This window comes from Amycolatopsis sp. La24, assembly GCF_029087445.1.
Classification (GTDB): domain Bacteria; phylum Actinomycetota; class Actinomycetes; order Mycobacteriales; family Pseudonocardiaceae; genus Amycolatopsis; species Amycolatopsis nivea.
Genome location: NZ_JARACH010000025.1, coordinates 1 through 57,671, shown reverse-complemented (window position 1 = coordinate 57,671; position 57,671 = coordinate 1). Strand labels below are relative to the sequence as shown.

48 protein-coding genes, 1 tRNA gene and 1 pseudogene (1 of these 50 running past the window's edge) are annotated in these 57,671 nt (G+C 67.2%); 24 read left to right on the top strand and 26 right to left on the bottom strand.

From position 1 onward, the window contains the following. On the bottom strand, window positions 1–15 hold the beginning of the coding sequence (locus tag PUT80_RS23485) for an amidohydrolase family protein (protein ID WP_134666042.1). Its footprint begins 1,011 nt before the window's first position; only the first 15 of its 1,026 coding nucleotides appear in the window; the start codon lies at window positions 13–15; the stop codon falls past the left edge of the window. Window positions 16–194: 179 nt separating this feature from the next. Here PUT80_RS23485 and PUT80_RS23480 point away from each other — a divergent pair, with 179 nt between their 5' ends. The 4 genes from PUT80_RS23480 (at window position 195) to PUT80_RS23465 (ending at window position 4,967) form a co-directional block, all read left to right on the top strand. Continuing rightward, on the top strand, window positions 195–1,646 hold the full coding sequence (locus tag PUT80_RS23480; RefSeq protein WP_051171511.1) for a helix-turn-helix domain-containing protein: 1,452 nt from the start codon (window positions 195–197) through the stop codon (window positions 1,644–1,646). A gap of 155 nt (window positions 1,647–1,801) precedes the next feature. Further along, window positions 1,802–2,941, top strand: a complete 1,140-nt coding sequence (locus tag PUT80_RS23475) for a glycerol dehydrogenase (protein ID WP_275293460.1) — start codon at window positions 1,802–1,804, stop codon at window positions 2,939–2,941. Window positions 2,942–3,227: 286 nt separating this feature from the next. Next, on the top strand, window positions 3,228–4,112 hold the full coding sequence (locus tag PUT80_RS23470; protein ID WP_037814443.1) for an MIP family channel protein: 885 nt from the start codon (window positions 3,228–3,230) through the stop codon (window positions 4,110–4,112). A 78-nt stretch (window positions 4,113–4,190) separates the two neighbouring features. Then, on the top strand, window positions 4,191–4,967 hold the full coding sequence (locus PUT80_RS23465; RefSeq protein WP_275293459.1) for an acetoin reductase: 777 nt from the start codon (window positions 4,191–4,193) through the stop codon (window positions 4,965–4,967). A gap of 184 nt (window positions 4,968–5,151) precedes the next feature. On the opposite strand, the gene PUT80_RS23460 is transcribed toward PUT80_RS23465, so the two are convergent. From PUT80_RS23460 to PUT80_RS23420, 9 genes and pseudogenes are all read right to left on the bottom strand, one after another. After that, a complete protein-coding gene (locus PUT80_RS23460) occupies window positions 5,152–6,705 on the bottom strand; it encodes an AMP-binding protein (RefSeq protein WP_275293458.1) in 1,554 nt (517 codons plus the stop codon). A 28-nt stretch (window positions 6,706–6,733) separates the two neighbouring features. Then, window positions 6,734–7,990, bottom strand: coding sequence for an aminotransferase class III-fold pyridoxal phosphate-dependent enzyme (locus PUT80_RS23455; protein ID WP_275293457.1), 1,257 nt, complete (start codon window positions 7,988–7,990; stop codon window positions 6,734–6,736). A 97-nt stretch (window positions 7,991–8,087) separates the two neighbouring features. Then, the gene (locus PUT80_RS23450; RefSeq protein ID WP_275293456.1) at window positions 8,088–9,854 is read right to left on the bottom strand and encodes a hydantoinase B/oxoprolinase family protein; all 1,767 of its coding nucleotides are present in this window, start codon (window positions 9,852–9,854) and stop codon (window positions 8,088–8,090) included. Window position 9,855: 1 nt separating this feature from the next. Then, window positions 9,856–11,931: a hydantoinase/oxoprolinase family protein gene (locus PUT80_RS23445; protein ID WP_275293455.1), complete on the bottom strand. Its 2,076-nt coding sequence runs from the start codon at window positions 11,929–11,931 to the stop codon at window positions 9,856–9,858. 37 nt (window positions 11,932–11,968) lie between these two features. Beyond that, window positions 11,969–13,576 (bottom strand): thiamine permease, encoded by a 1,608-nt coding sequence (locus tag PUT80_RS23440; protein WP_275293454.1) that lies wholly within the window; start codon window positions 13,574–13,576, stop codon window positions 11,969–11,971. A 272-nt stretch (window positions 13,577–13,848) separates the two neighbouring features. After that, window positions 13,849–14,487, bottom strand: a complete 639-nt coding sequence (locus tag PUT80_RS23435; RefSeq protein ID WP_275293453.1) for a response regulator transcription factor — start codon at window positions 14,485–14,487, stop codon at window positions 13,849–13,851. Beyond that, a complete protein-coding gene (locus PUT80_RS23430) occupies window positions 14,484–16,367 on the bottom strand; it encodes a PAS domain-containing sensor histidine kinase (RefSeq protein WP_275293452.1) in 1,884 nt (627 codons plus the stop codon). The genes PUT80_RS23435 and PUT80_RS23430 overlap by 4 nt, the downstream gene beginning before the upstream one ends. Window positions 16,368–16,821: 454 nt before the next feature. Further along, window positions 16,822–18,198: a flavin monoamine oxidase family protein gene (locus PUT80_RS23425; RefSeq protein WP_275293451.1), complete on the bottom strand. Its 1,377-nt coding sequence runs from the start codon at window positions 18,196–18,198 to the stop codon at window positions 16,822–16,824. Window positions 18,199–19,520: 1,322 nt separating this feature from the next. After that, a pseudogene (locus tag PUT80_RS23420) lies at window positions 19,521–19,706 on the bottom strand (XRE family transcriptional regulator); the annotation flags it as partial. 470 nt (window positions 19,707–20,176) lie between these two features. Between PUT80_RS23420 and PUT80_RS23415 the strand changes: the two are divergent. Continuing rightward, a tRNA-Leu gene (locus PUT80_RS23415) sits at window positions 20,177–20,260 on the top strand. On the opposite strand, the gene PUT80_RS23410 is transcribed toward PUT80_RS23415, so the two are convergent. Then, entirely contained in the window at window positions 20,225–21,895 is a 1,671-nt protein-coding gene (locus PUT80_RS23410) for a recombinase family protein (RefSeq protein ID WP_275293450.1), read from the bottom strand. The genes PUT80_RS23415 and PUT80_RS23410 overlap by 36 nt on opposite strands. Window positions 21,896–22,792: 897 nt before the next feature. Between PUT80_RS23410 and PUT80_RS23405 the strand changes: the two genes are divergently transcribed. Together PUT80_RS23405 and PUT80_RS23400 are read left to right on the top strand one after the other, a co-directional pair. Beyond that, on the top strand, window positions 22,793–22,984 hold the full coding sequence (locus PUT80_RS23405; protein ID WP_275293449.1) for a hypothetical protein: 192 nt from the start codon (window positions 22,793–22,795) through the stop codon (window positions 22,982–22,984). 260 nt (window positions 22,985–23,244) lie between these two features. Next, complete coding sequence (locus tag PUT80_RS23400) at window positions 23,245–23,421, top strand: hypothetical protein (RefSeq protein WP_275293448.1); 177 nt, start codon at window positions 23,245–23,247, stop codon at window positions 23,419–23,421. A gap of 937 nt (window positions 23,422–24,358) precedes the next feature. On the opposite strand, the gene PUT80_RS23395 is transcribed toward PUT80_RS23400, so the two are convergent. The 9 genes from PUT80_RS23395 to PUT80_RS23355 all read right to left on the bottom strand — a co-directional run bounded on the left by PUT80_RS23395 (window position 24,359) and on the right by PUT80_RS23355 (window position 36,080). Next, window positions 24,359–25,066 (bottom strand): SprT family zinc-dependent metalloprotease, encoded by a 708-nt coding sequence (locus PUT80_RS23395; RefSeq protein WP_275293447.1) that lies wholly within the window; start codon window positions 25,064–25,066, stop codon window positions 24,359–24,361. Continuing rightward, window positions 25,063–28,359 carry an HsdR family type I site-specific deoxyribonuclease gene (locus tag PUT80_RS23390; protein ID WP_275293446.1) on the bottom strand — a complete coding sequence of 1,099 codons (3,297 nt, stop codon included), beginning with the start codon at window positions 28,357–28,359 and terminating at the stop codon, window positions 25,063–25,065. The genes PUT80_RS23395 and PUT80_RS23390 overlap by 4 nt, the downstream gene beginning before the upstream one ends. Then, complete coding sequence (locus tag PUT80_RS23385; RefSeq protein ID WP_275293445.1) at window positions 28,356–29,645, bottom strand: restriction endonuclease subunit S; 1,290 nt, start codon at window positions 29,643–29,645, stop codon at window positions 28,356–28,358. The genes PUT80_RS23390 and PUT80_RS23385 overlap by 4 nt, the downstream gene beginning before the upstream one ends. After that, on the bottom strand, window positions 29,638–32,040 hold the full coding sequence (locus PUT80_RS23380; RefSeq protein WP_275293444.1) for an N-6 DNA methylase: 2,403 nt from the start codon (window positions 32,038–32,040) through the stop codon (window positions 29,638–29,640). The genes PUT80_RS23385 and PUT80_RS23380 overlap by 8 nt, the downstream gene beginning before the upstream one ends. Before the next feature lie 310 nt (window positions 32,041–32,350). Continuing rightward, window positions 32,351–33,319, bottom strand: coding sequence for an S-4TM family putative pore-forming effector (locus PUT80_RS23375; protein WP_275293443.1), 969 nt, complete (start codon window positions 33,317–33,319; stop codon window positions 32,351–32,353). Further along, window positions 33,316–34,182, bottom strand: a complete 867-nt coding sequence (locus PUT80_RS23370; RefSeq protein WP_275293442.1) for a CBASS oligonucleotide cyclase — start codon at window positions 34,180–34,182, stop codon at window positions 33,316–33,318. Before PUT80_RS23370 ends, PUT80_RS23375 begins: the two co-directional genes overlap by 4 nt. A 26-nt stretch (window positions 34,183–34,208) precedes the next feature. Continuing rightward, window positions 34,209–34,712 (bottom strand): hypothetical protein, encoded by a 504-nt coding sequence (locus PUT80_RS23365; RefSeq protein ID WP_275293441.1) that lies wholly within the window; start codon window positions 34,710–34,712, stop codon window positions 34,209–34,211. Further along, the gene (locus PUT80_RS23360; protein WP_275293440.1) at window positions 34,709–35,155 is read right to left on the bottom strand and encodes a hypothetical protein; all 447 of its coding nucleotides are present in this window, start codon (window positions 35,153–35,155) and stop codon (window positions 34,709–34,711) included. Before PUT80_RS23360 ends, PUT80_RS23365 begins: the two co-directional genes overlap by 4 nt. A 19-nt stretch (window positions 35,156–35,174) precedes the next feature. Continuing rightward, window positions 35,175–36,080: an AAA family ATPase gene (locus tag PUT80_RS23355; protein WP_275293439.1), complete on the bottom strand. Its 906-nt coding sequence runs from the start codon at window positions 36,078–36,080 to the stop codon at window positions 35,175–35,177. 239 nt (window positions 36,081–36,319) lie between these two features. Here PUT80_RS23355 and PUT80_RS23350 point away from each other — a divergent pair, with 239 nt between their 5' ends. Further along, a complete protein-coding gene (locus PUT80_RS23350) occupies window positions 36,320–37,435 on the top strand; it encodes an XRE family transcriptional regulator (RefSeq protein WP_275293438.1) in 1,116 nt (371 codons plus the stop codon). A gap of 447 nt (window positions 37,436–37,882) precedes the next feature. Then, complete coding sequence (locus tag PUT80_RS23345) at window positions 37,883–40,675, top strand: class I SAM-dependent DNA methyltransferase (protein WP_275293437.1); 2,793 nt, start codon at window positions 37,883–37,885, stop codon at window positions 40,673–40,675. A 313-nt stretch (window positions 40,676–40,988) separates the two neighbouring features. Here PUT80_RS23345 and PUT80_RS23340 read toward each other — a convergent pair whose 3' ends face one another. Next, window positions 40,989–41,114: a hypothetical protein gene (locus tag PUT80_RS23340; protein WP_275293436.1), complete on the bottom strand. Its 126-nt coding sequence runs from the start codon at window positions 41,112–41,114 to the stop codon at window positions 40,989–40,991. Between the two features lie 77 nt (window positions 41,115–41,191). Between PUT80_RS23340 and PUT80_RS23335 the strand changes: the two genes are divergently transcribed. The 10 genes from PUT80_RS23335 to PUT80_RS23290 all read left to right on the top strand — a co-directional run bounded on the left by PUT80_RS23335 (window position 41,192) and on the right by PUT80_RS23290 (window position 48,109). Continuing rightward, window positions 41,192–41,752 (top strand): AMP-binding protein, encoded by a 561-nt coding sequence (locus PUT80_RS23335; protein ID WP_275293435.1) that lies wholly within the window; start codon window positions 41,192–41,194, stop codon window positions 41,750–41,752. Window positions 41,753–42,868: 1,116 nt separating this feature from the next. Further along, window positions 42,869–43,228, top strand: a complete 360-nt coding sequence (locus PUT80_RS23330; protein WP_275293434.1) for a hypothetical protein — start codon at window positions 42,869–42,871, stop codon at window positions 43,226–43,228. Then, window positions 43,167–43,868 (top strand): DUF3558 domain-containing protein, encoded by a 702-nt coding sequence (locus PUT80_RS23325; RefSeq protein WP_343076899.1) that lies wholly within the window; start codon window positions 43,167–43,169, stop codon window positions 43,866–43,868. The genes PUT80_RS23330 and PUT80_RS23325 overlap by 62 nt, the downstream gene beginning before the upstream one ends. A gap of 1 nt (window position 43,869) precedes the next feature. Further along, window positions 43,870–45,150 carry a hypothetical protein gene (locus tag PUT80_RS23320; RefSeq protein WP_275293433.1) on the top strand — a complete coding sequence of 427 codons (1,281 nt, stop codon included), beginning with the start codon at window positions 43,870–43,872 and terminating at the stop codon, window positions 45,148–45,150. A gap of 5 nt (window positions 45,151–45,155) precedes the next feature. After that, window positions 45,156–45,893 (top strand): ESX secretion-associated protein EspG, encoded by a 738-nt coding sequence (locus tag PUT80_RS23315; RefSeq protein WP_275293432.1) that lies wholly within the window; start codon window positions 45,156–45,158, stop codon window positions 45,891–45,893. Next, window positions 45,893–46,348: a YbaB/EbfC family nucleoid-associated protein gene (locus PUT80_RS23310; protein ID WP_275293431.1), complete on the top strand. Its 456-nt coding sequence runs from the start codon at window positions 45,893–45,895 to the stop codon at window positions 46,346–46,348. The genes PUT80_RS23315 and PUT80_RS23310 overlap by 1 nt, the downstream gene beginning before the upstream one ends. 5 nt (window positions 46,349–46,353) lie before the next feature. After that, on the top strand, window positions 46,354–46,680 hold the full coding sequence (locus PUT80_RS23305; RefSeq protein ID WP_275293430.1) for a YbaB/EbfC family nucleoid-associated protein: 327 nt from the start codon (window positions 46,354–46,356) through the stop codon (window positions 46,678–46,680). Continuing rightward, window positions 46,677–47,045, top strand: coding sequence for a hypothetical protein (locus PUT80_RS23300; protein ID WP_275293429.1), 369 nt, complete (start codon window positions 46,677–46,679; stop codon window positions 47,043–47,045). Before PUT80_RS23305 ends, PUT80_RS23300 begins: the two co-directional genes overlap by 4 nt. A 110-nt stretch (window positions 47,046–47,155) precedes the next feature. Next, window positions 47,156–47,830, top strand: a complete 675-nt coding sequence (locus PUT80_RS23295; RefSeq protein ID WP_275293428.1) for a hypothetical protein — start codon at window positions 47,156–47,158, stop codon at window positions 47,828–47,830. Window positions 47,831–47,854: 24 nt separating this feature from the next. After that, complete coding sequence (locus PUT80_RS23290) at window positions 47,855–48,109, top strand: hypothetical protein (protein ID WP_275293427.1); 255 nt, start codon at window positions 47,855–47,857, stop codon at window positions 48,107–48,109. 65 nt (window positions 48,110–48,174) lie between these two features. On the opposite strand, the gene PUT80_RS23285 is transcribed toward PUT80_RS23290, so the two are convergent. The 4 genes from PUT80_RS23285 to PUT80_RS23270 form a co-directional block, all read right to left on the bottom strand. Then, a complete protein-coding gene (locus tag PUT80_RS23285) occupies window positions 48,175–48,573 on the bottom strand; it encodes a hypothetical protein (RefSeq protein ID WP_275293426.1) in 399 nt (132 codons plus the stop codon). A gap of 473 nt (window positions 48,574–49,046) precedes the next feature. Continuing rightward, window positions 49,047–49,286, bottom strand: coding sequence for a hypothetical protein (locus PUT80_RS23280; RefSeq protein ID WP_275293425.1), 240 nt, complete (start codon window positions 49,284–49,286; stop codon window positions 49,047–49,049). A gap of 50 nt (window positions 49,287–49,336) precedes the next feature. Continuing rightward, entirely contained in the window at window positions 49,337–49,852 is a 516-nt protein-coding gene (locus PUT80_RS23275) for a hypothetical protein (protein WP_275293424.1), read from the bottom strand. A gap of 357 nt (window positions 49,853–50,209) precedes the next feature. Beyond that, complete coding sequence (locus tag PUT80_RS23270) at window positions 50,210–52,501, bottom strand: tetratricopeptide repeat protein (protein WP_275293423.1); 2,292 nt, start codon at window positions 52,499–52,501, stop codon at window positions 50,210–50,212. A 256-nt stretch (window positions 52,502–52,757) separates the two neighbouring features. Here PUT80_RS23270 and PUT80_RS23265 point away from each other — a divergent pair, with 256 nt between their 5' ends. From PUT80_RS23265 to PUT80_RS23245, 5 genes are all read left to right on the top strand, one after another. Then, the gene (locus PUT80_RS23265; RefSeq protein WP_275293422.1) at window positions 52,758–53,174 is read left to right on the top strand and encodes a helix-turn-helix transcriptional regulator; all 417 of its coding nucleotides are present in this window, start codon (window positions 52,758–52,760) and stop codon (window positions 53,172–53,174) included. 177 nt (window positions 53,175–53,351) lie between these two features. After that, window positions 53,352–53,798 carry a hypothetical protein gene (locus tag PUT80_RS23260; RefSeq protein WP_275293421.1) on the top strand — a complete coding sequence of 149 codons (447 nt, stop codon included), beginning with the start codon at window positions 53,352–53,354 and terminating at the stop codon, window positions 53,796–53,798. Continuing rightward, window positions 53,795–54,919, top strand: coding sequence for an MAB_1171c family putative transporter (locus tag PUT80_RS23255; RefSeq protein WP_275293420.1), 1,125 nt, complete (start codon window positions 53,795–53,797; stop codon window positions 54,917–54,919). Before PUT80_RS23260 ends, PUT80_RS23255 begins: the two co-directional genes overlap by 4 nt. Further along, entirely contained in the window at window positions 54,916–55,362 is a 447-nt protein-coding gene (locus tag PUT80_RS23250; RefSeq protein ID WP_275293419.1) for a nitroreductase/quinone reductase family protein, read from the top strand. Before PUT80_RS23255 ends, PUT80_RS23250 begins: the two co-directional genes overlap by 4 nt. A 13-nt stretch (window positions 55,363–55,375) precedes the next feature. Then, window positions 55,376–56,572, top strand: a complete 1,197-nt coding sequence (locus tag PUT80_RS23245; RefSeq protein WP_275293418.1) for an amidohydrolase family protein — start codon at window positions 55,376–55,378, stop codon at window positions 56,570–56,572. Window positions 56,573–56,688: 116 nt separating this feature from the next. On the opposite strand, the gene PUT80_RS23240 is transcribed toward PUT80_RS23245, so the two are convergent. Beyond that, complete coding sequence (locus PUT80_RS23240) at window positions 56,689–57,216, bottom strand: Lsr2 family protein (RefSeq protein WP_275293417.1); 528 nt, start codon at window positions 57,214–57,216, stop codon at window positions 56,689–56,691. Window positions 57,217–57,671 lie beyond the last annotated feature (455 nt).

Below are 57,671 nucleotides of genomic sequence, written 5' to 3'. Positions count from 1 at the left end.
GTCCTTGGTGTACATCGGTTTCCTCTCCCGTCGTGACCTCATCGGCACGTCCGGACTCGGACGGTAGGGATCCCGGCGCAGGTCAGGCAGGGCCGCGCTGTCTCAGTTTGAGACAGCGGCCGCACTGCGGAGCGCCCGCGCGCGGGTAGCCTCGATCCCGTCCGACGCAGTGGCGCGTCTCCCGGGAGGCCGATATGGCGCACAGCCCGCGCGAATCGGGGCCGCTCGCGCCGCGAGGTTCGACCGCGCCGCGGTTGCGCGCCTCGTGGCAGCGCAGCGAGCGTTACGGGGTGCCCGGCGACGAGGTCACCCCGGTGTTCAGCGGTGCGGTGGACACTGAATCGTTGCTGTACGACTGCGGCAACGAAGTGCTCGAGGGGTTGCACGCGACGCTCGCGAACGAGCCGATCAGCCTCATGCTCACCGACGCCGAGGGCCTGGTCCTCAGCCGGATGTGCGGGGACATGGGGATCACGCGGTCGCTCGACCGGGTCCACCTGGCGCCGGGCTTCTATTTCGCGGAGAGCAATGCCGGCACGAATGGACTGGGGCTAGCGCTCGCCGACCGCGTGCCGTCCTTGGTGCGCGCGGGGGAGCACTACTGCACCAGTCTGCGCGGCTACACGTGCGCCGCGGTCCCGGTGCTGGAGCCGATCAGCGGTGCGCTGGCGGGCAGCGTGAACCTCACGACCTGGTCGGAGCAGTCCTCGGAGCTGCTGCTCGCGCTCGCGCAGACCGCGGCCGGGCACACCAGCGCGCTGATGCTGGCGCGCGCGTCCGGGCGGCAGTCGCGTCCGGCGCCGCGCGGCGAGGTGTACCGGATGTATGCCGACCGGCTCGATCCGCCGCGGTTGTCGGCGACCTGGCAGCACGCGGTCTCCGAAGCCTCGGCTGCCATGCGCTGGGGACGGACGGTCCTCGTGACGGGCGAGCCGGGGGCGGGCAAGACCGCGCTGGCGGCGCTCGCGCGCCGGGAACTGCACTCGCGCGAACGGCTGCTCAACGCCCGCGCGCCCGCCCCGGAGGACGTGCAGACGTGGCTCACGGTGTGGGAGCCCGAGCTGGGCAAGGACGACACCTGCGTGATCGTGGCCGGCGTCGACGCGTTGCCGGCGTGGGCGGCGAGCGAACTGGCTGCCCGGTTCGCGGCGCTGCGCGAGCGCGGCAGTGCCGCGTCGTTCGTGCTCACCGCCGCCTCCGCTGAGGTCCCGGCCGCGCTCCTGCCGCTGGTGGACACCGTGGTCGAGGCGCCCTCGCTGCGTTTCCGGCCGGACGATGTGCTGCCCTTGGCGCACCACTTCGCCCACCAGTCGCGAGGGCGGGCCGTCGCGTTCACGCCCTCGGCGGCGCGCGCACTGTGCGCCTACGACTGGCCGGAGAACGTCAAACAACTCCGGCGGGTGGTCCAGGCCGCCGCCGCCCGCTCGGAGACGATCGACAGCAGGCACCTGCCCGCGGAAATCTTCACGAACGCCGGGCACCGGCTCAACCGCCTGCAGGCACTCGAACGCGACGAAATCGTCCGATGCCTCGCGCAGCAGGGGGCGACAGTGGTTGCCGCGGCTGAGGAACTCGGCATGGCCCGGGCCACGCTCTACCGCAAAATGGCCCAGTACGGGATCGACCAGCGCCAGTTTCGCTCGTGACGCGGACAGCCGCGCCGTAGCGACGTTCAGCGGGACCGGCCGGGTGTCTCAAAGTGAGACGGCAGGTCGCGCCGCTCCGCTTGCCGCCTACCTACGATCGGGCCACCGGCCGGTCGAAGGACATGGATTCGGCACATCCCGAAGGAGCATCAGCAATGTCGCTGCGCACCGTCATCAGCCCGAGCAGGTACGTCCAAGGAGCCGGCGCGATCCGGCGGCTCGGCGAATATCTCGCGCCGATCGGGGCGAGGCCGGTGGTCGTCGCCGACGATCTGGTGTGGGGGATGGTCGGCCACGACGTCGAGACGTCGTTGAAGAGCGCGGGCCTGCCGGTGCGGCGGGAGACGTTCCGCGGCCTCCCGAGCGCGGCGGAGGTCGATCGGATCGCTGGTGTCCTGCAAGAAACTGGGGCCGATGTGGCGGTCGCGGTGGGCGGCGGGAGCGCGATCGACACGGTGAAGGCCGCGGGCCACCTCGCCGGGATCCGCTGGGCGAACTGCCCGACGGTGGCCTCGACCGACGCCCCCTGCAGCGCGCTTTCGGTGATCTACACCGAAAACGGCGAATTCGAGGAGTACCGGTTCTTTCCGCGCAACCCCGACCTGGTGCTCGTCGACTCGCAGGTGGTGGCGAACGCGCCGGTCGAACTGCTCGCCGCCGGGGTCGGGGACGCACTGGCGACGTGGCTCGAAGCGCGCGCCACCGCCCAGTCGAACTCGACGACGATGGCGGGCGGGCTGCCGACGGTCACCGGCACCGCACTGGCCAAGCTCAGCTGGGAAGTGCTGTGGGACAACGCACTTCAGGCCGTCGACGCGGTGCGCGATTCCCAGGTCACGCCGGCGGTGGAAAAAGTGATCGAGGCGAACACGCTGCTGTCCGGCCTCGGCTTCGAATCCGGCGGGCTCGCCGCGGCGCACGCCATCCACAATGGACTGACGGCGGTCGCGGCCACCCACGGGCTCGCGCACGGCCAGAAGGTCAACATCGGGTCGATCGCGCAACTCGTGCTGGAAGGCGCGCCGTCCGCCGAGGTCCGCGACTTCGTCGAGTTCACGACCCGGGTCGGACTGCCAACGACCCTGACCGAAGTCGGCCTGCGCAGCGACGACCACGACAGCCTGCGCGCGGTCGCCGACGCCGCGACCGCCGCGGGCGAGACCATCCACGCCATGCCGTTCGCGGTGCACAGCCGCGATGTCGCTAGCGCGCTGGCCTCGATCGAACGCTTCGCGACCAGGGTCCGCCGCGAGGCGAAACTCCCTGACCCAGTGCCGTATCTGGCGCACGCCTGACGAAACCGCGCCCGCCCGGGCGGCGAGCGGAAACCCTCGCCGCCGCACGGGTAGTCAAGCCTGCCCGTCTGTGACCGACACACCATCTTTGCGCAGGCGGGGAGCCCTCGTGCGACTCCGCGGCGGCTACGGCGATCCGCTCGCCGTGCCTTACACCGCGTACGCCTGACGAAATCACGACCGCCCGGGCGGGGGCGGAGCGGAAATCCTCGCCGCCCGGGTATTCAACCCTGCTCGCCTGCAACGGTTCCGGGCGGCGAACGGCACTTCGGGTCAAGGAGGACCAGTGACCGACACACCACCTTTGCGCAGGCAGGGAGCCCTCGCACGGCTCCGCGGCGGTTACGGCGACCTGCTCGCCGAATTCTTCGGCACGTTCGTGCTCATCGCGCTCGGCGACGGCTGTGTCGCCATGGCGGTGGCCGGACTGCCCGGCTCGGGCCGTACCGCCGGCCCCACCGTGATCTTCCAGGGCACCGGCGACTGGATGCTGATCGTGTGGGGCTGGGCGTTCGCGGTCGCGTTCGCCGTCCTGCTTGCGGGCGGCGTCAGCGGCGCGCATCTCAATCCCGCGGTGACGTTCGCGATGGCGTTGCGGCGGCGGTTTCCATGGCGGCGGGTCCCCGGTTATTGCGGAGCACAGCTTTTCGGCGCGTTCGCGGGCGCTGCACTGGTTTTCGCGGTGTACCACCCGGCCATTCGCGCGTTCGAGGCGGCGGCCGGAGCGGACGGGAAGAACACGACGTTCACCATTTTCGCGACCGCGCCCGCGCGTTATTTCACCGATTGGCTCGGACCGCTGCTGGACCAAGTAGTCGGCACCGCCGTGCTCCTCGCGGTGGTGCTCGCGATCATCGACGGCCGGATCGCGGCGTCGACACCGAAAATGGCTCCCTTGCTGATCGGCTTCACCGTCGCCGCGATCGGCCTTTCCTATGGCGCGAACGCGGGTTACGCGATCAACCCGGCCCGCGATCTGGGCCCGCGGCTCTTCGCGTTCCTCGCCGGATGGGGCGACGCTGCACTGCCCGGTCCCGGCGGCTATCTGTGGATTCCGATCGTCGGACCGCTGATCGGCGGCGCCGTCGGGGTGCTGCTGTACGACTTCTTCATCGGCGATGTCCTGCACGCGCGCGATTCGCTCCCACTCGGGAAAAGCGTCTCAAAGTGAGACAACCGCCGCGTTGAACGGCCCCGAAACGCCGCCTACATTTCTGCCGGATCCCAGCGAAGACAAAGGAGTTGTCGCATGAGCAAGAACATTCTCGTCACCGGTGCCGCCCGGGGCATCGGCAGGGGAATCGCACTGCGCCTCGCGGCGGACGGACACGACGTCGCGGTCAACGACATCCCGGCCAACGCGGGCGAACTGGAAGCGGTAGCCAAGGAAATCCGCGCCGCCGGCCGCCGCTCCGCGACAGTCACCGCGGACGTGTCCGACCCGGCCGCGGTGACCGCGATGGTCGGGGAAACCGTGCAGGCGCTGGGTTCCCTGGACGTGATGGTCGCGAACGCGGGCATCGCGCAGGTTCTGCCGCTGCTGGAACTGACGCCGGAGGACTGGGACCGGATGATGGCGGTCAACGCCCGCGGCATGTTCCTGTGCTACCAGGCCGCCGCGAAACAGATGATCGAACAGGGCGGGGGAGGCAAGATCATCGGCGCCGCCTCGATCGTCGCGCACCGGCCGTTCGCGTTGCTGGGCCACTATTCCGCGTCGAAGTGGGCCGTCCGAGGGCTGACCCAGGCCGCGGCGATGGAATGGTCCAAGCACGGCATCACCGTCAACGCCTACTGCCCGGGCATCGTCGGCACCGCGATGTGGGACCTCATCGACGAGAAACTGGCCGAATCCGAGGGCTTGCGCAAGGGCCAGGCCATCGCGAAGTACTCCGACCTCATCCACCTGGGCCGGGTCTCCGTCCCGGAGGACGTGGCCAGCTACGTGTCCTACCTGGCGTCCCCCGATTCGGACTACATGACCGGCCAGTCCGTGATGATCGACGGCGGGATCCAGTTCTCCTGAACCGCGCCGCGAGCTCCGGGCACCGGCCCACGGCGCCCGGAGCTTGGGAGTGCTTGTGGCCAACGCCGCCAGCATGCTCGCCGACCGCACCCCGCACGAGTGTCCAAAAAGGAATCCCCACTGACCTCCATCAGCCGGTTCAGCAACGTGTCCGCGCCTGATCCGGCCGTTCGCGAACGCCCACTCAGCCAGCCTGGCTCGCAGCACGCCGTTCGCGCAGCACGAACTTCTGGATCTTCCCCGTCGACGTCTTGGGCAGCTCCCCGAACGTCACGGACTTCGGGGCTTTGAAACGGGCCAGCCGTTGCCGGACGTGGTCGATGATCTCCTGCTCGGTCGCGGCGAGCCCGTCGAGGAGCGTGACATAAGCCGCGGGCACCTCGCCCCAGCGAGGGTCGGGTACTGCGATCACGGCTGCCTCGCGGACGGCGGGGTGGTCCATGATCGCCTGTTCCACCTCGATCGACGCGATGTTCTCCCCGCCGGAGATGATGATGTCCTTCGCCCGGTCGCGCAGTTCCACGTAGCCGTCGGAGTGCACCACGCCGATGTCCCCGGTCCGGAACCAGCCGTCGGGCGCCGCCGCTGCGGTCGCGGCCGGATCGTCCAGGTAGCCGAGCATGACGTTGTTGCCGCGCAACACGATCTGCCCCGCGGTCTCGCCGTCTGCCGGGACGTCGTTCCCGTTCTCGTCGATCACCCGGGGGACGCACGAGACCATGTTCCCGACCCCCTGGCGCGCCATCAGCCGCACCCGGGTGCGCTCTTCGAGGGAGTCCCATTCCGGGCGCCGGTCGCAAATCATGGCGGGACCGTAGGTTTCGGTCAGCCCGTACAGGTGCGTGAGGTCGAAGCCCAGGGACTCCATCCGCCGCAGGATGGCCGGTGACGGGGGCGCGCCTCCGGTCGCGATCCGTACTGTCCGCCCCGCAGGGAGCGCGGCTGCCTCCTCGGCGTACGCGATCATCGACAGCACGGTGGGAGCGCCGTTGAGGTGCGTCACGCCCTCCTCTCGGATCAGCCGCCACACCTGCGCGGGGTCGACCTTCGGCAGGCACACGTGCGTCGCGGCGGCTGCGGTCACCGCCCACGGGAAGCACCATCCGTTGCAGTGGAACATGGGCAAGGTCCACAGGTGCACGGCCGACGGCGTCAATCCCGTGTGGCCGACCATCGCCATGGACTGCAGGTAGGCCCCGCGATGGTGGTACATCACGCCTTTGGGCCGGCCGGTCGTTCCCGAGGTGTAGTTGATCGACAGCAGTGCCAGCTCGTCGGACGGCGTATGCCGCACCGGTTCGGCCGCGGCCAGCAGCGCCTCGTAATCCTCCCCGGCGCGGATCCGTCGGGGAGGGGAGTCGAGCCGCGCGAGGGCGTCGTCGGCGAGGGCGTCGAACGTCGGATCGTGGATCAGCACCGAAGCCCCGGAATGCTGGAGGATGTAGGCGATTTCCCGCGCGGAGAGCCGGGTGTTGACCGCCACCAGCGGCACTCCCGCCCACACCACGCCGAAGTGAGCTTCCAGCAGCACATGCGTGTTGGGCGCCAGCACCGCGACGGGCCGGGCCTCGCTCATTCCCGCCAGCGCGCCGGCGAGGCGGGTGCACCGCTCGCGGAACTCGGTGTACGTCCAGCGCCGGTCCCCGTCGATCACCGCCGTCCGGTCGCCGTGCGCCGCGGCCGCACGATCGAGGAACGACGTCGGGGTCAGGGGTTCGAACGACAACGGCGGTGGCATCCGCGGTCCTTTCTGAAGACGGGGTGGGCTAGAGCTGGCGGAGCACTTTGTCGAGTGCGTCGGCGGTGGCGTCGATGTCGGCGGGGGTGTGGGCGGTGGAAAGGAAGACTTTTCCCGAGGGCATGAAGAGGAAGCCGTGGTGCAGCATGCCGTCGAGGATGTGGCTCCAGGGGCCGCCGGTTCCGTGCAGGCCGGTGGCACCGCCGTCGGGGACGTACTGCAGGAGCGAGCCGACCCGGTTGAGGCTGCCCCGGCCCGGTGCGGAGGCGAGCACGGCGCCGACGGTGTTCTCGAACTCCGCGGAGACGCGTTCCAGCGCGAGGTAGACCTCGGGGTCGGCGAGCACGCGCATGGTCGCCTCGATGGCGGCCAACGCGACGGGGTTGGCGTTGAACGTCCCGGCATGAACCACGCCGGACGTCACCTGGTCGATGAGGTCGGCGCGGCCGACGACGGCGCTCTGGGTGAATCCTCCGGCGATCGCTTTGCCGAACACGGACAGGTCCGGGTGCACGCCGTACTTCTCGGCGGCGCCGCCGCGGGCGATGCGGAATCCGGCGATCACTTCGTCGAAGACGAGGACGACGCCGTGCCGGTCGCACAGGGCGCGCAGCGCGGGCAGGAACTCCGCCGACGGGGCTTGGACGCCGCCGTTGCTCATGATCGGGTCGACGAGCACCGCCGCGATGTCCCGCTCCACGGTCTCGGCGAGCAGGCGTTCGGCCATGGCGATGTCGTTGAACCGCGCGATGACGAGGTCGTCGAGGACGCTGGGCGTCTGGCCTTTGGACGCGGGCGCGGGAGCGCGCCCGGTGTCGGTGTCGGCGAGTCCGGCGTAGACGCTGTCGTGCCAGCCGTGGTAGCTCCGGGCGAATTTGACCACGCGCCGCCGTCCGGTGGCTGCGCGGGCGAGGCGCAGGGCGATTTGGACGGCTTCGGTGCCGGTGTTGCTCCAGAGCAGTCGTTGCCCGTGCGGGACCGCGTCCAGGACGGCTTCCGCGGCGAGGTATTCCAGGGCGTGGCCGGTGCCGACGACCTGCATCCGGGTCGCGGCCGCGCAGGCTGCTTCGACGATGCGGGGGTCGCTGTGGCCGAGCAGCATCGGTCCCCACGCCATGACGTAGTCGACGTAGCGGTCGCCGTCGAGGTCCCACACGTGCGCGCCGCGTGCTTCGCGGACGTAGAGCGGATGCGGCCGCATCGCGAGGCGCAACCCCGACGCCACCCCGCCGCCGATGCTGCGCCGGGCCCGTTCAAAAGCCAGGCGCGAACTTTCCAGTGCCATCAGGAAATCCCTCCTCAAGAGACCGAAGCAATCGTCGAGGTCGGCGTTGAAGTGGATGGCGCCGTGGCCACCATGGCCGTTGGCCACGGCGCCTCGCTCACACTGCTCCCAGCGCGGCCCGTCGCCGTTGCGTCGCGTCCTGGTCGACCCGGGGCGCGTGCTCTTCTCCGACGATGACCACGCCGTACACCTCCGCGGCGGCGTCGCGGGTGACGTAACCCTCGGCGACGTCGTGGAGAACCGCGTCGGCGTCGCGGGTACGCGGGTCGCCGAATCCGCCGCCGCCCGCGGTCGTGTTGAGCACGTACTGGCCCGGTTCGAGGGCGATCGCACCGGTGCCCGGCAGTTCGGTGACCTCGCCGGTCGCGTGGCGGAGCGCGGCCGCGGCCACGGCGCCGGGGCCGCCGCCGTGGATGCCGTTCGGCGGCGACTCGTGGGCGTCGAGCGTCCACACGACGTCGACCGGGTTTCCGCGCGCGGTGTAAGCCAGTTCCATCGCGTTGGCCCCGCGGTGCCTGCCGGGCCCGCCGGAGTCGGGGAGCAGCCGCACGTAGTCGAACTGGACCGGGTACTTCTGCTCGTTGATCTCGATCGAGTCCCGGTACAGCAGGCCGGCGCAGACCGGCAGGATCCAGGTCAGCCACCCGTCGCAGTCCCGCGAGGCGGGTCCGCCGTTGTTGGCGACGAACATCTGGTTCACGAACGGCATCCCGGTCCGCCAGTCGGTCCCGGAGATGACGCCCATGCCCGGTCCCATGCCGGTGCCGCCCTCGGCGACGCCGTGGCCGGTGCCCGCTTCGCCGAGGGCCGACTGGGCGAGGTTGACCAGCCGGTCCGCGACGTTCGTGGTGGCCATCGAGGCGGACGTCGGGTGCCGGGGGATCCCGACGACGCAGTTCTCGCGCAGGAGGACCTCGACGCGGCGGAAGGCCCCGGCGTTGTGCGGCACGGTCGGGTCGATGTTGTTGAACAGCCCGGCGATCGCCATGTTCGTCGCCGTCGAACGCGTCATGTTCAGGCCCGCCGGAACGCAGTCCGGGTTGTCGCGCAGGTCGATGCTGACCCGGCCCGCCTCGGCGTCCACCGTCAGGTCCACCTTGAGCGGGATCGGGGGCAGCGGCCCGACGCTGTCGTGCTGCCCGTGCCGCACGTAGCGCCCGGACGGCAGCGCCGAAATCGCCGCGGTCATCCGGCGCTCGGAGTAGTCGAACCACTCGGCGACGAACTGCCGGATCAGCTCGAGGCCGTAGACGTCGACGAGTTCCTTGAGCCGGCGTTCGCCGGTCCGGGCCGCGCCCAGCGTCGCGAGATAGTCGCCGTACCACTGGTCGGGCACCCGGATCCGCCTGCGGCACATCTCGATGACGTCGGAAATGTCCTCGCGGTCGCGCTGGACCTGCACGCACGGGAAGTTGAGCGCGCCCTCCTCGTAGACGTCCTTGGCCATCGCGAAATAGGTCGTGGGCATGCTGTTGCCGATGTCGGCCTGGTGCGACTTGGCGACGGCGGTGAAGAGGTGCGTGTCGCCGACGAACACCGGCACCATGATCGTGTGGTCGGCGTGGTGCGAGCCGCCGACGTAGGGATCGTTGTCCAGATAGGCGTCGCCGTCGCGGAGGTCGGGATGCCGGCGGCGCAGTTCGGCGGTTTGCAGATGCGCGCCGAAGATGTGCACCGGCAGGCCTTCGGCGGACGCGAGCAGTTCGTCCTCGCCGGTGACGATCGAGCAGGAGAAGTCCCGCGCGACCGCGATGACCGAGGAGCGGCCGGCGCGCAGCAACGTGCTGGTCATCTCGCGGACGATCGTGTCGAGCCGGTTGGCGATGACCGCCATCTGGGCGGGGTCGAGGGTCCCGGATGTCATGTCAGACCTCCACGAGGTAGTTGCCGGCGGACGTGACGTGCAGGCGGGCGCCCGGCGGCACGACGAGGGTGCTGGTCGGTTCCTCGACGACGAGCGGGCCCGCGAGGACGGTGCCGGGCGGTCGCGACCCGCCGGCCACGACGGTCGTGTCGTGCCAAGCGCCGTCGAAGTAGGCCGGTTTGACGCGGTCCGCGCCCGTGCGGACCGGTTCGAGCCCGTCCCGGCGCTCGGTGACCGCGGCGACCGCGCGGCTTCCGACGGGGGCGCGCAGCCGCGCCTTCCACGTCAGGCATTCCAACGGCGCACCGGGTTCCTTCACCGAGAAGACGCGCTCGTGGGCCTCGTCGAAGGCCTGCCGGAGCGCGGCCAGACCGTCGGCGTCGTCGATCTGCGCGCCGACCGGCACTTCCAGCTCCCACACCTGGTAGGCGTAGCGGGCCTCGACGAGGTGGTCGACGGTGATGCCGTCGACGCCGCGCTCGCGCAGTCCGGCGGCGAACTCGTCCGCGCGCTCGTCGAGTCCTTTGAGGACGCTGTTCACCGCTTCGAAGTCCCAGGACCTGGTGTCGGCGAACTGGCTGGCGGTGAACTCCGCGACGATGTCGGAGAACTGACCGCCGGTCGCGCTGAGCGCTCCGGCCGATCGCGGCATCAGCACCGAGGAACACCCGAGCGCGCGCACGATCGCCGCGATGCCCAGCCCCGCGGCGCCGCCGCCCGCGACGACCAGCGCCCGCGCGGGATCGACGCCCTCGTTGATGGTGATGTCCTGGATCGCGCCGACCATGTGCTCGTTCGCGACGGTCAGGACGGACTCCGCGGTCTTCTCCCGGCTGAGCCCGAGCGTCGCGGCGAGCCCGTCGACCGCGGTGTTGGCGGCGTCGCGGTCGAGCGGCATGCGGCCGCCGAGGAACGTGTCCGGGTCGAGGTAGCCCAGGACGCAGGCAGCGTCGCTGACAGTCGGCTCGGTCCCGCCGCGGCCGTAGCAGGCAGGCCCGGGATCGGCGCCGGCGCTGCGCGGGCCGACGCGCAGGAGCCCGCCGTCGTCGACCCACGCGATCGAGCCGCCGCCGGACCCGATCGAGCGGATGTCCACCGAGGCCGTTCCGGTCAGGTGCCCGAGATACTTCGGGCCCAGCCACGTTTCGTTGGTGAAGGTGACCGCGCCGGCCCGGACGAGCGAGACGTCGAAGCTCGTCCCGCCGGTGTCGCAGACGATCACGTCGCGATTGTCGTTCTCGGCCCGGGCGAACGTCAGTCCGGCCACCGGGGCCATCGAGGGTCCGGAGCGGACCGTGTCGACGGGCCGGGCCGCGGCGTCGGGCAGGTGCAGCACGCCGCCGAACGAGGTCGCGACCATGAGTTCCCCGCGGAACCCGGCGGCGGCGAGATCCTCGGCGATGGCGGACAGGTGCGCGCTCATCATCGGTTTGAGGGAGGCGTCGATCGCGGCCGTCGAGGCTCGCCGATACTCCCGGACGATCGGGTTGACCTCGTGCGAGAGCGTGTAGGGAATCCCGGGCAACTCCTCGGAAATCAGCTCGCCGACGCGGCGTTCGTGCGCGCCGTTGACGATCGCCCAGAGCAGGCAGACCGCGACGGCTTCGACGTCCTGCGCGCGCAGCCGGCGGAGGATGTCCCGGACCGCGTCCTCGTCCAGACGCCGCACGACGTCGCCCTCGGAGTCGATGCGTTCCGGGATTTCGCTGGTGAGCGCGCGGGGCACGTAGGGCTCGGGATAGCGCACGCTGAGGTCGAATCCGTCGTGCTTGCCGCCCTCGCGCAGCACGAGGATGTCCGGGAAGCCCTCGGTGACCAGCAGCGCCGTGCGGGCGGTGCGGCCCTCGAGGATGGCGTTGGTCGAGCGAGTCGTGGAGTAGACGAACGTGGTCGTGTCCGCGAGCAGTTGCCCGGCGGTGATGCCCAGTTCGGCAGCGGCGACCTCGACTCCTCCGCGCACGCCGTCGAAAGCTCGCTCGCGGGTCGGCGCCTTGCCGATCGTGAGGCGGCCGTCGGCGTCGGTCACGACCACGTCGGTGAAGGTGCCGCCGGTGTCGACGGTGATCTTGTAGGGCACTGGTCCAGTCCTTTCAGCAGGGGTTCGGAGCGGCCGGTCAGGCAGTGCGCGCGCCGGCGCGACGGGCGGCGCGGACGAAATCGGCGGATTCCGCGGCGCAGCCCGCACAGATCGCGGCCAGACCGGCGGACGGGTCGCGGTCCATTTCGATGGCGGTGTAGGAGAGTTGGCAGGCGTGGCACCGGATCCGGGCGCCCCAGACGTCGTCGACCTCGTCGCGCGGGTCGTCGCCGCGAGGCAGCAAGGGCGACCGTCCGACCCGTGTCCCGACGGCGTACAGGAGCGCGGCGAGGACGCAGGTGATCGCCGGTGCGAGGGTCGTGTACCAGACGCCGGGGCGGCCGAATTCGGTCAGCCCGATCCCGGTCAGCGAGGCGAGGATCCAGGCCGCGAGGCCGGGCAGCACGTTGCGGAGCCGGCCGGGACGGAACTCGGGGATGCCGTCGCGGTCTCCGCGGACGATCCCGATGTGGGTGAGCGCGATGGCGACCCAGGCGGCGACGAACACGCCCTGCCACGCCAGTGCGGTCAGCAGATAGGACAGCACGTCGGTGAGCATGAAGGCGAAGACGATGACTCCGGCGATCACCGACCAGACGATCCGGGGCCAGCGCAGCCGCAGCGCGCGTTCGCCCAACGCCTCCAGGTTGGTCGAGGCGACGTAGTAGTTCGCCGTGTTGATCCTGGTTTGGCTGACCAGGATGAACAGCAGGCCCGCGACGCCGAGGGTGCCGAGCACCGCGTCGATGACCCCGGTCTCCGAGGCCGCCTGCCCCGGCAGGACGGCGGTGGTCACGAAGATGCCGATGACGCCGTTGAGCACGAATGTGGCCAGGTAGTAAGGAATTCCGAAGGTGACCCGCGAGTGGAACCGCGCGTCTGAAGGGCGGCCAAGGCGGGCGTAGTCGACGGCGAACATCATCAGGACCCAGGTGCCCAGGTAGACCATGAAGGCGGTGACCCAGCCGGGAAGCGCGAGCCCGGCCGGCGCCGGCGTGGCTGCCAGACCGGACGCGAATCCGTGCTGGATGCCGGCGGCGAGCACCAGCGCGACGAGCCCGGCGAGATAGAGCGGGAGCAGCACGCCGTTGAGCCGGTCGAGCCAGCGCTGGACTCCGCCGATCACGAGAGGCACGGCGTAGAGGACCACGATCGCGTACCAGATGCGGATGTCGCTGGTCGGCGCGAACCACCGCTGCAGCGCGACCGCGATCACCGAGCCTTCGAAGACTGCGTAGTAGATCGCGGTGGCACCGAGCAGGAGCGGAGCGAGGCCGCCGCCGAGATAACCGAACAGCCGTCGGGAAAGCAGGGCCACGGTGAGCCCGGAACGGATGGCGTAGCGGACCAGCACGGCTTGAACGAGCCCGAAGACCACCGAGGCGAGAACCATGCCGACGACGGCGTTCGTGCGGCCGACGGCTTGGTCCACGGAAACCGCTACGTAGAGCCAAAACATCGCGCTGAAAGTCGCGAGCCACGCCATCGACAGGGATGTCCGGCCGGCCCGGCCGGTCAGCGGCACGACGTGGGTGGCGTAGTCCTGGGTCGCGGCCTGCTTGACGACCGCGGGGTCGTCGGTGCGGGTGATGCGGAGCGGAGGTCTGACGGGGTGTTCGGTCTCCGGGAAGGAATCGGCAGTCATGGGGCAGTCCTCGGATGGCCATGGTCGTCCGCCGCGGGCGGGTGCGGCGGACACGACCGGATGGGCCGCCGTCGACTGGGCGGCGACGCTGCGAACCGGCGAATGCGGTTCCGGCGACCGGGCCGCTGGGGGTGGGCGGGCCGTCGATCGCCGCGGACAACGCTACGAGCGGCCCTTGTGACCTGGGTCATCCCGGAGGACGGTCTTCGGGAGGAGATCGCTCCGGCCATCCGGAGGAGGAAGGCATCCTCCGCGCGGCCGGTGGCGGGGGATCAGTCGAGCAGGCCGCGCCGGATCGCCGCGGCCACTGCCGAGGCCCGATCGTTCACGCCGAGCTTCTCGTAGGCGTGCTGAAGATGAGTCTTGACCGTCGTCACGCCGACGAAGAGTTCGGCGGCGATGTCCTTGATCGCTGTTCCCTCGGCGGCGAGCCGCAGCACGTCGCGCTCGCGCTCAGTCAGCGGCGGCTGCTCCTGCCGGCGCGCCTGTCGCCGGAGTTCCTCGGCCAGGCCCGTCTGCAGCTCGGGCGGGATGACGGTAGCTCCGCCGGCGACGGCGAGGACGGTCTCGGCGACGGTCTGCCCGGAGACGATCTTCATCAGGTAGGCGCGGGCACCGGCAGCCAGAGCGCGGTAGACCGTCGCGCTGTCCTCGTACGCGGAGACGATCACGCATCGCGACGCGAGACCCTCGCGCGCGCACTGCTCGATGATCTCGATTCCGTCGGCCCCGGGGAGCATGAGGTCGAGCACCGCGACATCGGGTTCGGTCTGGCGAAGCAGTTCGAGCGCGTGCGCGCCGTCCCCGGACACTCCGACGACCTCGATTTCGGCATGGCTTCCCAGCTGCGCGGCCAGCCCGTCGCGATAGACGGGGTGGTCGTCCGCGAGCAGCACCCGCACCAGGTTCATCCGCGGCTCTCCGAGGTCAGTTCGCTGATCGTGCGGACGAGCGCACGAAGGTCGACGGGCTTGGTCAGGTAGGCGGCGGCCCCGGCTTCGGTGAGCCGGGTGATGCGCGGGCCGAGCGCGTCCGCGGACACGACGACGACCGGGATCGCCGCCGTCTCCGGCTGGGCGCGGAGGCGGGCGAGGACGTTCTCCCCGTCGGCGTCCGGGAGGTGCAGGTCCAGCAGGATGATGTCGGGCCGGGCCACGCGCGCGAGCGCGACGCCGTCGGCCCCGGTCCTCGCGCAGGTCAGCTCGGCGACGCGTTGCCGCTCAAGCACGCCTCGCACGAGTTCGACGTTCGCGTCGGCGTCCTCGATGTACAGGACGTGCACCGAGGACAGGTCGGCGAGCGGCTCGCCGGGCCCGGTCTCCGCCGCCTCGTGCTGCGGCCGCACCCCGGGAGCGATCGGCAGTTCGAGGAAGAACACGCTTCCCCGCCCCGGTTTCGACCGCTCGACCCCCAGCGTCCCGCCCATCGCCTCGACCAGGGTGCGGGAAAGGGTCAGGCCCAAACCGGTCCCTTCCACCTCGGTCCCGCCGGCGTCGAGGCGCTCGAACGGGGCGAAAACCCGCTCGGCCTCCTCGGCGGTCAGCCCCCGGCCGGTGTCGGTGACCAGGAACCGGATCCGCCCTTCGCCGGCGCGGAAGGACGCGGTCACCATGCCGTCCGGGCGGTTGTACTTCACCGCGTTGCTGAGCAGGTTCAACAGCACCTGCGCGAGCCGGCGCCGGTTGGCCACGACGGCGGTGTCGAGGCCGCCGTGGAAGTCCCGGGCGAGGGTGATCCCGCGGGCCTCCGCCAGCGGGCGCACGAGGACCAGCGCTTCCTGGAAGGCCTCGACCGCGCCGACCGGCTCGACCTCGACGTCCAGTCCGACGTGCTCGGTGGTGGTGATGTCGAGGACCTCGTTGATGAGGTTCAGCAGGTGGTGGCCCGCTTGCACGATCCGATGCGCCCGGTCGGCCTGCTCGCCGCGCAGGTCGAGCTCCAGGAGCTGGCCGAAGCCCAGGATCGAGTTGAGCGGAGTGCGCAGCTCGTGGCTCATCCGGGACAGGAACTCCGTCTTCGCCGCGTTGGCGCGCTCCGCCTCGTCGCGAGCGAGGCGGACGGCCTGCTCGGCGTGGCTGCGATCGGTGATGTCGGTCGAGATGCCGCCGACCGCGTACGGCTTTCCGTCCTCGCCGATCAGCGGGAACTTCGTGGACAGGTAGATCGTGTCTCCCGGGACCAGCTCCTCGAACATCATGCTTCGGGCCGCGTCGAGAACGCGCCGGTCGTTGGCGTGATAGGTGCGGCCGAGCCGGGCGCCGAAGATGTCGTCGTCGGTCATCCCGACGACGTCCTCCCGGCGGACCCCGGTGGCTTTCTCGAACGAACTGTTGATCAGCAGGTAACGCCCGTCGGCGCCCTTGAGGTAGATGAGCGCGTCGACCGCGTCCGCGATCGCCTGCATCATCTGCTCGCTCTCCCAGAGCGCGCGATCCGCCCGGGAACGCGACGCGGTGACGTCGAGCTGCACGAGCACCAGCCCGGCGAGCTCATCGGACCGCAACCGGTCGACGCGCAGAAGCACCGGAGTCTCCCCGCCAGCACCGGCGAGACCCACCTCGCGCGGTCCGCAGCCGGACGCGAGCGCGTCGGCGGGCAGCGCCGGGAACAGCTCGCTCAAGCAGGTGCCAGCCGGAACAGAACGGCCGAGCAGCGCGCTGAACGCCGTGCTGGCGGCGACCACCTCGGCGCCGTCCGGCCCGTGGCGCACGATCAACGACGGCGCGACCGCAAGCTCGATCAGCTCCGCGGCCGCCGTCGATACTCCGTTGGATCGGCGCGACACGTCCACAGCCGCAGATCCTAGGCGCACACCGGCAGTGCGTCGGCCCATGACGCTGGTAAGCAGGGGGAATTGAGCTCGCTCTTTCGATTCAGGTCGCCGCCGGAGCTGATGACTTGAGCGCACGCGGCGTACCGGTTGCGCGTTCGGAATCCTGCACCGCCGCGTCCAGCATCGCCAAGCGCTTGTCCCGCAGCGGTTTCGCCGGGGCGACGGCGTCTCACGGCGTCCCGTTCACGGTCGAGGACTCGCTGGACGTGGCGGGGGAGGGGCACCGCACGCGGCTCCGCGCTCTTCCGGAACGGTGCACCCGCTGCCCCTGGGACGCGAGCGGATTCCAGGCGGGCCGGGCCGCGGGGAACCGGCCACGACCGCCGTCGGGACGTCGCTGCCCCGGCTCACCTGATCGAGGAGTCCTCGGGAGCAGGACCGACCCGTCCTGCTCCCGAGGAAACAGCGCGAATTATTGCGAGACACCGAGTTGCCGAGCGACCTGCTCAGCAGCCCGCTGACCAGTCAGGACCGCACCGTTCATCGTTCCGGCCCACTCACCCGCGGTTTCCACCCCAGCCCAATGCACGCGCCCGTGCGGCTCGGCGAGAGCGCTCCCGTAACTGCCGGACGCGTAAGGCGGAACCGCGGGGTTCGGCCCGCCCGGGGCGAACGGTTCCGTGCCCCAGCAGTGGTCCACGTAGTCGATCGGGGCACCGGCCTGCGGCCCGTAGAGATCGACGAGCTGCCGGACGACGCGGTCCCGCCGGGCTTCCGGGCTGAAGTTGTCGTACACCCGGGGGTCGCAGAAGGCCATCAGAATGCCCCGTCCGCTGTCGTCGGGCGAGACGTCGAACGTGATGAACACGGTGCCGGTGTCGGTCAGTGCCTCGCCGGAAAGCCCGCTGCTGCGCCAAAACGGCTTCTCGTAGGCGACGAACGCCTTGCTCAGCGCGCCCATGCGCCAGGTCTTGGCCAGCCACTCGCCCTTCTCCGGCAGCGCAGGCTCGAACTTGATGTCGGCCCGGTGCGCGGGAGCAGCGGTGACAATGGCGTACTGGGCGTTGATCACCTCCGAGTCGGTGCTCACCTTAACGCCACTGCCGTCCTGCGCGATTCGCCAGACCGGAGTGCCCACCACCACCCGGTCGCCGAGCTTTTCGGCGAGCCGCGTGGCGATCTCCTGAGTGGTTTCGGCGTAGCGCTCCTCTTGCTGACCGTCCTCGACGTCCAGCATGTGCGAAACCCCGCCCGCCGCGCGGATGTAGCGCAACGCGTGCAGCAGCGAGACGTCACCCGGGCTGCAGCCCCACTGCACCTTGCTGAGAATGGTCATCAGCGCACGCGTGCCAGGATGCGCGTCGTTCTGGTCGAGCCATTCACCGAACGAAATCGCATCGAGCCGGTCGGCTTCGGGAGATTCCCAGACTGCTTCGACGTCGACCGTCGAGAGCAGTTCGTGCAGAATCCCTTGCACGCGGCCCATGTCCTCCACGGCCTCAGTCGAAATCTCGGGAATGGTGCCCTGGTAGGTACTGCGCTCCCCGCCCATCCACAGAACATTGAGACCCTTGCCGAACTGCGGGGTCGTAGTACACCCCAGCCGGCTCGCGAGATTCCGGATCTCCGTGTGCCGCCGCGAAACCCACGTCGCCCCGAGATCGACCTTGACCCCCGCGACCTCGCCGGAATACGACCGGCCACCGATCCGGTCGCGCCCCTCCACGACCCGCACGGACACGCCCAGGTCCGCCAACCGTTCCGCAGCGGTCAACCCGGCGAATCCAGCGCCGACGATCACGACGTCCGCCGATACGGTATTCGGTTCGCGCTCAACAGATTTCGACATAGTTCCCTCCTTGACACCCGCGGTCCGCGTGGTGTGCGATGCATCGGGTAATCGCCTCGGCTGCGAAAATCCCGCGCACAGCTGGGCGGCCCGGTGTCCGGATGCCTCAGCTGTCATGACCGCCCTGGTTCTCGCTCTTTCCGCTGCCGATGCTTTCCACTGTTCCTGCCAGCGACAGCGGCTCCCCACTGCAGAACGCACCTGATTTCCCGAGGGCCGGTGCACGATGCACCGAGTTCCTTGGCCACAGACCAGCCGGGAAATCCGGAACCTTTCCATCCGCCAGGTTCCCGCCCGATGGCTGCCGAGAGCTTCGGGCGACTACTACAGTTTCTCTTATTCAGAAGACCACCGTTGCAGTGCGGACCGGTCTATGCCGAATTGCATTTCACGAGCACTCTCGCTGGATTCGCTCGAGAAAGTTTCGGGAGGACCGGGCCGCCTGCCCGGCAGAAGCCTGCCTCTGCCGGGCCCTGGCGGAGATCACCAGAGGTGAACCAGCCAGTTTTCCGTTCTCACGTCCGTGTCGAAGACATCGTCGTGCTCGCGCGACAACTCGGTCAGGAATACGGCGACGGAGTAATCGCGGACATCAGACGATCTGGAGAAGTTCGCTCTCAGTCCGGAGCGTGCTAGTGAATCGCTGCACCTGCGCCAGGGGAGGGGACGGTGGCGTAGCCCAGACTTCGACAGTCAGCCTGACGTCGGCAATTCCCGGCCGGAGCGTGAACAGCATGCAGGTATCCGACGACGTCACTGCGTCGGCACCGGATGTGCGTTCGGTGAGTTGCCGGGCAACGGTGAGCACGTCGCCGGTTCCCATGACGAACTGCTGGAATTCGGGGCGAAGTTCGGCGCGGACCGCGGCGCGAGGCGGTTATGCCGTCATGGTCGGCAGCGTAGCCCCCGTGGCTGGCTGTCCGCTCCGCACAAGGGTTTCTACCAGGACGTCGATGACGTCGTAGGTGCCGCCGTTGAGGAGGTGCTTCCGGCCGGCTGTGTCCTTCAAAGCCGAGCCGGACGACAGTGTCGTCTTTCCGGTCAACGGTCGTGGATAGACCTTACGCTTACGCGGTCCTGGTGAAGATCATCTATGCGGGATTCCTGAGCCAGGCCCCGGCGGAGCCGGGATCCGGCGTCCCCCCCCGGGGCCGTCCTGGAGGTCTGCGCCGCTGAGCGAGCACCCGCTTCGCCATGGGAAGCGGGTTTCCTTGCTCACGAGACGGCCGTGGATGTCACTGCATCCGCGGCCCGCATGGGTAAGTGGCCGCATGGACAGGACCGGCCCTGTCCTCCCAAGGTGTGCCTCTGGGCGAGTGCCAGCCGAGCGTGGTCGACAGGGCTTCGAGCGTGCGCGCGCTCCGTCGGCGCTCGACAGTGTGGTGCTGCAGCTCGCGCACGATCGCCTGCGACACGTGCGACCGCTCCGCCAGCTCGCGTTGCCGCCAGCCGAGTTCGTGCACCCGCATGTCGATCGCCTTCGCGACCGCCGCCCAATCCTCCGACACCTATTCCTCCGCGCTCCGCCTCAGCGCCGAGATTAGCGCCGAGATTAGCGCGTCATTGCGATCTTCTAGCGCTGCGTAGCGCGATTGTAACCGTTCGTTACCATACGGGTTGATCGGAGGTTCGGCTACTTGGAGCGTCTCGTCGGATTTGTCCGCCCAGAAGTCGAGGGTTGTGCGAGTTCGCTGCGTGCCTGGGCCTGCGGACGTGTCGTTGTTCGACTTGCCGGTGAGCGAAGCTGCCCGTCGCCGATAGGGATGCTCAAGCGTTAAGGACGGTCTTGGAGCATCTGGAGGGCCGCCGCAGTGCGCTGGCGACTGCTCGAACGCGACCTGTATAGGGCTGACCTGCAGAGATGCGAATGAGTATCTGAATGTTGAGAACATATGATAATATCATGCGAGCTCTCAGCGCTGTTTCGCACCCCCCTGAAATGACGTGTCTGATCGTCGTATACTCTCTTCATCAGCAAGTCCGAGTGGCGGAATGGCAGACGCGCTAGCTTGAGGTGCTAGTGTCCTTAACGGACGTGGGGGTTCAAGTCCCCCCTCGGACACTTCCCATAACCCCAACTGTGCGCATCGAGACTAGTTTCGATGCGCACAGTTCGTTTACCGGGGTGGTAGGTCGCGTGTAGGTGGAGCTGTCGGTAGGTCTCCGCTTTGCGGTTGGTGTCGGCTTCGGCCAGCACGTTCCGGATGTCGCCCAGTCGCTCGATCAGTTCGGCGATCTGCTCTTTGGTCAGCCGTTGCGGCAGGGGGCGTGCGACGAGGCGTGCCTTGGCCTCCGCGCGGCGGGCCTGCGTTTCGGTGATCCAGGCGGTGACCAGCTTGACGTCGGCTCCGGCTTCGAGGGCTGCGCGGTGGCGTCCGAGTGCTCGGTCGCATTCTTCGACTGCCTTGGCGGCGGCTGCTGCGCCGGGGTCGACGTCGGGTTCGGGCTGAGCTTCGTGGAGGTCGTCGATGGTCTCGGCGAGGCGGTGAGGTGCGAAGCAGGTGCTGAGCCAGCTGTCGAGCGGGCCGATGAGGTCCCGCTCGGCGAGGTAGACGTTGCGGGGGTGCTCGGTCTTGTTGGCCAGTCCGTATTCGTTGGGGTAGCGGCAGCGGTAGAACAGCTGCTCACGGCTCTTCTGGCCTTGCATGCGTCGTCCGCAGATTCCGCAGTGCAGCAGGCCGCGCAGGACGTAGCGGTGCTGGGTGCGGGTCCGTTCCCGGGTCTTGCGACCGGCGCCTTTGGCGGCGGCGATCTCCTGCGCGCGCTGGAAGGTCTCGACGTCGATGATCGGTTCGTGGACGATCTGTTCGGAGAAGATCCACTTGTCGCGGGTGTTCCAGCGCATCTTGGTTTCGTGGCCGAGGCCGACGTCTTCGACGTCGATGAGGACTTCGTCTTTGCGCTGCTTGTTCCAGACTTGGCGGCCGGTGTAGCGGGGGTTCGCGAGGATGACCCCGACGGCGCCTTTGGACCAGGCGACGCCGGTGCGGTGGCGGTTGCGGGCGGGGTCGTTGCTCGAGGGGGAGAGGATGCCGTCGCGGGTGAGCGCTTCGGCGATGGCGAACTTCCCGCGGCCGGCGACGTACTCGGCGTAGATGCGCTGCACGATCGGCGCGGTGGCGGGGGCGGGTTCGAGGCGGTGCAGCCGTTTGCCTTCAGCGGCTTTGGCTGGGTTGGGGTGTGGTCCGGCGTCGGCGAGCCGGTAGCCGTAGGGTGGTCGGCCGCCGAGGAAGCGGCCTTCGACGGAGGCTTGAGCGGCCATGGCGGCGCGGACGCGGATTTTGATCCGGTTGCGTTCGCCCTTGCTCATCCCGCCGAAGACGGACATGACGAGGTCGTGAGCTTCGGATTCCGGTTCGATCGCGCCGCCGACCTCGGGTACCCACAGGCCGACGCCGTAGTGGACGAGGACGGGGAAGGTCAGGCCGTACTGGTTGCCGTAGAAGGCGCGCTGGGGTTCGCCGACGACGATGGCATCGAACCCGCGGTCGGCGCTGCGCATCGCCGCCAGCAGCCGGGTCGCTTCGGGTCGGCGTTTCCAGGGGATCGAGCGTGACTGCCCGACGTCGAAGTACTCGGCGACGATCTCGCCGTGCTTGTCGACCAGCGCTTTCGCCCGGGCCAGCTGCCAGTTTCGGGACGCCTCCGGATCCTGCTGGTCCTCGGTAGAGACTCGCCCGTAGAAAGCGAACCGCATGATCACTTCTCCTTGTCCGCATCGAGCAGCAGCTGCAGCAATGCGGCTGCGGCGCCCTGCGGCAACTGCGGCGGGGACGTCGGCAGCAGTACGGCAGGCGCGACCACGTCGCGTCGACGACCACGCCGCGGCCGGCTACCGGCCGCGTCCTGGCGTTTCGGCGGTCGTGAACGGCACGGTGCCGAGCTTGATCGTGGAGAAGTATTCGGAGGAGTCGTCATGTCCGCCCCGGGCTCGTCGCGTTGCAGGGATCGTCCACGACACCGTCGTAGCGGCCAGAGCGGAAGTACCCACTCAGGTCGACTTCGACGGCGCGCGTCTCGACGACTAACTCCGCCTGAGGAGCGGCAGGGAGACACCGCGATACCGAATCGTAAAGGTCATCTGGTTCGATCGTGCAGCCGTCTGAACTCGGGTTACCGTCGCCGAGCGATCGCCAGCAGGTGCAGGTCGTCTCAACCCGACGCGTGCTCCTGACTGTAACGACTCGATGGAGTTAACCGGAGGGTTCTTGGTTCGAGTCCAAGCGGGGGAGCAAAGCCCAGGTCAGCGGCCTGGGCTTTTTTGCTACCCGTAAGTAGGGGCGATTTAGTGTCGATTTTGACGGTCGTCCAGGCAGCCGCAGCCGCCGGTGCCGCTTCGGAGCCGCGGGGCGGCACGCTGCGTCGGCCGCTGTCGATCCCTGGCAGCTGGTCGGGCCCTGGAGCCGCGCCCCCGGGGGAGCGGGCAGGTCGCGCTGCCGTTGCACGTTTCCGAGGCATCGCGGTCCGGGCCCGGGAAGACGCCTCGACGGGTACGGGAGGCGGACCACCGTCCAGCTGACGAAACCCGCCACTGGGTCGTGCAGGCACGCCGCGGTCGAACACCTCGACTGTTACTCCACTGTGGACATATCCGATGCCCAATCTCTGCGCGCACACGGACTTTGCCAACAACCAGCACGCGCTGTCCCCAGTCCTGCGGGATGTCGTGGACCGGCTGCGCGGTGGCATGCTGGCCAAGTCGGCGACCGCGGCGGAGGTTCCGCCCCAACGCCGCGCCCGGCCCCGCCGCGACAGACCGACCGGTCCGCCCAACGGAGACGACTGACCCTGTCAGCCTGCGCGGGCTCCGGGTGGACCCTCCTGCTGTCCGGGGTGCTCTCGTTGGCCAACACCGCCAGCGGGCAACTGTCACACACCGCCTGGACGCTTCAGCTGGACCTGCCTGGCACGCTGCGGATCCCCGCCAGTGCGGACGAGCTTGATCGCAGGTCTGCGGACGAAGAAAATGCGCAATAACCGTGTTCCGACATATCGGAAAGCGGTGGGTTCGCCATCGGCGGCGTCGAACGTCTCGGTCCGGTCGCTGTGCCGCTTCCGGACACCGTCGTGCCGTTGCGGCTTACTGCTCGGGAGCTGGCTGCGAGGTCGGATCTTCCGTCCGCGGAGGCGCTGGCGGCGAGCGCGCGCATCGAGTACGGTGCGCTGCTGAGTGTCCCGGTGACTGGCTCGGCGCTGAACCATCGGGTCATCGGCTGTCTCTAGCTGGTTGACAGGTTCGACGAGTCGGCTGACGTCGGCAAACGTGACCAGTTGGCGTCGGTTCTGGCCGCGTAGGGGTCGGGCTCAGGCACCCGGTATCTGGCCGGGGCGTGCTACTGGGGCAGGGCGCGCCTGCTGCGTGCGTGTGAGCAGCTGTTCGATCTCGGTGGCTTGTGGTGCTTTGAGGCGTCGGTAGATGTCGAGTGCTCGGCGGAGGCCGGTTGTTGCTCGCTTGTGGTGCCCGGGGAGGCGCGTCCGAGGTAGTTGAGGGAGATGACTTTGGCACGAGCGGCTTCCGACGGTTTCGTAGAGGCGCAAGTCTTCGGCGTGGTGGCCGACGGCGCTCCACAAGCAACCGTGCGCGAAACGCGCCGTGCCGAATGGATGACGTACCCGGCAGTTGGCACTGCACCGAAAACGACCGGACGCCCTGAAACGTGTTCGAACTGGCCAAGCTGGACAGTTCGGCGGGGCGCTTCGGCGGCGTACGTCCGGCACGACATCGACCTGGAGACCGTCCGGGGCAGACTGAAGAATGCGGAATTCGCTGCGGCGGAAGCCGGATTGTTCGACGACGCCGCCGCCGTGCTCGCGCGTGCTCGAGGCGCAGTTCGACGCCTTGCCGAGCACCAGCGCACCGATCGCTGCACTCCCGCCGCCACCCACCAAGCCAGCGGCACGGTGCCTTCGTCAACGTTGGGAACAGTGCTGACCTGCGGATCTGCGTCGGTAGCCTGGTGGTTGAAGCAACTTTCGCGTTGTGACGTCCCACTGACGGTCGTTGTCGTGGGCTGTCACGGATGGATGCTGTCGGGGTTGCCTGACGGGCCGGGTCGTATTTGTCGGCGGCCCGGCCCGTCAAGCCGCGAACATCTGCTTCTGTCGATGATGGGGCTGGGTCGGCCTGCGTCGGGTCGTCTGACGAGAGAGCGAGGTCGGCTCAGTCACGTCGTTCCCCAAACCAAAGGCAGGTACCCCGCTTGGCCAGCTCCTGCTTGCGTTCTTCGTAGTCAGGCATGACGCGAGCGAGCAGCTGCCAGAACGCAGGGCCGTGGTGAGGCTCGCGCAGATGTGCGAGTTCGTGCGCCAACACGTAATCAACGAGTGGTGATGACAGTTGGAGCGTCGCCCAGTGGATGCGTACGCGCCGTCCCGCCGTGGCGCTTCCCCACTTGTGGCCGAGGTCTGCCACCTCGATAGGCCCTGCATCGACTCGTAGTCGCTCTGCCCACGCCTTGGAGCGAGGTTGCAACCAGGCCTCGCCGCAGCGCTGGTACCAGGCGATCAGGCTCACCTCTCCTATTTCGACGAGGTGCCGAGGTAGGATGAGTCGGCCGCGCTCTAGGCGGACAGCGCCGTCCACGTCGCCGATCTTCAGCCGATGGCTGCGACCCAGGTACAGAAAGCCCTCGCCGTCGACAAGCTCCTTGGTGATGGGCTCGTGCTGCAGGAGCTCCTTTTCCGCGAGCTTGCGGTAGACCCACTCGCGTTTCGATGCCAGGAATTGCTGCAGCTCCTCGGCCGCCACGTCCTCGGCAGCCCTCAGACGCAGCGATCCGTCGGCTTCGATGGTGAGGCGCGCCTTGCGGCTGCTGCCGCCAAACTCGATCAGTACGCGCAGATCGTCAAACTGGAGAACGGCGCTCATGAGCGCCTCCGTGCACGGATTTGCTCCCTGAGCAAGGACTGGTTGGCTCGCGCCAGCTCCATGAGGCGGTCGGCAATGGCTGCCTGTTCGGAGAACGGAAACAGGTCACGGTCGTCCAGCTGGTGGATGATGTCCTTACGCAGCTCGTCCTGGGCATGCGGGTTGTGCCAGAACCGAACGATGCCCGCGTGCCGGATCACCTCGACGACGATGTCTTCGGCGAGATGCAGGATGCCCGCCCGGACCTCGTCAGGCAGGGTGGCGCTGGTGGCGAACTCGCTCTCCAGAAGGCCGTAGAACCGGGCAACGAGTGGATCCTCGTGCACACGCGACGCCGGCTCGTCGACAACGTCGCCGAGCAGCACCTCGAGCGCGAGGCTGAGCTGGTCCCACTTGCCGGTCAGCGCCTTCAGGATCTCGTCGAGGCGCTCGGAGAGCTTGGTGTAGCGAGCGGGATCCTCGTCGAAGTTCTTGCGAATGTGGAAGCGAAGGGCGTGCTCCATCTCCGAGGCTTTCGCCTTGTCGGAGGTGAGGCCCTTGACCTTTGCGAGAAAGTCGGGGTCAGTGATCGAGACGGGCGGGATCTTGGCCGCGATGTCGAGCGCCGTGACGTGCTCGTCGATCAGGGCGCGCACCTTCTCGCCGTACAGCGAGGCGTTGAATTCTCCGAGACCGTCGTCTCGGTAGCGTCGCCGGGCGACCTTTTGGATCAGGCCGAGCCGCTTGGCGTCGGCCGCGAAGGGCAGCGCCTCCGGCCGGGGCAGGACTGTGTCGAGTGCGGTGAGGAACTGCTTGAGCAGCACACCAAATCGGGCCCGGAGGGCGTCGTCCGAAAGCAGGTCGACACAGGCCTCGATGTCCTCGTCCAGGTCGAACGTGCCAATGCCCGCCTGGGTGAAGAGCGCCACCACCCGGGCGTGTCGATCGCGCAGCTTCGGTACCTCGTCGGTGATCGAGGCCAGAGCCCCGATGGCATCCTCGGCGTCCTCAGGTGCATAGGCCTGCAGCGCCTTCTGGAGGTGGGCACCAACGCCGAAGTAGTCGACAAGGAGGCCAGCGGCTTTGCCTGGGCTGGTCCGGTTGACACGGGCGATGGCCTGGAGCAGCTCGGCATCCTGGATGAAGCGGTCGAGGTAGAGCGCCTGCTCGACCGGGGCGTCGAAGCCGGTCAGCAGCATGGTGCGTACCAACAGGAAAGCGACGGGGCTCGTCTGCTCGCCTGGGAGGCCCAGCGGCTTCTTGAACTCGGCGATGACTGCGTCCTGGCGGGACTTGTCGGTCCACTGCAGCCAGGTCGGGTCATCATTGTTGCTGCCGGAGATGACCGGAACGAAGTCCAGGATCCGGATCAGATCAAGGTGTGGCAAGGCGCGGATCAGGACCTGCTTGCGCCGATCGAGGCCGTCGATGTCCAGCCTGCCGTCCTCGGCCCCGCGCACGAGGTGCTCCGGCAGACGCTCGATCTGACCGACGAGGTCGTCCCGCGCCGCGAGGAGCGCCTCGCGGTATCGAACCGTCGCCAGGCGGCTGGTAGCTGACAGCTGCGCCTTGAAACCGCCGGGTAGCACCGTTGATATGTAGTGCCAGAGAATCGACTTCGCCTTGGCTGCGATGAGCTTTGGCGCTTCCAGCACCGCGCCGGTCGTGGCGTAACGCGCCTTGAGTTTCTCGATCTCCTCGTCAGTGTGCTCGGCGAACATGTCCTCGAACAGTTCGTCCAGATCACTCCCGCCAGCCACCGCACCCTTAGCGGTGCGCCCCTCGTAGAAAATAGGGACAACGGCACCGTCGTGCTCGGCCTGGCGGATCGTGTACTTGTCGATGAACGACCCGAAGATCGCGTCGGTGCGCTTCTTGCCCTCGCGCATGATCGGCGTTCCGGTGAAGCCGATCTTGGCGGAGTTCGGCAGTGCCGCCATGAGGTTGGCGTGCAGCGTCGAAGTTTGGGAGCGGTGCGCCTCGTCGACGAGGATCACGACGGTCTCGTCGGTATTCAGGACACCGAGCGCCTCGGTCTTCTCGTCCGCGGCCATGCGGGTCTCACCGGCACCAGCGGTATCCGTGTCCCGGTACTTCTGGATCATGGCGAAGACGAGCGCAGGGCCCTTCTCCTCGAGGATGGTTCGCAGCTGAGCCGTGCGTCGTGCCCGGACGACGCCCTCACCGGAGAGCTTGGCGGTCTCGGAGAGCTGCTTTTCGAGGTCGGTTCGGTCAGTGATGACCACGACCTTGAAGGCGCGCAGCACTCGATCCGAGCGCATCGCCCGCACCAGGAACACCATGGTCAGGGACTTACCCGAGCCTTGGGTGTGCCAGATCAGGCCGCCACGGCGGTCACTCTCGCCGTCCTGGGCTCGCGTCTTGCCGGTCCGGAGGCGTGTCAGTGCCCGGCCGACGGCACGGTACTGCTGGTAGCGGGCGACGATCTTGATCCGTCTGCCGTTGACCTCCGTGAAGAGGGTGAAGTGCCGGACGAGATCGAGCAGATTGGACGGCGCAAGCATCCCGGCAACCAGCAGCTCTTGGCCCGTCAGCTCGGCCGCGGGCTTGCCGAGCTGAGCTGCCAGCTCGTCGCGGGTGAGAGGGAAGGCGTCTTTCCACTCCAGGAAGTGCTCCGGTCCAGCGGTCAAGGTCGCGACACGAGCCTTGTCACCGTACGTCGAGACCACGAACTGGTTAGTCCAGAACAACTGCTCATTGCCCTCGGGCAGGCCGAGGTGACGCTGGTTGGCGTAGCGACGAAGCTGGGTGATGCCCTCGGCCATCGGGTCGGTGATGTACGGGCTCTTGCACTCAATGACCACCAGCGGGATGCCATTGACGAACAGCACGACATCGGGAGCGACGAACTTCTTGGCCTGGCCGCCGGGCTCATCCACCCGGAACTGGCTGATCGCCAGGAAGTCATTGTTGGCTGCGTCGTCAAAGTCGATGAACCGGACGCGCTGCGAGCGTCCCTGATCCCAATTCGGTAGTCCCGCCACAGGCAGGCCCTCAAGGAGGCGCTCAGTCATCCGCTCGTTGAGCTCGATGAGCTTGCCCACCTCAGAGCGCGTAAGCGACGAGACCACCTCGGCCAGGCGCGCATCGTCCAACCACGGCAAACCGTCCGGCCCTGGGTTGATCTTGAGCAGTGAGGCGCGGAGCCGGCCTTCGAGGATCGAGCCGCGGAACGAGTCGCGCTCCGTCACTGACGGATCTGACTTCGACCCCTCGATGACCTGCCAGCCGAGACCGGACAACTGATCGAGCAGCGGCTTCTCGACCTCGGTGTACTCCGGGCCTGGGCTCATGAGGCAGCCTCGGCAGGCACGCGGGCTCGTCCAGTCAGGAGATCCGCAAGGATTGCCGCCTTCTGTGCTTTTGTCTTCGCGAGAGACTTCCGCTCCGCTAGTACTACGTCTGAGTGCGCCTTCATGACTGCACAGATACGGGCCTGCTCGGCCGGGTCAGGAAGCGGTACTTCCAGGGGACGGAGGTCCTGAAGGTTGATATTGCGCTGAGCGCTCTGCGGGGCTCGCGCTTCGAGTCGCGGCTTCGCAGCGCGCAGTACGAACTGCACGTATTCGGCACGATTAGGTGGACGGACTGCTACGCCGACCACGCTGTCAGGGAAGTACATGGGCTGCCCGAGCATAGCCGTGTCCGCGATGTTGGCGGCAATAGTTACTGCAATAGTCCCAGCAGGAAAGCTACGGCTCACCGCTGCTCCCAGGTGACTCAGCGATTGGCTGGCATCGACAATTTCCCCGCCCGCTGCCGCGGCGATGTCCCCGGTCTGAATGAACGGAAATGGCCCGCCGAGATACATTGGATCATTTCTGGGGCGATGGCCGAACTTCCCTCGCTCAACTTCTGCGATCTGATCGAGTCTGACGACAGTCCAATTCGCGGGAAATGACCCAGCGTTACTGGTCCGCATTTCGAAAGATCCCGTTGGGCGAGTGTGGCCGTTCTGATCAACTCCGCGGCTCAATAGGTCATTCATCAGCCCATGGCCTGCTTTTTCGAGCTTGGCAATAACTCTCGACGTCAGTCGAATCTGGGCATCCAAAGCGTCGAGCACTTCCGCCACGCGCCGCTGCTCGTCGACCGAAGGAACTGCGACCGGCATGGCGGCGAATGCCGACGACGACAGTTCGATCTGGTTCGTCGACCCGGCGTAACATCTTGCCTCAAGGTATCTTTGACCTTGTGGACTGCGAAGTATGTCGTTCAGCCAGCGGCCGACAAGATCCTTCTCGCGGGGTCGGGCCACAGTCACATGGCCATCGACTATGTACCTGGCCCCGTCTTCTTGGAAGACAACGGAGCGACCAATAGTTCCCGCCCCCGTTGAGTTGATCAGGACATCCCCGGTCTGAGGTATCACAACGTTCGACATAGGTTTGGCTGAGTGCGGCCGCGAACGTGACCCATCAAAATCGGCATCCGTAACGCATCGCTGCCCGATTGCCATGACATCCGATTCGTCAACATAAACCGGTGCTGTGCCACGGCGAAGAAGAGTTGTCAGATCTCCGACAGTGCGCGACGGCCAATCAACTACGGTTGGGATGACGGGCGCTTTCTTACTCATAGCCAAGCTCCTTCAAGAACCCAGCCAGCTTCGCTGCTGCTGCGGCACGCTCGGCTTCGAGCGTCGCGAGCGGCGTCCGATACTTATCCCACCAGGTCTCGAACGCCGCGATCACCGCCCGACGATGCCGGGCAATGCGGTCCTGGGCCTCGGCCAAGAGATCGCGCTCCATGGCGTCGAGCACGACCTGACGCGTGGACGTGTCGTCAAGCGCTGTGCTGGATGCTGCGAGGCGGTCGGCGAACGCCGCCTTCTCGATCTTTAGTTGCTTCTTGGTCGCCGTCAGCTTGCTCTTCAGCCTCTTGATTTCAGCCAGCGAGAGTGCCTCTTCGCTAGGCTCGGCGTCATCCTCATCATCAGAGGTAGTAGCCGCCTTGATCGTGTTGTCCAACTCGGCCACCTCGGCTTCGAGGGCGGCCAGCCGATCGAGGTACTCAGGCAGCAGCGCGCGTGCCACCTTGTGGTCGAGAGGGTTGACCTTCGCCTTTTCTTCGGCCAGCGCATCGAGCACCGTAGCGCCCCATGCCTCAATGAGGCCGCCGTAGCCGTGCGTTGCGAGCGCCTTCAGGTCGGGCAGACTCTCGCCCCACCAGGACGCGACGATGCCGCGGATCGCGAACGGATCCAGCAGCGGTGTTGAGGCCAGCGTGTCTCGGAACGTCTCGATCAGGTCTTTGCGCAAATCAACCAGGTCGCCAGGCGACTCCAGTTTGTCGAACCGTGACTCCTGCTCCTCCCACCAAACACCGATGGCATCAAGCACGGCAGTCTCTGCGGCGACAACTCCGGAGTCAGCCTCGATCAGCCGACGTAGGTCGCGTCGCTCGGTCACGATGTCAGCGAACTGCAGATAGCCGTCGCTCTTCGGGCTAAAGAGGTGCTCTGGCATCAGCCCATGGTCGGCGAAGAGATCAGCCTTCGCGCTGACTTCGCTTTTCGGGATGCCGCCGTGCAGATGCGCCCGTACGTCCTGCGGCTCGGGAGGTGGCGTGGTGTCGACGTAGCGGCGGATGTTGAGGTTGTCGTCGTTCTCAGCTAGCTCATCGCGGGAGATGACGCGCGCGAAGCCAGGGACGTCCTCGAAGGTGCGATAGGCCGATACGATCTTTTCGATATGTTCAGGCTCCAGGTAGTTTTGTGCCCGGCCTTCTCGGTAATCCCGGTCCGCGTTGATAAACAGCACCTTGCCCGCACGGTCCTTGGGCTTCGAGCCGACCGGCCGCAGTACGAGGATGCATGCCGGGATGCCCGTTCCATAGAAGAGTTGAGGGCCGAGGCCGATCACGGCTTCGATGAGGTCGTCGTTCAGGAAACCGCTGCGGATCTTCCCCTCGTCGCCGCTACGGAACAGCACGCCGTGCGGCATAACAGTGGTGACGAGGCCACCAGGTCGGGTGACCGCCAGCATGTGCTGGACGAACATCAGGTCGGCCTTCTTGCCCTTCTCAGGCGTGTAGCCATAGCGGAAGCGCTCGGGGAACGGGATCGCGTCGGCGCTGTAGTTCATCGAGAAAGGCGGGTTGGTGATCACTCGATCGAACCGCTGCAGCTCCCCGCCGGTGATGTGCGCTGGGTCTTCGAGCGTGCCGTCGTCGTTGTTGCGAAGATCGGCATCGGGGATGCCGTGGAGCAGCATGTTCATCTTGGAGATGGCCCAGACGCTGCCATCCTTCTCCTGGCCGGCGAGGGCGAGGTTACGTCCGTCGCCGCCCGACTCCTCGACGTACTCCTTGGAGAGGATCAGCATGCCACCCGAGCCGGTGCACGGGTCGTAGACACTCATGCCGGGATGCGGGTCGGCGATCTGCACCATGAGGCGGACAACGTCACGCGGGGTGTAGAACTCGCCGCCCTTCTTGCCTGCCGAGTCAGCAAAGTCCCGGATCAGGTACTCGTAGGCGGCGCCGAGGAGGTCGGGGAACTCAAAGTCCTGCTGGCGGAGCGGCACCTTGTTGAAGTGCACGATCAACTCGCGCAGCTTCTTATCGGACATCGACGACTGACCGATCTTGCGGTTGAAGTCGATGTGCTGCAGCACCCCGTCGAGCGACCGGTTGCTGTGCTCCAGTTCCTCGAGGGCCTTGTTCAGCCCATTGCCGACAGACTTGTGGAGATGATCGCGAATCTGATCCCAGCGTGCCCGCTGCGGGACGTAGAACGTCCGATAGAACGACGGGGACTCGGCCCGCTGCTCGGCCTCGGCCTGACTGCGCCCCCTCGCCTGCTGCTCCGAGATGACCTGCTGCCGCTCCGACTCGAACTGGTCGGAGGCGTATTTCAGGAACAGCATCCCGAAGATGTACTCCTTGTAGGCCGAGGCCTCCATAGAGCCGCGCAGCACGTCCGCAGCAGCGAACAGGTGCCGCTCCAGTTGCGGCAAGGTCAAGCGAGACATCCGGTAGCTCGTCCTTCCTGTTGCACATCAGCTCTCGCTTCTGGGGCCGATCGGTCCGGGCGGAGCTGCGTCCTGCAACCTTAGCCACGAGGCGATCGAGCCATGCCGATCCCCTCTCGCCGGGGGAACAGGCCCCGAACTGCGGAGATGCTTGATCAACTTGGTGCTCCCGGCAGCGGGAGTACCAGAGATCGAGAACAGTGCTGACCAGCGATTTCTAGCTGGCCACCTGATAGGTGGAGCCGGTTCCAACTAACTCCACTTGGTTGAGCGGTTCGCTGGGCGGGCTTGGTGCATTCCGCCCAGCGCACTATGTGGATGGGGGTGGGTCGTGGGCGAGACGGCGGCGGTGGCCTTCTGCGGTGTCGCCGAAGTCGCGTTCGTCGTCGTCGCGGAAGTGTTTGTAGAACCACTCGGGTACTCGGGCTGGCTCCAGGCGGGTGCGGAGGACACCGTCCTGGACGTCGCGGGCCACGTTGCGGAGGCGGTGCCATTCGGTGTCGGGCACGGGGCCGGGGCGTGCGTTGTTCAGTTCGGTGTTGACGACCTTGGCGAGTCGGTCGCGTTCGTCGGCCACTTTGCGTTGGCTGGACCAGATTTCGTAGGCGATCTGGTAGGCGGCCAGGGATGGGACGAAGAAGCTGAGGAGGGTGTCGAGCAGCGTCGCGTTCGCGACCGCGAGACCGACGATCAGGCCGATGGCGGTCCACAGGAATGCGGCGGCGGCGATGAGGTGGCTGTAGCGGCGGCGCAGGCGGGCGTCCCAGGTGAGGTTCTGTTCCTGGGCGATGAAGACGTCGTAGGGGTGGTGTACGTCGTGGGTGGGGTCGTACCAGCCGTCGGTGACGCGCTTGTCCTTCTTGCCCCCGCGGGGGAGTTGGCGGGCGAGGCGGCGGACGTCTGGTTCGGGGATGGGGTCGCCGGCGACGGTGGCGCGCCAGGGCATGTGGAACAGGGCGGTGTCGAACATCTCCTGGAGCAGGGCGCCTTGGCGGGCGGTGTTCCCGGTGAGGCCTTTGAGCAGGAAGGCGGAGACGACGAACCAGAAGAACCCGACGATCGAGACCACGGTCCGGCCATGTCCGATCAGCGTGATCAGGACGCCGGCGGCGGCGAGCAGTACGGCGGCATCGACGCGGGCGGCCTCGAGGAACTGGCCACGTTGGTGGCTTGCTGCGGCGGCGCGCTGCAGGAGCAGCATGTCGTCGTCGAGTTGCCGTTCGTGGATGGCCCGAGGCGGTATCCCACGAACGCCGCCGGGGTTGGTGGAGAGGTTCATGGCTTGGTCATCCGGTTCCCGAAGAGCCTCTTCCACTCGTCGTAGGCGGCTTTTTCCTGGTCCTCGTCATCGAGGTCGACTGCCCGCTCGGCAACGGCGCGGGCTTGGTTGAGCGCGTTGGCCGCGGCGAGTTTCTGGGTGGCGTTCATGACGGCGTTGACGTCGCTGCCGAGACCGGCGGGGTCGGGCCATTCGTCGCCGATGCGTTCGGCGGCGGTGGCCAGGAAGCAGATGATCTCGTCCTGGTAGCGCCCGATCGGTGGCTTCACCAGGGACTGGGCCATGACCTCCAGCAGGAAGGAGGGCGCGACGGGTTCGCCGAGTTCGCGGTTGATGCCCTTGATCATCTTGACGAAGGGGACGTACTTGCCGTCGCAGTCGGCGTTCTTGGCGATGCTTAGCTCGTGGTGGCGTTTGGGGTTGGTCGCGAGCCATTCGCCCGCCGATGGGTCGGGGATGTAGTAGCCGCCGTCCTCTCGTTTGAAGGCGGGCACAACGTCGATGGACATGACGTCGTCGTCGGCTCCGTAGGGGATGACGACCGCCATGCCGTCGCGGGCGGCGGCGCTCCACTTCTGGCGGAGCAGGGTCTCCAGGGCGTTGATGACCTGGATGGGGGCCTGGTCGCGGAAGCCGGCCTGGGAGCCGTCGGCGTTGAGGACGACGAAGATGTCGATGTCCTTGAGCTTCTTGGTTTTGGTGTCGCGCCGGTAGCTGCCGGTGAGGAAGTTGTCGGCGAGGTCCCAGTGCGACTTGACGAAGTCGCGGATGGCCACGTGTCGAGCCTTGGCCAGGTTCTGCTCGGTCTGGGTGATCTCCAGGTTGTGCTTGAGCTTGGCGAAGGCGTCGTCGATGTATCCCATAGCGGTGGTTGTTCCTGCTCGTGGTCTCAGTTGTGGTAGTACCGCATGCCGGTCGAGGCGTGCGGGGCGGAGCCGAGGGTGCCGAAGGTGATGCCGCGCAGGCCGTCGGTGCTCGCCCTCTGGCCAGGACCCCAGCCTGGTTGCGGGGTGCGCGGGCCGTTGAAGGTGCAGAACAACTTGTAGGTGGTGCCCGCGGGCACGCGGTCGAGCTTGGCGCGGAACCGGGCGAGCCGGGCGCGGGAGGCGGTGAACTCGGCGTTGCCGTCGCCGGAGGCGGTGTAGGACACCGGGAACTCGATCACCGGCACTACGGCACCTGAGGGCTGGTGGCACTCGAGGACGACCGTGTCGAGGGAGCCCTCCTCGATCCACGCCTTGATCGCGTTCTCGTTCTGCACCCAGTCACGGCGCAGCCGGTCCATGTAGATCCCGAGATCAGCGAGGATGTCGGTGATGGCGCCGAGGATGATGTCGGTCAGGTGCGTAGCTGTGTGGGTCCGGGTGTAGCTGTAGGTATAGGTCGAGGTCATCGCTGGGTCACCGCCCGGCGGAGGGCCTCACGGTCGATCAGCGGACCCGAGCTGGCGGCCTTCGTCTCCGCGGTGGGCGGGGCGGCGTCCGACAGTCGAGCGTGCCCGTCCACTGCTGCCTTCACCTGCTCCTGAAGCGGGGCGGGCGACGGGAGGTAGACCGTGAAGTCGTCGGCGCCCGCCGCGCCGGGGACGGGGTTGAGGTTCTCCTCAAGCGTCAGCGCCGCCGTGCCGGACACCGTGGTGATCTCGCAGTGCACCTTGCCGGCCACCAGGGTGATCGGGTGCTTGTGCAGGTGCCCTCCCGCGACCAGCATTCGCCCGACCGCCTCGACGGCCGACATCGCCTGCATCGCCTCGTCGCGCAACAGCGCGGAGGACTGTGCCACGGTGTCCGCCACGAGGTCCGCGATCACCGACCAGGTCGCGCTGGCGCTGCGCACAGGCGAGGCCGCCACCTCCCTAGTGCGTCGCACGGGACACCTCCGACCGGTTCGTCTCCGCGACGGCGTTGCGCACCGCGGCGGCCAGGTCGTCCTCGGTGAGGCTGCCGGGGTCGAGCACCGTGTCCAGCCGCTGAGCCAGGGCTTCGAAGACCACCTTGCGCGTGCGACGGCCGTCCAACCCGTCTGCGGCCTCGGCGATGCGGTTCATCGCCGAGGAGCGCGCCAGGTCACCCAGGGCCGGGTACTTGTCGGCGAGCGTGAGCAGCGTGGAAGCCAGGATTTCCCGCAGCGCCGCTGGCTCCGGGAGCGGGACGAGGATGCCGGCGTCGGAACGGGACAGGAACGCCTTGTCGAGAGCGGTGGTGAAGTTGCTGGTCGCGACGAAGAACAGGTGCGGGTGCTCGGCGGCGTTGAGGTCCAACGCCGTGAGCACCGCGTCGGTGGCGCGGTGGACATCCGCCGGGTTGGCGGCCAACGACGCCGCCGAGCGAGCGACCGCCATCGACTCGACCTCGTCGAGGATCACCACCGTCGGCACACCGTCCGACGCCAGCCCCGGCACGTACTCGCCGAGCAGCTCGCTGACCCGCTGCTGCGACTGCCCGTGCTCGGCGCGCATCAGCCCGTGCGGGTTGATCTCGATCCGCCGCACCTCCTCGCCGGGAACGAAGCGCGCGACCTGCGCCGGCAGACCGCGCGCCAGGGTCGTCTTGCCGGTGCCGGGCGGCCCGTAGAGCGTGCACAACCCGTGCAACGCCGTCACCTCGAACGGCAGCTCAGGCCGCACGAGCAGCGCCAACAAGGTCTGGTTGCGCAACCGCTCCTTGATCGCTTCTGGAACCACGATGGCGTCCCACAGCGCAGCCTCCGTCGAATCGGCGGTGACCACCTCCTCGGACAGCACGCACTCCTGAACCTTCACTCTCAACTCCGTCCCCCACGCACGGCGGTAGCCTCAGATTCGAACATAATTTTCTCGAATATCGGTAGATTACACGACAGAGTTGATGTTCAACCCGACACGCTTCACTCGGGCGTGTCCTGTTGGGGTCCAGTTATTTGACCGCCCGGTAACCGAGGTGTGCCTAAGATGCGAGCGGAGATCAAGATCGAGAACCGTCCGCTGAGCAGCGGACACCGACTGGCGCGGAGACGAGCGACGTGAACGACCCGCAACTGGACCCCGGCGACATCGCGGCCCTGTTCGATCGGGCCAGACTGCGGATGGCCCGCGAGCTTCGCGGTCTCACCCAGGTGCAGCTGGCGCGGGAAGTCGGCTCCGTCACCGCAGCCTCGGTCAGCCAGTTCGAGAACGGGCACGCCAAGCCCGCCACATCGACACTCCGCCGCCTCGCGGTCGCGTTGCGGGTGCCGCCGACCTTCTTCGCCGCGCCAGCTCGTCCCCCTGCTCAGGACGAGGTGAACGGGTTCTTTCGCAGCCTTCGATCAACTTCTCCGCGAGATCGCCAGCAAGCTCTGGCCTACGTGCACCTCGCGCGGGAACTTGCACTCGAACTCGAGAAGCATGTCGCGTTGCCAGACCTCAATCTGCCGCGTGTCCCGATTGACGGCGGGCAGCCGCTTCAGTCGGCCGACATCGAGCAAGCGGCAGCTCGGGTTCGCGACCATTGGAACGTGCCACAGGGCCCGGTTCGCGATGTTGTGCGATTGCTGGAGATGAACGGGATCGTTGTCGTTCGTTTTCGTGTCAGTATCGAAAAAGTCGACGCATTCTGTGTCGACTTTCCCGATCGGCCCGTCGTCGCCCTAGGTGCTGATAAGGGTCTGCGCGACCGCTCCCGCTTCGATGCGGCCCACGAACTGGGTCACCTAGTTCTGCACGGAGTTTCGGGGAAAATTGGAGACAAGACCACGGAAGGGCAAGCTCACGAGTTTGCCGCATCGTTCCTCATGCCAGCTGATGACATTAAATCAGAACTTCCGGATCGACTTGACTGGCCCGCTTTTCTACGTCTGAAGGCAAAATGGCAAGTCTCGCTGGCGGCCCTTCTGGTGAGAGCAAAGACGCTTGGCGTCATGAGCGAACACGCGTACGCGCAGGGATGGAAAGCGCTGTCCGCGCGTGGATGGAGGAAGGTGGAGCCAGGTCCTTTGGGGAACCCGGAGGTACCAGTACTCCTGCAGCGTGCACTAGAACTCATGGAGACGACCGGTCTCTCTTTTGAGGGTTTCATCAACCGCTCTGGACTTCCGGGGGCAGACGTTCGGACGCTGCTCAGCCGGGATATCACCGAGCGTCCCCGTGTCGAGTTCTGATCCTTCGAGTGTCAGTCGGCGATCGAACCATTTTCGGATCAGGACAGTCCACCTCCGTATGCGCAGGACCACACCAAGCTTTCGCGGAAGGTCGACAACGCGGAACCCCTGATCCGACTCGGTGAACGCGCCTCGGTCGCCTGAAGCCGTAGCCCTTCCCCCTCGTCGCTGCCACAGCCCACCGTCGCAGCGAGATCGCTGGCTCGACAACCGCGGGCTTTGTGGCGGGCTCGGCGGCCCACGACGCATCAGACCACCGCACCGGCGAGGTCGGTAGCGTCCTGGCGCCGCAGTACGGGTGCAGCAGACCGTGGTGCGCGATTGGCCGCCTCGCGGCAACAGGCTCTCCGGCATCGAGCTAGCGACCGCGAACCCCGGAAGCGCTCGTAGCGGGCTTCTCGTCCCTAATGACGTCAGCCGTCTGCTGCGAGCGATAGTGTTGACCGGGTGATCACGGCTGAGATGAAGCGCAAGATCGACCAGGTATGGAGCTCGTTCTGGGCAGCGGGCATGCCGAACCCGCTGGAGATCATCGAGCAGATCACCTATCTGGTCCACCTCCGCCGGCTAGAGGAGCTGTACCCAGGCACCGACGGTTCGACGCAGCCCCTGATTTACCGAGGGGCGACTGAGCACCTGCGGTGGTCGAAGCTCACCAACGAAGCCCCGCAGCGCATGCTCGCGCTCGTTAGAGACGACGTTGTCGCGTGGCTGCGGGATCTCAGCTATCGGTTTCCGGATCACTTCAGCCAGTTCAGAAGCGTGCGGTTCACCGTCACCACGCCGAGCTTGCTGATGAGGGCAGTCGAATTTGTTAACGACTTCGACATCAGTGACGCGAGCACCGCTGGAGCTGTCTACGAGCATCTGCTCGGCAAGATCGACAGGAGCTCCGGCCACCACCTCCGCACACCACGCGACGTCGTCGAGCTGCTGGTGCAGATAACGAGACCGGGCAGAGCAGACGACATCTGCGACCCCTTCTGCGGCACAGGAGAGCTCTTACTGGCCGCCAGACGGTTCGTTGAGCGATCGGATGCGGGAGGGCCGTCCGAAGGTGTCCTCCGAGGATTCAGCGCGCACTCTGAGTTTTTGTCCATCGCGGAGATGAACCTGGCCCTGCATGGCGTAGCGCGACCGGATCTCCGGTCGGTCGACCCGTTGAGCAGCGATGCTGACGGCTTGGGTGAATACTCATTGATCATGGCCAAACCACCTTTCGGTGGGTACTACGACTACGGCCGGCTCTCTGACGTGTTGAAAACGTATGCCGGAACCAAGAGGACTGAGCTTCTCTATCTGGCAGCGATTCTGCACCGGCTAAAGCCGGGTGGACGTGCCGGAGTCGTGGTGCCGGACGGCGTCCTCTTCGGAAGCACCTCGGCTCATCAGGAGATTCGGCGCACACTTGTGGAGAAGCACAAGCTGGACGGTGTGGTGAGCTTGCCCAAGGGGATCTTCCAACCGTACACGGGGGTGTCAGCATCGCTGCTGTTCTTCACCAAGACAGACCGCACGGACTTCGTGTGGTTCTACGACATGACCGGAGAGGAATTGGGGCGCGACGGTGCCCACGCCTCGACGTTGGCCGACGTTGTATCGAGGTGGCAGAAGCGGGACAGCTCGGAGCGCAAGAGAACTCCGGCCGATCAGAGCTTCTGCGTACCAGCGGCGGACATCATCGCCCACGGCTACGAGCTCACGCCTCACCGCTACCGGCACGAGCACGAGATGAAAAAGCTCGCTCGAGACGGTGTGTGGCGCCTCGGCGACATCGCCGAGGTGATCGCGGGGAAGGTGCGGACCTCATCAGCGGACAACGACGTCGACGCCGCCGGAGCGGGTAAGGAACAGCGGGTACTTCGTCCTGCCCTGCTCGACGTGTCGCTGCCGAACGTCGAGGATCTCCCCGTCACCGCACGGAAAGCCGACCCCGGCAGTACCTTGCGCGAAGGCGACGTGGTGGGGCGTGATCTGGCCACAGCTCGTCACTGGACGGTGCTGCCACGCCATTATGAGGGAGTGCAGGCGGGTCAGGGGTTGCTGGTCGTACGGCCTGTTCAGGGCGAGGTGCCCGCCGAGTATCTGGCAGCCTACCTGTCCAGCCCGCAGGCTGAACGCAACTTTCGTCGCTACGACGTCATTCCGCGGATCCGGCCCAAGGAACTGGCCGATCTCCTGGTCCCGGCGTGTGACGGCACCTTCGCCGAGATTCGCGCCGCCATGACCAGACTGACGGAAGGCGTCGACGAGGCCGCGAAGATCCACGACAACCTACGGCGCTCCAAGACTGCGATCTTCGAGCCGGGCGGTAGCGGCGAGCGTCGGAGCAGGCTGGGACAGGCGGGCGAGCTCAGCTCGCTAGTCGCGCAGAACTTGCGCAGGCAGGGTGAACCGTATCGGCTGTTCCAGGATTCCTATCCGTACCCGATTGCCCGTGCCGTGCGCAGGTTCAAGCACAGTTCGTCGCCAGCGGAGAAGCACGAGGCGGCTCTCCTGTGCGTCGAATCCTTGATTCTCTCGCTGGGCATCGTCTCCCTTTCACTTTCCGCGCAACGAGGGTGGGACGCCCTGGCAGAGGTACAGGCGTGGGCGACGGGAGTGCGGCAGGGCGGTGTCTCGCTAGGGCACTGGGTAGGAGTGATCAGGGCGACGGGAACGTTCGCCCGAGAAAGCGGGGACGAGGCAGCAGGCCTGGCCGAGGCGACGGCGACGAAGAAGGGAGGGAAAGGCTTGATGGCCGACCTCGGCTCCCTCGTGACGCTGCGGAACAAGATCAGGCACGGAGCCGGCCCCCGTACTCGCGCAGAGATCGAGCGCAGCCTGGAGACACTTGAGGAGCTGACCTTCAGAGCACTCACCGGGAGCTCGTTCCTCGCCAAGATGTCACTGGTACACACGAGCAAGCTGCGCTGGCTTCCGAACGCCGGCAAGTACGAGGTCTCGGGCCTTGCGCTGATGGGAGATCACCCCGACTTCGAACCTGCGGTATTCGAGACCAACCGACCGCTCGCCGATGATCGTCTGTACCTGTCCAACCGGCAGGGAGAGATGATTCCGCTGTGGCCCTTCTGTGTGCTGGGCGACTGCCCGACCTGCCTGACTCCGGAGGTCTACTACCCGGATCGGATGACGGGAACGACCGCTTTGCTAAAGAGCCTGGACCGCGGGCACGAACTCGAGAGCGATGAGGTGTTCGACGACCTCAAGCGGTGGAACACGCCGGCCTCGGCCGACTGAAACACATGGCATCGACCGACGATCTACTCCTGCGGATGATCATCGCCACCGGTTTCGACACGACCAGGCGAGAAGTGCAGCTCGTAACGTGTAGCGCGTCGTTCAGCTTCGACGTGTCGGTGTGGGAACTTTGGGCCTGCCTGGCGACCGGCGCCACCGCCGTCGTCGTGCCGCAGCAGGTGGCCCGGAATCCGGCGGAACTGGTCGCTCAATTGGCGGCGCAGCGGGTCACCGTGCTCTGCCAGGTGCCGTCGGTGTTCCGGTCGGTGGCGTTGGCGCACGTTGCAGTGGAGCGGCCCCCGCTGGCTCTGCGCTATTTGGTGTTCGCGGGGGAGAGTGTCGAAGTGGGCGTGATCGCGCGGTTCCTCGACGGCTGGTCAGGTGCACCGCCGCGGGTGGTGAACATGTACGGGCCGACCGAGACCACGGTGTACGCCACGCGACCACGGTGTACGCCACGCACAAACTGCTCACCGACGCCGATCTGGTCGGCCCGGTGCGTTCCCGATAGGCCGCGTGCTGCCCCACCTGAGCGCGGTTGTGCGCGGTGTGCACGGCACGGTGCCCAACGGCGAGATCGGCGAGTTGTGGATCGCAGGGGACGGCGTCGCGGACGGCAATCTGGACCGCCCGGAGCTGACCGCCGAGCGGTTCGTGTATCTGGACGGCGTGCGGTACTACCGAACCGGTGACCTGGCGCGCGTCCTGCCGGACGGCTCGCTGGAATACCTCGGCCGCGACGACCTGCAGGTGAAGCTGCGCGGTTTCCGGATCGAACTGGGCGAGGTGGAGGCTGTACTGCGCGGCCACGACCTGGCGCGGGACGTGGCGGTCACGGTGATCACCAGGCCAGCCGGCGCGCAGTTCCTGGTGGCCTGCGTCGTGCTGGCCGGCGATGCCCCGGACAAACCGGCCGGGCCGCTTCGCGAATACGCTGCCGAGCGCCTGCCGCGCTACATGGTGCCCGACCGCTACCAGGTGGTGGACATGTTGCCGCTCACCGGTTCCGGCAAGCTGGACCGCGCCGCACTGATCGGACTGGCTGCGCCCCGCCGGGTCGGCGGGAGAACTTCTTGACCTTCTCGAGCCCGTTGACCTCCGCTCGTGTGGTGTAACCGTGGGATTTACGCGCGGATCGAGGCGGCGATACCGCGGACCGAACGCCGCAGCCCCGTCAACTGACCCAACGTGCTCCAGCTCCGCTCTGATCTGTCCGACACTGTGCGGTGGCAGGGGCCGCGCACATCAGGTGACAATTTTCCCGCCCGAGCGGGCACGAGAGACGCGGTCACTTGGCGCTTGTCACGTCGGGGTTTGTCGCTACCGTCATCCGGATCGGGCGTACGGGTCGCGGACGTGGGGCGCTTAGGCCATGCGCTGGCGGCCGTGCAGGTTGCGGCGGAGCTGGTCGCGCATGGCCAGGACGAGCAGTTCTGTGTGCGACAGGCCTATGCTGTCGGCGATCTTCACGATGGTTGATCGACGGCGGGTCTATCCCGTGATCGGTGTTTCCGGCCCGACACGCGGGGCTGAGGACTGGCGGGGCGGACGCCTGGAGGTAGTGCGGGCGGCCGTCGAAGTCGGGACCACCCCTGCTCCTGCGGGGAAGATATCAACGATGTCGGCACGCTGATCACCGCCGGGGGACCACTCCCGCTCGCGCGGGGAGAACCCACGCGTCGGCGTCCGACCAGGTGCTGTCGAGGGACCACCCCCGCTCGCGCGGGGAGAACGCTTCTTGACCTGGGAATCTATATGGCGGTTGGTGGATTTTCATTCACTTGTGCTGAGCCCGTGCGGGGAGGGCGCACGATCGTGCGGCGCGTTTCGGCCATGGGACGGTCCTCCCGCTCTAACCGGCGGGATCGCTCGGCGGTACGGCTGGCCTGTGGCTGTCGTCACGGCACATCGCAGATTTTTCCGGGTCAGGGCGTTTGGCGGCGGTGGCGCGCGTAGACGGTGCGGTTTTTTCGTGATCCGCGGCCGCGACGGGATCGCGTGCGATACTCTGGCGACGATGTGATGACGGGTTGTGAGGGGAGCGTCACATGTGGAGATCGGGCGACGGTTCGCCGCCTGACGCAGGGGGGAAGGCCGAGCGCGCGAAGACCGGGATGCGCCTAATTTCGGTGCCGCGCGTATCGGGAAGGCTGGTCGTCCTCGTCGGGCGCGGGGATTGCGGGTGCTGCTGAGATGGCGTCCGAGACGATGCATTCAGCCGGGCCGGGCGGGTACCGGTTCGAACCGGGGACGATCGCGGCACTGATCTCCCGGTGGGAGGACGTTCTTCACGGATTGCAGAAGGACCAGAAGGCACAGGAGACGGCGTTGAATTTGGCGCAGCCGCCGTCGCCTGACCCGCCTGCCGTCCAGCAGGCGCAGCTCGTGCAAGCGTCATTACAGTGCATGATCGACCACAACGTCTCGATGCAGCGCCAAGCGTACGCGTACATCAACGCGCTGAAAAAAGCCAACGGAACATATACGCAACATGATGCCGACGTCGCGGATGCGCTCGGCAAAATGGGCCCCGGCAAATCCCGTGCCGGCTGAATGTATCAATAGGATGTCTGTGATTTTCTCTCGATTTCGTGTTGCCCTGGCCGGCATCGCTGGCGTAGCGGCTGTCGCGGTCAGCGGGTGCTCCGAACCGACTCAGGGGACGGCGAGCCCGCTGCCTTCCGGCACCGGTCAGAGCAGTTCGCCCTCTTCTCCGGGGAGCGATACTGTCGAGGCTCCGAAGGTTCCCGCTCCGGTCAATGTGGACAAGTTCCTCGCGGATCCGTGCAGCGTGCTGACGTCGGCGCAGTTGTCCGCGTTGCAGCTGAGCCAGCCCGAGGCTGATAAGGCGTCCAGCTCCGTCGGTTGCGGGTGGCGGTTAAGCGACGGCTACACGGCCGTCAGCGCGACGTTTCTGACCACGGTGAAGAACGGCCTGACGAACGCCTACCGGCAAAACGCGTCCGGGTACTACAAAAACGGTTACTTCGAGCCGACGGTCGTGAGCGGTTTCCCTGCCGTGCTGGCCAACACCGCGGATCGCCGCAGCCAAGGCCAGGCGACCATGCTGGTCGGCGTGTCGGATCAAACCGAGATGCAGGTGCTGATCCAGGGCACGCCCGGCAGCGACGCCACGACAGCGGCCACGAACGTGACCAAGGCTGTCCTGTCGACCATGCAAGGCGGGCAGTGAGATGGCAGGGCAGTCGATGTCCGCGCAGCAGATCTACGACAACTTCGCGACCGCCGTCGGGCCGGGCGGGTTGATGCAGGCGGCCGATCACGTCACCGCGTTTCAGTCCCAGTACGAGAGCCGGGCAGCGAACATCCGGGCGCTGGCCGCGGCGATGGAAGAGGGCTGGACCGGCGACGCGGCGGGAGCGGCGTCTCGCGGGGCTGGGCCGTTGGCGGCCGAGCACGCGCAGGCGGCGGAGGCGATGAGCATGGCGCAGGCGGGGCTGACCACACAGTCGTCCGCGTGGCATGACGTCAAGGCCAAGGTGCAGCCCGTGCCTCCGGTGCCGCAGGCTCCTCCGCCGATGACGGAATTTCTCGGCGTGCAGAGCGTGATCGACGCCGATATCGAAAACCAGACCCGGCAGAGCAACAACGTCGCGGCGGAGAACGTGGCGGCGATGAAGTCCTGGTCCACGGCGTCGGACGAGACCGGCCGCGCCATGCCCACCAGTTACGGCCAGGCCGACGCGAACGCGATGAACGTGAGCAGCGCGCCGGTGCCGGTGGTGCACAGCCCGGCCGGGCACAGCGGCGGCCCGGCCGGCCCCTTGCAGCCCGGTCACAGCGCAGGCCCTGCTGGCTCGTACGGCGGTGCGAACGCCGCACCGTTCGCCGCCGGGGCTGTGGCGTCCGGCCGGTCGTCGGTGCCCGGCAGCGCGGTGCCGCCGCGGGCGGCGGGATCGGGCGGGGATGCGTCGACGTCGCCGACCGGCTATGTGGCGCCGAGCGCGCAGACCGGGCTCGAACAAGGCGGCGCGTCACGCGACCCCGGGCTCTATCGCAGCGGCGTGCTGGACCCGAATTCTCCTGCGGGCGGGGGCAACGGGGGCTCCTGGAACTCCGGTGGGCCCGCGGTCGGCGGCGGCCTGCCCAGGGGTGTCGGCGGGCGGGGTGCGTCCGGCGTCGGGGCTGGTCCTGGCGGCCGCGCCGGCGGTGAGAACGCTCCGGGAGGCGGCCGCGGCAGTGGAATCGGCTCTTCGGAGGAAGCTGTGGCGCGCGGTCGCTCCGGTGGTGCGGCGGGTTCGTCGTCGGGCCGGCCGGGTGGCGGAGGGGTCGGCGGGATGGGTGCCGGCACCGGCCGCAAGCGGGAGGACGACGAGGAGCACGAGCGCAAGTACATGCTGTCCGACGACGAGGCGTTCCTGGCCGCGGACGACGGGCAGCGGCTGGTGGATCCGCAGACCGGGATGGCCGCGAGTCCGGCCGTGATCGGCGAGGCCCCCAAGAAACGGGTGTAGCGCCGATGTGGTTTCCCGAGCCGGTCGGGTTCGCCGCGGCGGATCTCGCGGCGTTGGTGACCGAGGTGACCGGTGCCGATCTGCATGTCGCGCTGGCGCCGCAGGCGGAGTGGCACGACGCGGAGGCGCAGGCGGACGTCGACCGGCGCCTCGCGGCCCTGAAGGCCCGGTACGACGGTGCGGCGTCCAGTGTGGACGATCCGGAACTGGCCGACGTGGCCGAGTTGCTGAGTCGGCCGCCGCACGCCTGTTACGGCTGGTTCAGCGACGGCAGCCGACACTTGTCGGCGTTGGCCGCTGGGTCGTCGTGGTTCGGGTTGATCGCGATCCGGGACGGCGGCGAGATCTGGGTGCGGACGTTCCGGCGCCAGCGGCTGAGCGCGGTGCTGGCGGACGTGCTGCCGCACGAGCACGCGCGGTCGAACGCGCAGCCGATCACAGTGCTGCGCAGCGAGCTGGTCGAAGCCCGCGACACCGGCGTCGCCCGCGACAGCGCGGTGCGGCGGGCCGAGCGGGTCATCGCCAGGCCGCCGCTGGTGAGCGCCGAGCTCTACGCCGAGCAACGCGACCGCAGCGGCCGTCGCCGCAGCGAGGTCCCGCTGCGGGTCTACGACACCGACACGGGGCGGTGGGCATTGCAGATCAGCAAGCACTACGACGACGAGCGATGGGATCTCGCGCCGGCGACTGCCTCACGGGTGGCCGACCTTCTCGACGGCTCCATTGACGACAGGACTTCATGATGACCGTGGACATACTGAAGGCGCTCGGCATCGGCACCGGCCACGACGTCACCGCCCGGCAACGGCTGCTCGCGGGCCTCGACGTCGAACTGACCGGGCAACGGTTCCGCAGCGCGTCCCGCGACAGCAGCGTGACTGCCACCGTCAACGGCCGCGGGGAGATCGTCGACATCGTGATCCGCGACGACGCGCTGCGGTCGCCGCATCCGGAACTGGTCGGCCCCGCCGTCGTCGAGGCCGTCAACCGGGCTCGCACGGAGGCCGGGCAACACGCGCGCGCGGCGGTGTCGGCAGTGCTCCACCCCGACGCGCCGCCCCCGCCGGCAGCGTCGCCGGAACCCGCTGCTGCGTTCGTTCAGGCGGCCGCGCCTGCGCCGGCACCCCCGGCGCGCAGGGGCCGCGCCGCCGACGACGAGGACTTCGGCGACTACGACTTTCTGGCTCTCGAGGAGTGACGCCCATGTCCAGCTACAACGAGCTTTACGCTCTCACTCAGGAAATCGAAGCGAATCTGCACCGGACCGAGGCGGCCGCCGCGGCCGCCGCCGGTGCGGCGATCAACCACCGGATCCCCGGCGGAGCGGGGGCGGTGACGGTGACGGGGCGAGGCACGCTCGTGTCGGTGACCATCGACCCGCACGGCCTCGCTTCGGCCAACGGCCGCGCGCTCGGTGCCCAGATCGCACAGACCATCCGTGAGGCCGAAGCCCAAGCGCGTGCGCACGTCGCGCAGACACTGCAGAACGCATCCGCGGCGGGCCAGGCCGCCAGGAGGGGGAACGCATGACCGGCAAGGGATTCGAAGTCGTCCCGCAAGCACTCCGCGGAGCGCAGACCGCGTTCGTCGACGCGGCGGAACGCCACCTGCAGCTCGTCGGACAGGATCTCCCGGACTTCAGGATGAACGAGCAAGACCTGGGCATCCTCGGCCAGTTGGCGGGAATCGTGCACGAATACAACGCGGCGGTCGACCAGATCCTGCGCAAGGTCGCCGCCAGCAGCGACAGCCTCACCGCCGCAGCGCACAGCCTCGACACCGCCGCGAAGGCCTACGAGGCTCAGGACGAGGAGTACTACAAGAAGTTCGGCTGGCTGGCCGACAAAGCCGACGCCGGCGGCGTCTACCAGCCCGAGCAGAAGGGCGGCCGCTGATGACGAACCCGCCTCGGAAGTCGTTCCCGGACCCGACTGGCAGCACAGCGCCGTCCTGGCCGAACCCGTTCCCAGACGACCCTGCCCCGGCACCTCCCAAACCGAACCCGGTGCCGAACATCCCCACCATCCCCTACCCCGACGACGCCGACCGGAAAATCCGCGAAGCAGCGGAAAAAGCCAACCATCCGGACGTCATCCAGCTGCTCGACAAGATCAAGAACCACCTGTTCGGCAACGCGGAGCGAATAAACCTCATCGCGCAGGCCTGGGCGAAGAACACCGCGCTGGTCGACTCCCGACTGGGCATCCAGTACGCGACCCAGACGCTCGCGGGCTACTGGTCCGGCCCTGCGTTCAGCCAGTACTCGGCCTACTCCGCCGACGCGACCAGCGCACTGGACGCCGATCAGTCCGCACTGGCAGCCATGGGAACCGCGCTCGGCGGCTGCGTCTCCATCGTGTACAACACCTACGCGGCCGTGATCAGGCTGATCGGCAACACGGCGGCCGACATCGTCAACACCGCCGTGAGCGTAGGAATCGCCCTGATCCCGGGAGTCGGAGAATTCGAGCTGTCCAACGCCATCCAGGCAGTCACCGACATCCTCACCAATTTCATCAAGAACTGCACGGACTTGCTGTCTAGCGCTGTCGAGCAATTCGGACAGTACAAGAGCGCCAGCGTCGGGTTCACGGCAAGCGCAACCGGATTCAAGCAGTTGACCCCGTTGCCGGACCAGATCGGGCACCCGGGAAGCTGGCACGTCAACCCGGCAAACTAGCCGAGCGGAACGGAAGCAGAGGACATGGACATCTTCTGGTGGGCGATCGTCATCATCGCTGTCCTTTCCGTGCTCACGCTGTGCGTCGGGCTGGCTGTCGTCGTTCCGGTGAGAAATTCATTGCGACGGCGTCAGGCGCAAAACAGATACCCTGTTGATCCCGGCGGTGCCGGGAATCCCATGTACGGCCGCTGCCCGCCGGCTCCGCAGCAGCCGCTCGGTCGGCCGGGGCCGCCTTACGCGCAGCAGTGGCCGCCGACCGGACCTGAGCGACAATAAGGGTGTCCGTCGGGCCTGCCACGGGTTGGAGGCAGCTGCCTGATTCCGTTCCGGATCTGCCCGGGCTAGGGTTGGTCGACCATGTGCTTACAATCGGTGCAGCTCGGATGGCGCATGATCTTGTTCGCTCGGTCGCGCCCGTAAAAGGGATAGCATGGTGTGCCGCAGGCTGAGATGAACGCCAAGCCTTGCCGAACGGGCCGTGTGCCCGTCCAGTGCGCTACCCGGGCTACCTGTTGATTCGCCGATGTCGCCATCTCCAGCATCCAGCCGCTTGAGGGAACGACGGTGCGCTGGGTGCGGGATTTCAGGCGGTTGCCAAGGTCGACGAGGGCGTCACCCAGTTCCATTGTCGGCCATGCTGTCAGCAAGCCATCAGGTTTCTCTATGTACGCTGAAATCTTTTCTTCAAGATCGCGTACTATCAACGTGATCTCGGACAGCTTGTTTCTTGCGTCTACCACGCATCTGCATCTTTCTTCGACTTAAACGCTGACTAGGTTTCGTGGATCCGGCGTGGGACGGTTGGGGAGTTCGGCGGGGATCCGTCGGCGGCTACCGTGCACTTCCGCTGGTGGGAAGGTGCCACGGATTAGGAATGCGAGACCGCAGCGTCGATCGTTCCGGCGTGAATCCAGGGTTGTCGCTCGTTGTCCATGCATGTGCTCCGTAGGCGCGGTTCCGGCGACAGGGAGGAGTCCGGAGGGCTCCTGCGCCGTCGCTCCCCAGCCAATCGAAAACGGATCCACGCGACCACCGCGCTGGCACCGCATTTCCACCGCGTTTGCGGGGTTCGGCTGATTCAAGGACGCGGTCATCCGAGCCGGCTGCGCCCGCAGCACCGCTGCGCGGAACCACGGACGCGGTCCTGTGGGTTTTGTTCGCACAGCACCGCAATTCGTCTCGGCCTGGTCCGTCGACTCCTGGGCGGCGGCGGTCACTGGCCGGGCAGGGTCTTGAGCCGGTCTCCGAGGTCGAGTTGGATGGTGGTGCGCATGTCTTCGTCCGGGGTGCCGGAGTGGACTCTGATCTCGGACCCGGCCAGGTCGTAGTCGTGGCCGGAGAGAGGGAACCGGCAGGGCAGGTCGCGGCGGTCGAGGTCGGCTAGGTAGGCGTCGGCGGTCACGATGTCCTGCTGGTCGTCGTCCGCGGGGTTGGGGTCGCCGTAGGCGGTCACCCGGTACAGGACGGCGTAGCGTTTGCGCAGTCCGACGTCGAGGATTTTTCTCAGCCGGGCGACTGGGTCTTCTTCGACGCCCCGTAGGGTTCGTAGCCGTAGGTGGCGTCGACCTTGAAGTGGCCGGTGCCGAGCGGTCCCTGCGGCCCGGTGATCCACATGCCTTGCACCAGCCAGCCTGCTGGCAGGCTGAACTGGTGCTGTTTCTGTCCGGCCCGATCTTCCATCGACTCCAGGGTCGTCGCCTCACTCGCCTGGAGGAGTGCGACGTTGCCGCCTTTGCCGGGGCTGTTGTAGCTGTCCATGACGTTGCCGTCGAGGCTGATGAACTCGGGTTTCGGAGACAGTTTCCGGTCGCAGGACGGCTTGGCGGGCGATGTCGCGGGCACCGTTTTCGCGACGGCGGCGAGTGCGGCGCGCCGCTGTTCGAAGCGCGGTTGGTACTCCTTGAGCACCTGTTTCATCGCCTGTTCCGTCTGGCGTTTCTGCGTTGCGCCGTCGTCGCCGTTCCCGCATCCCGACAGCAACAGCGTGGCCGCGACGGCGATCGCGGCGAAGGACCGCACTGGTATCCGCATCGATGGCCCTCCTTCGGTGCGGGTGACAGTGTGCCGCGACAGGTGATCGTGTGCCAGACGATGATCTCGGAGGTGTTGGCCCGGCCGTGCGGACCGTCCTGTTGCTTGCCGTGGCGGTCGACCGGGGGTTCGTCGGCTTCGCGAAATACTGGGGTTTGCCGCAGCCGACCGACAGCGCCTGTCCGCGAACCTGAATTCACCCCGGAGGCGTTCTCGCGCTACCTCGAACACCTTCGGTTGGCTCCGGTGCCGGCCTAACTGCTCACCGCTGCACATGACGGCTGACCCCCATGGCCATCGGGCCGGACGAGTGTGAGGGCAACGCGCGTGATTTCGCAGCCCCGCTCAGGTTTGCTGGCACTGATTTGCCGGTGCCGGAGTCTCGGCGTCCAGGGAGGCCAGTCTGGTGCGGATCTCTGGTGCTCGTGGATCCCGGAGCCTGTCGAGGATTTCCAGGCTCTGGAGGTAGGTTTCGCGTGCCTGCTGGGCTTGGCCCAGGTGGCGGAGCGCTTCTGCTCGGCTGACGAGGGTTTCGGCGGTGCACCAGCGTTGCCAAGGCTGGTTGCGGGCCGCTAGGGCCTTGTCGAAGTGCTGCAGGGCTTTTCGGTGCTGGCCGTGGCGGGCGAGCAGTACGCCGATGCGTTGGTGGGCGATGCCGAGGACGGCTGTCGAGCCGGAGGCTAGTGCGCGGTCGAGCACGTCGAGGGCGTAGGTCATCGCCTGGTCCTGGTCGCCGTGCAGGTCGCATGCGTTGGCGAAGGCGGCGCGGTTGACGGCGACCCCGATGTCGACGCCGACGTCGGTGAACAGCCGGTCGGCGAGTTGGTGGGCTTCGCGTGCGTCGGTGATTCTGCCGCGGCTGGTGTAGGCGAGGCCGAGGCTGTAGGCGTTCCAGGCCCGTGATCGATCGTCGCCGATGGTTTCGTGCAGGCGGAGCGCGTCTTCCAGGTGTTCGATTCCTTGGTCGGTCCGGCCGAGTTCGTGTTCTACCCAGCCGAGTGCGAGGAGGCTGCGTGCGATGCCCGTGTTGTTGCCGACGGCGCGGGCGGCGGCGAGGCCGTCGTGGGCGGCGATCAGCCAGGTGTTCCAGTTGCGGGTGAGGGCGAAGTAGGGCAGGAATGCTGTCGGCAGGAGCCAGGCGGTGTCGTCGGTCGCGTTGCGTCTGCGTGCTGTCCGTGCTGCTTGCAGGGCGGTGGTGGCTTCCCGTTCGCACCACGCCATTGCTGTGGTGAATCGGGTGTGGCCACTTTGCGGCGAATCGTTTCCGGCGGGGTTCTGCGGGACGTTGGCGTTGTCCGCCCAGTCGGGGGCGAGTGTGTTGTTGGTTGCCCAGGCGGTGGCCGTGTACCACTGCAGTGTCCGGTGTTGGGCGGTCTCGATCTCGTTGGTGAGCTCCGTGGCGAGGGCGTGCTGGCGTGCGTAGGCGCGCAGCAGGTGGCTGATGCGGTAGCGGCCGTCGGGGGCTGGTTCGAGCAGGTTGGCCGCGGCGAGAAGCCGGAGCGCTTCCTGGGCGCGTTCGATGTCGAGGCCGGTGAGCACGGCGACGGATTCCGGGCCGACGGTGGTGACTGGTCCGATGCCGAGGTATCGGAAGACGCGCCTGGCCATCGGGGGAAGTGCGAGGTAGGAGCGGTCGACGACGTCGTGGAGGTTGACCGCGGGATCGCTCGAGGTGAACAGGTCCAGGCAGGTGTGCACGGAGCCGAGGCGTTCGGCCAGGTCGGTCAGGGAGGTGTCGCGATGGTGGCGGAGGTGCTCGGCGACGATGCGGATGGTCATCGGCAGGCGGCCGCAGTGCTCGACGACGTGTTCGGCAGCGGCTGCGTTGGCTCGGACGCGTGCTGCGCCGGCGCGGCGTCCGAGCAGTTCGAAGGCTTCGTCCGAGGCGAGCGGGGGTAGTTGGACGAGTGTGCCGCCGGTTCGCGCCAGGAGGCCGGGCTGGTGTTTCCTGCTGGTTGCCAGCACCACGCTGCCTGTTCCGGGAAGGAGCCATTCGGTCTGCTGGTGGTTGGTGACGTTGTCCAGGACGACGACTGCCGGGCGTTCGGCTAGCAGGGAGCGGTAACGGGCGATCCGGACCGGCAGGCTGGCGGCGTCGAGTTCGGCCGCGCGGACGCCGAGCGCCAGGAGGAATCCGTCGAGCACCTCTTCCGGGTCGGCAGGCGTGCCGGGCGCGAGGCCGCGGAGGTCGGCGAACAGGCATCCGCCGGGAAACCGGGCCTGCATGCCGGATGCCCAATGGATCGCGAGCGCTGTTTTGCCGGTCCAGAAGCCGCCTTCGATGATGATGGTCGCGGTGGAGCCGGGCCACCCCTGCGCTACGAGGGCGTGGTCCATGGCGCGGAGTTGTGTTTCGCGGCCGACGAAGTCGGAGGTGGCTGGAGGCAGTTGCATGGGGCGGTTCGCTGGGCCGGTGTCGCCGCGTTGTGCTGCCGCGATCTTCTCGAGTTCGCCTTCGGCTGCGAGGGCCTTGTCGAGGTCGCGCACGACAGCCGGAAGCAACGCGCGATGGCCGTGCAGCAGCTTCGAGAGGTAGCTCGCGCTGTAGCCCGCTCGCGCCGCCACTTCGCCGAGTGTCATGCCGTGCTCGCGGCGCTTGCGGTGTACCGCCACCGTGAAACTGTCGATCGTTCGCATCGCGCCTCCCCGCGCGTCGAGACCCGCCTGGTTGGCGCGTCTGCCTGGGCGGGGGACCGGGACGGAGCCTGGACGGGGAGCGGTCGGCGTCCGATCGAGCGACAACGCGCTGCGAGGGTTTCCCGACTCCTCCGTCGTCCGATATGTTGGAATGATCAACCTGAACAGTACGAAATACCGGACCACGAGTCAACGGATCCAGACTCAATCGGGTCAATGGTCAGGTATTTCAGACTCACCTTCGAGGGGGCCGATCGTGGCCGAACCTACGGGGCGGCAGGACGAGGACCGGTCGTTCGGAGTTCTGCTCGAACGGCTCATCCGCCTCAAAAAGCACGATGACGGGCGGCCGTACAAAGTCTCCGAAGTCGCTGACGAGATCGGGATTTCGAAGGGGCACCTGTACGCACTGATCAAGGGATCGCACGAGCCTAGCCTCCGGGTCGCGCAGCAAGCCGCGGACTATTTCGGCGTCGAGTTGGAGTACTTCGGCACCGGTGAGCGGGCTCGGGAGATTCAGGGCCAGTACGCGCTTCTGGCCCGGCTTTCGGAAGAAGGGGTCCGCGACATCGCGTTCCGGGCGAGCGCGCTGTCGCCGGACGTGCTGCCGTCGGTGCTGGACTTCATCGAGTTCCAGGCCAGCCGCGGCGGCGGCAACGACACGTCCGGGTGATTCCGTTCGGACGTTGCTCCTGAGCTGCGATGATCGCACTCAGGTGATCAACAACGGGCTGGGAGGACCGTCGTGAGCAGCCTTGTCCAGCGTCAGAGTCGCGCCCGCAGGATCGCCGGTCTGCGTCGTCGTCTGCGATCCGAGCTGCGAGCGGCAGGAATCGAAGGGCCGTCGCCGATGGCGGAGATCTGCGCTCGGCTCAGCGCGTCCCGCGGCAAGCCAATCAGGCTTCTGGCCGTCCCGTTGGACGTTCCGGGGCCGTTCGGGTTGTGGATCAAGACCGGCGGAGCCGACATCATCCTGTACCAGGGTGCCGGTACCACGTGGTTCCATCAGCAGCACATCATCGCCCACGAACTCGGCCACCTGCTCGCCGACCACCCGTCGGACGAAGACGACGACACCGTGTGGGCGCAGTTGCTCCCCGACATTCCGCCGCACGTTATCCGCAGGGCCCTGCGGCGCCGGACGTCCTACGACAACGAATACGAGAAGGAAGCCGAAGCTCTCGCGACCGTGCTGCTGGAAGCTACGACCAAAGCGCAGGAGATCACGCTGCCGGGCCGTTCGCCGCGGGCACGACGTGCGCAGACCGCGCTCGGCGATCCGGTTGACGTCCTGTGAACCTCACGAACTTTCTGCTGTTGGTGCTGGTCTGGTTCCTTTACCGGCTGGCTCGCTCGCCGCGCGATCCGGCTCTCTGGGCTGTCGTCGTGTGCATCGCCTTTCAGTTGCTCGGTGCCTCGGCTGTCGCCGTGTTCGCCCGGACGGTGTTCGGCGAAGTGCTCACACCCAGCACGGTGAGGCTGCTGGCGAACCTCGCGCTGAACACGTCGCGGTACGCGCTGCTGCTGTTCTTTCTGATCTCCAGCGGCGGCTCATGGCGACGAGTCCGCATCGAGACTTGCATCCTCGCGGCCGTCTGCGTGGCAATGACTGCGGCAATGCTCATGCTTCCGCCCGGGGTCAGGGACAGCGCGTATCCGTTGGCCGCGGCTCTTCCGAACGACATGGGCCGTCCCGGGGTGGCGCTCTTCTACGCGATTGGCGGCGGCTACACGTTCTACGCAGCGGTACAGGCAGCTCGCTGGGCTCTTCGCTATGCCGCCGAGTCCGGCCGTCGCGTCGAGTTCGGTCTTCGCGTCGTCGCGGTTGCGCTCGTCCTCGCAGCCGTTGTGAATGGCATCAGGGCAGTCGTCACGATCGTCCGTTGGACTGGCTGGAACGGTTACGGTGCCGAGGTATTGAGGCTCACCGACCGGCTGGCGCCGGTCAGTATCTTCGTGTTCTTCGCAGGCGTGCTGTCGATCGGCCTCGTGGCCCGGTTTGCTGTCTTGCGGAACTGGCTGCGCCGCCGCCGGGCCTACGCTGAGCTCTGGCCGCTGTGGCGTGCCCTACACGCCGTGTTCCCTGCGGACACTCTCGACCACGCCCCGACCAGAGCGTGGCCCGACACCCTGCTCCCGCACCGCGTAGGCCACCGCTATTGGCGACGTGTGATCGAGATCCGCGACGGGCTCCTGCAGATCGGTCCCCAGTTGCTCGACGCCGGGTTCGACCCAAACCGGCCAGCCGATGAACAGGTCGCGATCTTCCGGCGTGCGCTTCAGTTCCAGGCCGACGGACGGGTACCGAGCACCCGCAAAGCGGTGCTCGTCGCCGCACCTGAAGACTCGGGCATCAATTCCGATGTCCGCCAGCTCATCAACCTGTCGCGGGCGCTCGCCCGGGAAGGAGCACAGTGACCACGGCATCGAACGCCGAGATCCGACTCCGCAACCAGCAAATGCTCGCGCGGATCCGTTCGCAGGAACCGCAACCGCACCGCGAAGGCCGTTACGCTCTGCGCGTCATGACGGTCGCCGGCCGATCGAGCGGAAAGCCGCGAGCCGTTCCGATCGCGCTCATGCAGCACGACGGAGCCCACTACGTCTGTTCGCCGGATCGGCACCGTGATTGGGTCCAAAACCTGCTCAAGGCGGGCCATTGCGTCGTCGAAACCGATGACCACCCGGCTCGCGAGGCCTCCCTCGTCGAAGACATCACCGGCGCGACCGCGGTGGCTCGCTACCTGAGCCAGTTGCCCCGAGTGTCGGACGAATGGCCGATCACCGGCAGCACCCCGCCCGAACAGGTGCTCCCGCACATGCGGCAAATCGCTGTGTTCCGGCTCGACTTCGCGGTCTGAAGGGTTCCCTCCGGTGCCCCAGCAACTCCTGATCGCCGACTGGCTCCTGCCCGGCCCGGCAGGACAGCGAATCCGCGACGGCGCTGTCCTCGTCGAAGACGACAAGATCCTCGCCGCCGGTCCCTGCGCCGACGTCGAACCGCTCGCGTCCCCTGAAGCCAAACGCCGCGACTATCCCGGCGCAACGATCCTGCCCGGTCTGATCAACTGCCACGTTCACCTCGTATTCGACGCCGGCCCGCACCCCGAACACGCCTCTGCGGCAGCCACCCACACCGACATGGCGGAACGAGCGCAACGGCTCTTGCACTCCGGTGTCACCACGATCCGCGATCTCGGCGACCGCGACGGGCTAGCCATCAGTCTTCGCGACCATCTCCGCACAGCCGCCGTGTCCGCACCGCGGATCGTCGCCTCGGGGCCGCCGATCACCGTCCCGAACGGCCACTGCTGGTTCCTCGGCGGGCAGGCCGATGGCGAAGCCGCCCTCCGCGCCAGGGTCAGGCACAACGCGGAACTGGGCGCAGACGTCATCAAGGTCATGGCGTCCGGCGGGCAGATCACCCCGAACTCACCCTCGATGTGGGACAGCCAGTTCAGCCGGGCCCAGCTGGCTGCGATCGTGGACGAAGCCACAAAGTGCGGTCTTCCCGTGGCAGCCCACGCGCACGGCACCGACGCGATCGCAGCGGCCGTGGACGCCGGCGCGGCCACGATCGAGCATTGCACCTGGCTGCGCACGGGCGGAGGCGGCTACGACCTTCGCGACGATATCGCCGAGAGGATGGCCGAACGCGGCGTCTTCGCCTGCGTCGCATGGCCTTCGGACTGGCAGAACTTCATGCGTCGCCTTGGTCCCGCTCGTGCGGACCTCGTGGCGAAGCGCTTCGCTTGGATGGTCCAGCACGGCATCTCCATGATTCCGGGTACGGACGCCGGTGTCGCGAACTCGAGCTTCGACGACTACGCCAGAGCGCTCCAGTTCTACGTGCACCTCGGCCATCGGCATGCGAACGTGATCGAAATGGCCACCACGACGAGCGCGCGAGCGTTGGGACTCGGCCACGCGACGGGACAGCTGTCGGCCGGATACGCAGCTGACATCCTGATCGTGAACGGTGATCCGCTTGCAGACCTCGATGCGCTCAGCCGCGTCTGCCTGGTGCTGGCACAGGGACGCGCTGCCGAAATTCGGCACTCGTCCCCGTAGCGCACGGTTCCGGAACGCCCCGAGGGTGTCGAAGCTAAGAAATCGGTATTCGAGGAAACGAGTCGGCGCGAATGCTCGACTTTGCCCCTTTTGGAGCTGTCACAGGGCGTGGGTGCCTATCCAGCGCTTTTCCTGTGGTGGGGCTTGCTTGCGCTATCCTCTTTATTCTTCTCGAACGCTGCTACGGCCTCGCCGGGGATGCGTCCGAAGTCGGAAACATAGATTCCGTTGGCGTTCGCCCATCGGCGAATTCGCTGGTTGCGTTCCCTGGTGGCCGCCGTGTGTGCACCAGCACTCGTGCGAGCTGCCTTGCCGACCGTGGCGCGGATTTTCCTCGCGGCTTCCCGTCGTGCGTTCTCGATGTAGATGCGTAGCTCTTCGCGCAGTGCCTCGGCGTTCTCCGTCGCGAGGTCGATTTCGTACAAAACCCCGTCGAGGGCGAATTCGACGGTTTCATCCGCATCTTGACCGTCGATGTCGTCGATCAGCTCGACATAAGTCTTCTGGGCCATTGTCAACCTTTCTAAGGTGTCAAATTCTGTTTCAGAATACCTGAAACGGCGTTTTCGGCAAACGTTGCCGTGCATGGTGGATGCCGGGTTGGTTGCTTGGGAGCTGGCCGGGTTGTTGTAAGTGATGTTCATCTTGACTGGTTCGACACAAGCGCGGCACTGATTTTGTCTGTATTTGTGCTGCTGCGGATCTTCTGCGGATCCGCGTCCATTGCGAGGGTGTGTTCATGCGATTCGGCACCCTCCCTTCGGTGTTGCCTCGGTTCAAGGCAGATGCGCCGATTCGTCGATCGCGCCGGGTGGGCGGCGGTCTTGCAGGCTGGACGCCGCCCTGTCCGCAACGGAACTGCTTTGCATTGCGGGCGTGTCCGCTGTGATCCCGGGCGGCGCGGCACAGTTGGCGATCCCCTCCCCAGGTGTGCCGCGCCGCCCGGCCCGGAACCAGTAACCGCGCCGGGTGTCCTGAGGTTCACCCCGGGTAGTGGACACCGAGTTAGCAGGATCAGTCGTCCTGCTGAAAGGATGTCCTCATGCCTCCTCGCAAGCGCCGGTCGTACACGGCTGAGTACAAGGTCGAGGCTGCTCAT

Coding starts and splice junctions, on each gene's coding strand:
- PUT80_RS23480 (WP_051171511.1), top strand. CDS start 195: ATGGCGCACAGCCCGCGCGAATCGGGGCCGCTCGCGCCGCGAGGTTCG.
- PUT80_RS23475 (WP_275293460.1), top strand. CDS start 1,802: ATGTCGCTGCGCACCGTCATCAGCCCGAGCAGGTACGTCCAAGGAGCC.
- PUT80_RS23465 (WP_275293459.1), top strand. CDS start 4,191: ATGAGCAAGAACATTCTCGTCACCGGTGCCGCCCGGGGCATCGGCAGG.
- PUT80_RS23460 (WP_275293458.1), bottom strand. CDS start 6,705: ATGCCACCGCCGTTGTCGTTCGAACCCCTGACCCCGACGTCGTTCCTC.
- PUT80_RS23455 (WP_275293457.1), bottom strand. CDS start 7,990: ATGGCACTGGAAAGTTCGCGCCTGGCTTTTGAACGGGCCCGGCGCAGC.
- PUT80_RS23450 (WP_275293456.1), bottom strand. CDS start 9,854: ATGACATCCGGGACCCTCGACCCCGCCCAGATGGCGGTCATCGCCAAC.
- PUT80_RS23440 (WP_275293454.1), bottom strand. CDS start 13,576: ATGACTGCCGATTCCTTCCCGGAGACCGAACACCCCGTCAGACCTCCG.
- PUT80_RS23435 (WP_275293453.1), bottom strand. CDS start 14,487: ATGAACCTGGTGCGGGTGCTGCTCGCGGACGACCACCCCGTCTATCGC.
- PUT80_RS23425 (WP_275293451.1), bottom strand. CDS start 18,198: ATGTCGAAATCTGTTGAGCGCGAACCGAATACCGTATCGGCGGACGTC.
- PUT80_RS23410 (WP_275293450.1), bottom strand. CDS start 21,895: ATGCGGTTCGCTTTCTACGGGCGAGTCTCTACCGAGGACCAGCAGGAT.
- PUT80_RS23405 (WP_275293449.1), top strand. CDS start 22,793: ATGCCCAATCTCTGCGCGCACACGGACTTTGCCAACAACCAGCACGCG.
- PUT80_RS23395 (WP_275293447.1), bottom strand. CDS start 25,066: ATGAGCGCCGTTCTCCAGTTTGACGATCTGCGCGTACTGATCGAGTTT.
- PUT80_RS23390 (WP_275293446.1), bottom strand. CDS start 28,359: ATGAGCCCAGGCCCGGAGTACACCGAGGTCGAGAAGCCGCTGCTCGAT.
- PUT80_RS23385 (WP_275293445.1), bottom strand. CDS start 29,645: ATGAGTAAGAAAGCGCCCGTCATCCCAACCGTAGTTGATTGGCCGTCG.
- PUT80_RS23380 (WP_275293444.1), bottom strand. CDS start 32,040: ATGTCTCGCTTGACCTTGCCGCAACTGGAGCGGCACCTGTTCGCTGCT.
- PUT80_RS23375 (WP_275293443.1), bottom strand. CDS start 33,319: ATGAACCTCTCCACCAACCCCGGCGGCGTTCGTGGGATACCGCCTCGG.
- PUT80_RS23370 (WP_275293442.1), bottom strand. CDS start 34,182: ATGGGATACATCGACGACGCCTTCGCCAAGCTCAAGCACAACCTGGAG.
- PUT80_RS23365 (WP_275293441.1), bottom strand. CDS start 34,712: ATGACCTCGACCTATACCTACAGCTACACCCGGACCCACACAGCTACG.
- PUT80_RS23330 (WP_275293434.1), top strand. CDS start 42,869: ATGGCGTCCGAGACGATGCATTCAGCCGGGCCGGGCGGGTACCGGTTC.
- PUT80_RS23325 (WP_343076899.1), top strand. CDS start 43,167: ATGATGCCGACGTCGCGGATGCGCTCGGCAAAATGGGCCCCGGCAAAT.
- PUT80_RS23320 (WP_275293433.1), top strand. CDS start 43,870: ATGGCAGGGCAGTCGATGTCCGCGCAGCAGATCTACGACAACTTCGCG.
- PUT80_RS23315 (WP_275293432.1), top strand. CDS start 45,156: ATGTGGTTTCCCGAGCCGGTCGGGTTCGCCGCGGCGGATCTCGCGGCG.
- PUT80_RS23310 (WP_275293431.1), top strand. CDS start 45,893: ATGACCGTGGACATACTGAAGGCGCTCGGCATCGGCACCGGCCACGAC.
- PUT80_RS23305 (WP_275293430.1), top strand. CDS start 46,354: ATGTCCAGCTACAACGAGCTTTACGCTCTCACTCAGGAAATCGAAGCG.
- PUT80_RS23300 (WP_275293429.1), top strand. CDS start 46,677: ATGACCGGCAAGGGATTCGAAGTCGTCCCGCAAGCACTCCGCGGAGCG.
- PUT80_RS23290 (WP_275293427.1), top strand. CDS start 47,855: ATGGACATCTTCTGGTGGGCGATCGTCATCATCGCTGTCCTTTCCGTG.
- PUT80_RS23270 (WP_275293423.1), bottom strand. CDS start 52,501: ATGCGAACGATCGACAGTTTCACGGTGGCGGTACACCGCAAGCGCCGC.
- PUT80_RS23260 (WP_275293421.1), top strand. CDS start 53,352: ATGGCGGAGATCTGCGCTCGGCTCAGCGCGTCCCGCGGCAAGCCAATC.
- PUT80_RS23240 (WP_275293417.1), bottom strand. CDS start 57,216: ATGAACATCACTTACAACAACCCGGCCAGCTCCCAAGCAACCAACCCG.